The organism is uncultured Zhongshania sp., assembly GCF_963975605.1.
Lineage (GTDB): Bacteria > Pseudomonadota > Gammaproteobacteria > Pseudomonadales > Spongiibacteraceae > Spongiibacter > Spongiibacter aquimaris.
Genome location: NZ_CAXBHN010000007.1, coordinates 115,343 through 162,918, shown reverse-complemented (window position 1 = coordinate 162,918; position 47,576 = coordinate 115,343). Strand labels below are relative to the sequence as shown.

The window sequence follows — 47,576 nt, the reverse complement described above, 5'->3', positions numbered from 1 at the left end:
TTACCTATCTGGTCGGGCTAATCTGTAACCTATGTGCTCGGTTTGTACCCGCTCATCTGGATCCCCGATCGAGGTCGGGGATGACGGAGTTTTGCGGGGGCGGGGATGACCGCGCCATTCGCTCTAGAAGGCCGGTGCACCTCATATGATCCGGCGGATTAGTAGCAAGTTGTACAGCGCCTTCCAAGCTATTAATTGTTAGTATGGGGTTGATGCTCATCAGCCCCTCTTTTCTATGTGCACACTCACACAGATCTCGGTGGCTCAAACCTTACTCTAGGAGCACAGCCTGATGACAAACCTACTGACTATCCTAGCGATTCTTTTTATCGCACTGATCGTGTTAGTACCCCTAATCGAGAAGTTCGCCCCCCGTCCCTCGCCTGAACAGCAGGCCAATATTAGACGCTGGATTTTACCTCTCGTCGGCCTATCCTTAGTTCTGGCGCTGTTTAAATCCTTTATGTCTTAAATTCCACCTTCTTCCCGAGTAGGCCTCATAACGAAAAAACATCAAATAACAACAGAATGTTTAGTGCTCGGCCCAGATCAATCCGCCACACCAGTGAGCGTGAGTACTTCGCTATACCAAGATTTAAACCTTCGTTTTAACGACTTCAAACAGCACAACCTAGTTGCTCTGCACCATTTTGACAGCGACTGGCAAAGCTGGGAGATTCACCCCCACGGCGAAGAAATGGTGATGCTGCTAGAAGGCGAAATCACCGTAGTGCTTAAAACGCCTTCCGGCGAGCAGAGCCAGAAGTTGAGCTCAGCCGGCGACTATGTCGTGATTCCGCGAAACACTTGGCACACTGCCCGCACCAACACATTGGCAAACGTCCTATTCATCACCCCCGGCGAAGGCACTCAGCACAAGGCCGGAGAATGATGGCGCTTTCGCTAAACTCCTGGTTACGGCCCTTAGATCTCGACTTAACTATCGGCCTGAGCTTTGTTATAACGCCTCTACTTGCATTTAATAATCACTCTCATTAGTATTCACACTTTCAAAAAAGCACGGCCTACTCCGCAGTTTTCGCAAAGCTCACTCCACAAGGTATATCCATGTCCGCACGTTTATCTGGCCACCGAATAACAAAATATGCACTTTCGGTATTGCTACTTTCAGCCGGAATTTCACCGCTGCCTAGCTACGCTCAAAGTGAGCAAAACGGCATTGAAAAAGCCGTAGAAGAAGTTTTGGTCAGTGCTGACGGATCTCAGGTTTTGCTATTGGAAGCCTACCCCGGTGGGCAGGTGGCACGCGGCGGTCGCGCTGGTATTTTGGGCAACCTGGATATGATGGACGCGCCCTTCACCAGCAGCAATTTCACCAATGCCTTAATCAGAGATCAACAGGCAAGCAGCGTTGCCGACGTATTGCAAAACGACCCCGTTGTGCGGGTTGCCAAGGGCTTCGGCAATTTTCAGGAAGTGTATATTATCCGCGGTTTTCCGGTTTATTCTGACGATATGACCTACAACGGATTATACGGAATTTTACCCCGTCAGTTTGTGGCAGCGGAATTATTAGAGCGCGTTGAGGTGTTTCGCGGCGCGAATACGTTTCTGAATGGCGCCAGCCCCGGTGGCAGTGGTGTCGGCGGTTTGGTGAATTTAGTCCCTAAACGCGCTCAGGAAGAAGACCTTAATCTGCTTACCACTGGCTTCACTGTGGGCGGTGAGGCATATCTTGCCGCTGACATTGCTCGCCGTTTTGGTGAGAGCCAAGAAAACGGTCTGCGATTAAATATCGTAAAACGCGACGGCGAATCTGGCATCAAAGACCAAGATCGGGATTTAAGCGTTTTCGCTGTGGGCTTTGACCACGAAGGTGAACGTCTGCGTGTGTCTGCAGATATGGGTTACCAGGATCATCGTATCGATTCACCGCGGCCGAGCGTCACTCCGCTAGGCGATATTCCTAAAGCCCCTGAGTCAGATACTAATTTTGCCCAGCCTTGGACCTATACCGACGAGAAGCAGTTGTTTGCTGTTGCGCGTGCGGAGTACTCACTCAGCGCCAGTACCGAATTGTGGGCCGCCCTGGGGACTCGGCAAGGTGAGGAAGACAATATCCTCAGCAACCCCGACGCGGTTGACGATAGCGGCCTCACAAGCGCCTACCGCTTCGACAATACTCGCGAAGACAGTATTTACTCCACCGAAATAGGCATGCGCACGGAATTTAATACTGGCGATATCGGCCACCGTCTCATTTTGTCGGCTTCGGCATATACCCTCGAATCAAAAAACGCCTATGCATTTTCTAATTTTGCCGGCTTTGCGGGCAGTATTTATACCCCCACTGCGGTCTCGCCACCCGTTGCCGACGCCTTTGTAGGCGGAGACCTAAATAGCCCCAAAGTCACACAAGAAACCGACACATCCAGTATCGCTATCGCCGATATGATGTCGTTTATGGCTGACCGCTTATTAATCACGGTTGGTGCGCGCTATCAAAAAATTGAAAACAGCAACTACAATTACAATACTGGCGCCTTAAACCCGGACGGTAAGTACAGTGAAAACGCCATCACACCCGTGCTTGGTATTGTCTACAAAGCGTCAGAATCTCTGTCCCTATACGGCAATTACAGCGAAGCGCTACTACCTGGCGAAATTGCCCCCGCCACTGCCCTCAACAACCCCGGTGAAGCTCTAGCCCCCTACCGGTCAAGGCAGATCGAAACCGGGCTGAAGTATGATGGCGGCGACATCGGCGGCAGCGTGAGTATTTTTAGCGTAGAAAAGCCCAGTGGCATCACCCAGAACAACACCTTTTCTGACAATGGCGAACAGCGCAATCAAGGACTTGAACTCACCGTCTTCGGTCAAGCCGCCGAGAACCTCCGTTTACTCGGCGGTTTAACGGTAATCGACAGCGAACAGGTTAATACCGCAACCGGCGCAAGCAATGGCAAAGAAGTCGTTGGGGTGCCTAAACTGCAAAGCAATCTCAACGTCGAATGGGATGTTCCCAACGCAACTGGCCTTACTTTAGACGCCCGCGCGGTATACACATCGAAGCAATATACTGATGCGGCGAATTCCAAAGAAATTAGCAGCTGGACTCGCCTGGATGCCGGTGCGCGCTTCAATACCACCGTGGCAGGCAAAGAGGTGACATTGCGCGGGCGAGTAGAAAACCTGACTAATCGCAATTACTGGGCTTCCGTTGGGGGCTTCCCCGGCTCTAATTATTTGGTCCTAGGCTCACCGCGCAACCTGGTTTTCTCGGCATCGGTGGCTTTTTAAACGCCGCCTTTGACACATTATTTTTGGATTAGCTGACATGACTTATGGACTCATTGGTGTTGTTGCTGCCGCTGCCAGCATCATCTGTCTTTACCTTTCCTGGCAAAAACGCTTCCCTCTTCAGCGCTGGCTCATGCCTGCGGGCTGGCTGGTTGCCATAGTATCTGGGCTATTTTTTATTATCAGCAGTGGCGCCGAGTTCGGTGTTGCCTATGTTTTTATGATCGTGCCGCTAATGGCGTGGTTTGCGGTACTTTATAATTTAGAAATTAAACGCAAACATATACGCAGCAATGAAACCGTCAACTTTGTGGTGCCCGCAACCCGCACAATTTTACGGCATATTGCACTATTTTTTATTGTTGCTCCCCTCGCAGGCACCGCATCTGCCTATGTGAGCGTTGCCTTGGCGCTACTACTGCCGTGGTCCACGGTCAATGCGGTAGTGCTGATTGTGCTGATTGCGCCGCTGATATGGGGGCTGGCCTCCTGGTGGGCCTGTGCAGATCCGAACCGCTATCGCCCAGCGCTGTGGATTAGCGCCGCTGGCCTGATTAGCGCGGCTGTTGTTTACAGCCAATAAAACTTTTACACGTAAATTAAAAACACTGCATTACCTTCTAGTGCGCGACGCGATTGTGATGTCGCTGCGAAAATAAATTTTAAAAACTGAGCACGCTCATGAAACAACTCCTCTCCCCCGCACTGGTCAAAAATTCGCTTTCCAGCCATTCGTGGCTTGGTTTACTCGTCGGTATCATGATGTATTTAGTCTGCCTATCCGGCACTTTAGCGGTGTTTTATCAGGAGTTTGAGCGCTGGGAACAACCGACTGTAGAAGAGTTTAGAACGCTGCCCAGCGAAGAGCTACAAAACGCCTACCGTACTGTGTTAGCGCAAAGCGGCGAAACTCATCACATGTATGTCTCGCTACCATCAGCCACCATGCCAAGGGCTTCCATTTCCAGTGATGACGGTGGCTGGTTTTTGAACAGTGATGGCTCTCTAGGAGAAAAGGTGAGCCACGAGTGGACTCACCTTTTAACAGAGCTACACATATTCCTACACTTGCCAGAAAATTTCGGTGTCATTGTTGTTAGTATTCTCGGCGCAATGCTCTGCGGCCTTATTATTTCAGGGTTTTTGGCTCACCCGCGACTCTTCCGCGACGCGTTCACGCTGCGTTTAAAAGGCTCCAAGCACCTTGAGCAAGCAGATATCCACAATCGCCTGAGCGTATGGGGTAGCCCATTTTATTTAATGATCGCCATTACCGGCGCCTATTTCGGCCTTGCTCTGCTGTTAAGCCTTGTTGTTGCGCCCGCTTTTTTTGACGGTAAAACCGATGACATCATCCCCGCCGTATTTGGTGCAGAGCCGACGTTAGATCAAGCCCCGCACACCGCCGAAGTCGCTAAGGCGCTTGCCCAAATGCCCACTATTGCACCAGAGGCCACCCCGTTTTATATCACCGTGGAGGACGTCGGTAGCGCCGAGCAATATATTATCGTCGGCGCTCAACATCACGACCGCCTCATTTATGCAGAGCAATATCAATTCGATGGCATGGGTAACTATCTCAATAAAATCGGATTCTCCGACGGTGAAGCTGGGCGACAAGCTATTTTCTCTGTCTATCGTCTGCATTTTGGTCACTACGGCGGGTTTTTCGTCAAAGTCCTTTACGGCATATTTGGCCTTGCCCTGACGGTAGTGTCAGTTAGTGGGATTAACATCTGGTTCGCTAGACGCAAAAGTCGAGACGCGCTGAATAATTTATGGCTGGGCTTCGTATGGGGTGCCCCCCTGGCGTTAAGCGCCACTGCCATTAGCCAACTGGTATTCCACTTTCACTCTATTGCCTTGTTTTGGTTTTGCCTGCTTGCCTGCTCATCCCTTGCGCAAGTCATTAACAAAGAGCTGCTGGCAAAAGCATTGTTATTAAAGCTCAATGCCGCCGCCTTGATTGGGCTCGTTATTGCCTACGGGGTCCAATTCAATAGTCATGCCCTCCAGCTTATTCCGTTAGCAGTTAATATAAGTCTTGTCGCTATCGCCATCATTTTCTTGCGTATGGCGCCGAGTAAAGCTGCACTCGAAGCCGCTCGAAGTGCCCATTAAATAGGGGCGACTTCCCACCACCCCAGCGATGTATTCCTCGTCAGTCTGTCGTTAACACCGGCAGCTTTTATGTCCCAGCTGTAATGTGTTAGATTAGCGGGGATGAGTGAAACGCATGTTAAAGCAGAGACGAAACAGCCCTATTTCACTACACTTCCAATAACAACTTTCTCACTTTAGATGCGAAAGCGATGGTAGTGAAAACAGATGAATGAAGAAGCCCAGCGCGGGTTTGTAGTCGATACTATACGCTTGCTCTTGTTGTCTGCTGCGGATAAGTTAGCGCGTCCTCCGCTCTTGCAGTCGAAACGCTAAATAGCAAAGAACTACAATATAGTTGTATCGAATATATTAGCGCTGCCGAAAGTAAAGACAGCATAATGTGCAATGCTTATCTACAAGGTGTAGAAGAGCTAGCCGAGAAAATAAGATGAAGCGAGTATTGAGAACTCACTAACCCTGCTAACAGCATTTTTCCCTGATACAATCTGTGCGGGCAATTTTAGCGGTATACTCACAATTGACGACTCGGAAGCTAGCTGAGAAACATATGAAGCACACTTTAAGTATTTCCGCCCTTTTAGCCACAATTTGGCTAGCCAATTCAGGGCACTATACTGGCCTGCTCCTTTCGTTTGGCGCGGTTTCAGTTGCACTGGTTGTATGGATTTGTCACCGGATGGACGTAGTTGATCACGAATCCCAACCCATCCACCTAACACGTCATCTTCCCCGATATTATGCTTGGTTAGCGGTGCAAATCGTCGCGAGCAACATTGATGTCGTCAAACGAGTTTGGTCAGGTAACAGCGCTATTAGCCCTGGAATGCGGCGCTTTACGGTCAACCAGAAAACCGATATCGGTCGGGTAATCTATGCCAACTCTATTAACCTCACCCCCGGCACCATCGCGGTAACCCTTTCAGACAACGAGGTACTCGTACATGGCCTCACTCAAACCAATCTCGATGATCTCGACACAGGTGAAATGAGCCGTCGCGTGGAAAAATTGGAACAATGATGCTCGCTGTTACTACCGTTACATTACTGATTGTCATGGCCATGGCTTTGGTCAGGGGCTTTGCTGGCCCCACCATATTTGACCGCGTATTAGCTGCCAATTTATTTGGAACCAAGACCGTACTGCTTATTGCCGTACTCGGTTTCTTATTTGGTAGACCGGAGTTTTTAGATATAGCACTTATCTACGCACTAATGAATTTTATCGGTGTGATCGCACTTCTTAGATATTTTGAGCACTCCCAGAAAGCAGGGAAAGGGAGTTCAGCCAATGACTGATTTACTGGAAGTCATTAGCGGCATCCTATTGCTCATTGGCAGTGGCTTGATGTTCACTGGCGCACTTGGGGTATTGCGATTTCCCGACACTTACAGTCGCATGCACGCTGCGGGCGTAACAGAAACACTTGCCACCACCTCATTACTAATGGGACTAATGCTGCTGGCCGGCTGGAGTCTGGTTCTTCTCAAATTGATCATGATTCTGTTGTTCATATTATTCACCAGCCCAACGGCCAGCCATGCATTGGCAAAAGCCGTTTGGCGCGACCAGCAACACAAATCACATGGGGAGCAACCCCATGACAGCTAAGCGCGAGCGCAGAAAAAATACTGCGCGGAGGATGACCCCATAGAATTCTTTATCAATATCAGCCTGCTTAGTCTGCTGTTAGTTACGACATTAGGAATTATTCTGAGTCGCGATCTACTTGCGGTAATTATGCTCAGCGGCATTTATGGCTTTTTATCCGCGAGCTTTTTCGTTTTGATGGACGCTGTTGACGTCGCATTTACTGAGGCAGCGGTGGGTTCCGGAATTTCACCGCTGCTCATGCTACTTACGGTGGCCCTGGTAGGGCGCAATGAAAAGCATGAGTCCGGCAAAAGTATTCCCGCCTTGGTGCTGGTTACAATTACCGGTGCGCTTCTTATCATCGGCACACTTAGTATGCCCGAGTTTGGCTCTGCCACTGCACCGGCTCAAACCCATGTAGGGCCGCACTATATCGAGAAATCCGGAAGCGAAATCGGTATTCCAAACATTGTTACCTCGGTGCTAGCTAGCTATCGAGGTTTCGATACTTTCGGCGAAGTGGCGGTAGTTTTCACCGCAGGCATCGGTGTGCTGTCACTGCTCATGTTGAAGTCCAGCACGGTCCAAAAACCCGTAGTTACCAGCGCGCACAAACACAAAGTTCTGCGTATCGTCAGTAAAATTTTAATCCCCCCTATCCTCTTATTTGCACTATACGTGCAGTTCCACGGGGACTACGGACCAGGTGGCGGATTCCAAGCTGGGGTTATTTTTGCCGCCGCGATTATTTTGTACACTATGTTTTTCGGTGTCGATATTGCACAGCAGGTGGTCAGTTTTGCCGTGCTCCGTGTATTAGCAGCCTTCGGTGTGTTGCTGTACGGATCGGTAGGCTTGGTATCAATGCTCAACGGTGGCGACTTCCTCGACTACTCTGCATTAGCCGAGAACCCGATTACAGGTCAACACATCGGCATCATTGTCATTGAGCTAGGCGTGGGAATTACCGTTGCCGCTATCATGGTAATGATCTTTTACTGCTTCGCTAGCCAAGTGAACGACACGGGGGAGGCAGATCAATGACACAGTTATTTACCCATTACAATTATTGGATTGTAGTGGTCTTAATGATGGCCGGCTTTTTCATCGTGATAGCCCAGGGTAATCTGGTCAAGAAACTGGTCGGACTCAACATTTTTCAGACCTCGGTTTTTATTCTCTATATCAGCTCGGGAAAAATTACTGGTGGCACGGCCCCTATCCTGCAAGAAGGGATTACGGTCTACTCCAACCCCCTGCCCCACGTGCTGATTCTCACCGCGATTGTTGTCGGTATTGCCACCACCGCACTGGGACTAGCGCTAGTCATAAGAATCAAGAAGGCCTACGGCACTATTGAAGAGTCCGAAATTCAGCAGCGAGACCATACGTGTTAAGCCATTTACCTATTCTGCAAGTTATTCTGCCGCTGCTAGGGGCGCCTGCCTGCCTTATTTTAGGTCGAGGTAAACTGGCATGGCTATTCGCCCTGCTAGTCAGCACCCTTAGCTTTTGTATCGCCGCCACGCTGCTGTATACGGTTTACCACCACGGTGTAATTAGTTATGCCTTGGGTGGTTGGCAAGCACCCTGGGGTATTGAGTACCGAATTGATCTTCTCAATGCGTGGTTGCTAGTGATCGTTTCTGGCAGCAGTACAATTTCTCTACTAGCAGCACAGAGCAGCATTAGTAGCGAAATTGCACTAGACAAACAGGGCTTATTTTATGTGGCGTGGCTGCTGTGCCTCGCGGGCTTGCTGGGTATTTTAGCGACCGGTGATGCATTCAACGTCTTTGTCTTTTTAGAAATTTCATCGCTGTCTACCTACACCCTAATATCCTTAGGACCCAATAGACAAAGCCTGTGGGCCGCGTTTCGCTACCTGATCATGGGCACCATTGGCGCGACCTTTATCCTCATCGGCATCGGTTTCATGTATATCATGACCGGCACGCTCAATATGGCCGATCTTGCGGAACGCCTGCCATCGGCGAGTGAGTCGCCTACCGTATTTGCCGCTTACGCATTTATTTTGGTTGGTATTAGCTTAAAGCTCGCCCTATTCCCACTGCATCTGTGGCTGCCTAACGCTTACAGTCAAGCGCCATCGATTGTCACTACGTTTCTCGCCGCCAGCGCCACCAAGGTAGCCCTTTATCTTTTAATACGCTTCACCTACACCATATTCCCGAGCGAGTTTAGCCAGTTCATTATTCCGCTAGCAGATATCTTCGTCGCTCTAGGCATCGTGGCCGTATTCAGCGCGTCGATTGCTGCGATATATCAAGAGGAGATAAAGCGCGCGATCGCCTATTCCAGTATCGCCCAAATTGGCTATATGGTCATCGGTTTGGGGATCGGCGGTGTGCTGGGGCTGCAGGCGACCTTGATTCATGTTTTCAACCACGCGTTGATGAAAGCCACATTATTTATGGCCCTGGCTGGGATTGCGGTTCGCATTGGCGCCACGACCCTTACCTCGATGCAGGGACTGGGGAGAAAAATGCCCTGGACCAGCTTTGGCTTTGTTGCCGGCGGTCTCAGCTTAATTGGTGTTCCCCTTACCGCTGGTTTTATCAGCAAATGGTATTTGGTATCTGCCGCTGCACTGGCTGGTCGCTGGCCATTAGTGTTTTTGATTCTATTGGGTTCACTGCTCGCCATCATCTATATATGGCGAGTGGTAGAAGCGCTCTACTTCAAGCCAGCAGCAGATAACTCGCCAGTAAAAGAAGCGCCACTCACTATGCTTATTGCGCTATGGCTGCTAATTCTAGGCAATGTCTATTTTGGTATCGACACCCGCTTACCGGTATCGATCAGCTATGACGCAGCCACAGCATTGGTAGAGGGGCGTCCATAATGGATACAACAGCCATGCTAATTGACGTCGCCATTCTCACGCCCATTATTGCGGTAGTAGGAATACTGGCGTTCAGCAAGAAACCAAATCTGCGCGAAGCCATATCCCTTATCGCCGGCGTGACTCTCTTAGCGATCAATTTGAAACTGTACTCCAGTTTTAATCACGGTGAAGTGCTCTCACGCCAGTGGCTAGAAATACTGCCCGGTCTAAATTTAAGTTTCAGAGTCGATGCCCTAGGGCTCCTGTTTGGGCTAGTCGCCAGTCTGCTATGGCCAGTAACCACCTTGTACGCGATTGGTTATATGCGCGGCCACAACGAAGACCACCAAACACGTTTCTACGCGTGTTTTGCTATTGCCATCGCAGCGGTAATGGCCATTGCCTACGCAGAAAACTTATTCACGCTGTTCATTTTTTATGAAGTACTTTCGCTGTGCACCTACCCTCTGGTAACACATGCAGGTACCGAAAAAGCCAAAAAAGGCGGCAGGGTTTACCTGGGCATATTAATGGGTACATCTATCGCCTTTTTTCTCCCTGCTATTATCATCACGTGGCTGGTGGCAGGCACTCTAGACTTTCAACAAGGCGGCATTTTCCCCGAGCAAACTCCAATCGCGTTGCTGTCACTATTACTAGTCCTATTTGTTTTTGGTGTCGCCAAGGCAGCGGTCATGCCTTTTCACCGCTGGCTTCCGGCGGCAATGGTGGCTCCTACTCCGGTTAGCGCCCTGCTCCACGCCGTTGCGGTGGTCAAGGCTGGCGTATTCAGCCTAATCAAGATTTTGGTCTTTATCTTCGGCCTGGATACACTCCAACAAATACCGGTAAGCGATTATCTTCTCTACCTAGCTGGTGCCGGTGTCGTGCTGGCTTCGCTAATAGCGATGCGTCAAGACAACCTGAAAGCCCGACTCGCCTATTCAACCATTAGCCAACTAGGTTATATCACCGTGGGGGTCTTACTGGCGGTTGAGAGCGGCGTAATGGGCAGCGCAATGCATATTGCTACCCATGCCCTGGGGAAAATCACCCTGTTCTTCTGCGCTGGCGCCATACTGGTGGCTAGTCACAAAAGCGAAATCAGCTCGATGGTTGGACTGGGGCGAAGTATGCCAATCACCATGACCGCTTTTTTCATCGCCTCTCTCAGCATTATCGGTCTGCCACCAACCGCCGGAACGTGGAGCAAGTGGTGGTTACTGACAGCTACCTTAGAGACCGATCATTTAATTCTAATGGGGGTGCTGATACTCAGCTCGCTACTCAATATCGCCTATTTACTGCCAATTCCTTTGCGCGCTTTCTTTCCAGGGAAGCAGGCAGTTTCAGGCCCCGTCGCTATTCATGAGGCGCCACCTGCCGCGCTCATCGCGCTATGCTCTACGGCATTGGCGTGCGTATTGTTATTTTTCTTTCCCAACCCGCTATTTGAGCTGGTATCACAGATTTTTAGCGAGGGAACGCCATGAGCCAGTCCCAAGATTTTTTTGATCGCCCAGCAACACTGCGCCTTATTCTCAACAGTCTTTACGTCATTTGCGCGCTGTTAGTTGGCTTGGATTTTGTGATCCATCGACACACCGAACACCCTTGGGAGGGCCTGTATGGCTTTTATCCTATTTACGGATTTATCGGCTGCGTGATTTTAGTACTGGTTGCTAAGTGGATGCGCAAAGGTTTAATGCGCGAGGAAGACTACTACCAACAAACTCGCGAATCTAAGACGGAGAATACCCATGGTGGGGATTGAACTGCCGCCGTTCCTGCTCTTTTATCTAGGAGCAGTCATTGCCCTACTCGGCGGCGCCACTTGGCGCGGCCCAGCAATGATCGTGGTCATTATATTAAGCGCGCTAAACCTGTGGCAGCTACCGGCATTTTACGGCCTCGAAACCCAGTTAATGGGAATGGAACTAAAGCCAATCCACATTGACCGACTGAGCCTATTGTTCGGCTATTTATTCCATATTGCCGCGTTCATCAGCGTAATCTACTCCCTCCACGTCAAGGATAAGATGCAGCAAGTCGCAGCCATGCTTTATGCTGGTAGTGCCTTGGGCGCCGTCTTTGCCGGTGATTTACTGACCTTGTTTGTATTTTGGGAAATGCTGGCAGTCACCTCAGTCTTTTTAATCTGGGCTGGGCGCAGCGACAAAGCCTACAGCGCGGGGATGCGTTATCTGATCGCCCAAGTGATATCAGGAATGCTGCTGTTAGTGGGCGTCATTTTGTATTACCAACATCAGGGCACCCTGATGTTTAGCAAAATCGGTCTAGACTCGGTCGCAAGCTGGTTCATTTTTATCGCATTTGGCATTAAGTGCGCATTTCCATTTTTCCATAACTGGCTGACCGACGCCTATCCCGAAGCAACACCTACTGGCACGGTCTTCTTGAGTGCTTTCACCACCAAAGTTGCCGTATACGCCATGGCCCGGGGCTTCCCTGGCACTGAGATGTTGGTGTATATCGGCGCGACGATGGCGTGCTTCCCCATCTTCTTTGCGGTAATTGAAAATGACCTGCGCCGGGTTCTCGCCTACAGCTTGATCAACCAGATTGGTTTTATGATGGTGGGGATTGGTATCGGCACTGAGCTGGGCATCAATGGTGCCGTCGCTCACGCCTTTAATGATGTTATTTTTAAAGGCCTATTGTTTATGTCGATGGGTGCGGTGCTCTATCGTACCGGCCGAATTAACGGCTCCGAACTTGGTGGGCTATATAAATCCATGCCCAAGACCGCCGTACTTTGTATTATCGGCGCGGCTTCGATATCAGCCTTCCCCCTATTCAGTGGCTTTGTCAGCAAGTCGATGATTATGTCGGCGGCACTCAAGGACAACTTTGACGTGGTCTGGCTGCTATTGTTATTTGCCTCGGCAGGGGTATTCCATCACGCGGGCATCAAAATTCCTTATTTCGCTTTTTTCGCCCACGACTCGGGTATTCGCTGCAAAGAAGCGCCGTGGAATATGCTACTGGCAATGTCTATAGCAGCCGCTCTATGTCTAACAATTGGTATATTCCCACAGTTGCTCTACCAACATCTGCCCTTCGCCACTGACTACAGCGCCTATGATGTGAGTCATATTCTCACCCAAACACAGCTGCTATTTTTCTCAGCATTGGCTTTTGTATGGCTAAACTTGAAAGGTATGTACCCACCGGAACTGCCCTCGACCAATCTCGATGTCGATTGGCTGTACCGACGACCACTCCCTCGGCTGTTAAATGCCTGCGGAAGAGGCTGCCTCTACATTGATCAGACTGCGCGCAACAGCATTCTCAAACTCGGTCACGCATTTGAAGATCGTTTAGCCAATCTTCACAGCAGCGGTGGTATTTTCTCTCGCACCATCTCGATCAGTAGCATGGTTGCGTGGGTGGTGACCTTGCTTGCGGTATTATTGGTCTTCCGGTTTATCTGAGCCAGCTCATAACAAATAACAATGTCACTCAGGGGTTATGACCCATATATCTAGGACGTGCACCATCATATGGTGCACGCCTATTTACGCCTCAATGTACAAGACCAGTTAACAACGGTACTCCTTCATCAATGCGCTTCCACGCCTTCTCGTGAAAGTAAAACACCACGGTGTTCACCGCCGGCTCTATTAGCGCCAACATGCCACCAACCACGGCACTACCAGTCAGCATGTAGGCTACCGAAAAAGCCACGCTGAAATGCATCATGGCGAAACTGATGGTCTTTTTCATAATGGCCTCCTCGGTCATTGTTAAGGTACAGAGTCTGGCCTCCGGCAACATCACCCCGCCAGCCCACAAGTCAAATAATAATGATTATCGATAAATTAATATAATTAATAATTTATTCGATATAGATACACTTAAACTATCGATATAGACCAAATTACCCCTCAAGATGCGCACCACAAAAGAACATGAATTCGTGCAACGAACCAAACAAGTGCTCATTATCTTTCAGCTGTGCCACAAGCCGCCAAAACCACGCTACGCCGCCTAAACCCTAACGCCCTTTCGTTCTACTTTTGGCACAGCAGTTGCACACAAGATTTCAGGGGCGCGCCGATTCAGTGCGCAACCACCAGATGACTAAGGGCTCTAATGAAAAAAGCGAAAATCACCCTAACGCTCTCAACATTACTCTTTTCCTCATTAGCCTTTGCCGACGATATTGCAGATTTAACAGGCGCCACCAATATGGTGTGGCTGGTGACAGCAAGTGCCTTGGTATTCCTCATGCAAGCAGGCTTTGCCTTACTGGAATCCGGCATGTCGCGGAGTAAAAACTCACTCAATGTCGTTATGAAAAACTATATGGATGTGTGTATCGGCACCCTAATATTTTGGGCGCTAGGCTATGGCTTAATGTTCGGAAATAACCCTAGCGGCTTTATGGGTACCGATCTATTTTTAATAAACGACAGCGATCCAACAAGCTACGGTGTACTGCTATTTCAAACGATGTTCGCAGCGACAGCAGTCACTATTGCCAGTGGTGCCATGGCCGAACGAACGCGCTTTGATGCTTATTTAGTGGGCGCAGTCGTTATTACTGCCATCATCTACCCCATCTTTGGGAGCTGGGTATGGAACGCCGACGGCTGGCTAGCCAAAATGGGCTTCATTGATTTTGCCGGCTCAACCGTCGTGCACTCGGTGGGCGCGTGGTGTGCTCTTGCAGGTGTGATTATTCTTGGCCCGCGACTGGGACGATTCGACAAGAGTGGCAAGCCCCGTGAATTGCGTGGCCACAACCTTACTCTGGTGGCTTTGGGCGGTTTTATTTTATGGTTTGGCTGGTTCGGTTTTAACGGCGGCTCCACCCTAAGCGCGTCGGCTGATATCGGCCTAATCAATCTAAATACTCAATTAGCTGCCGCAGCAGGTGCAAGTGCCAGCATGCTTCTGGCGGTTGCACTGCGCAAGCCGATATTACTCACCGAGACCGTCAATGGCAGTCTTGCGGGTTTAGTTGCCATTACTGCCGGCTGCGCATCAATGTTGCCTGCCTACGCTGTGCTCACAGGGGCAATCGGCGGTGTTGTCTGCGTACTAGGCGGACAGTTGATGCTAAAAATGCACCTTGATGACGTCGTCGGTGCAGTCTCCGTGCACGGCTTTGCCGGCGCATGGGGGACTTTAGCCGCTGGAATCTTTTACGCCGACAGTATGTTTGATGCCAAGATTATTACCGTTCAACTGATTGGCATTGCAGCTTGCTTCGTTTGGACCTTCTGCTGCGCCATCATTATGTATTTTGCTATCGATATACTGATGGGGTTACGAGCCCCTGCCCAGCATGAACAACGCGGCTTAGACCTGAGTGAACACGCTGAGATCGGCTACCCGGAATTCAATACTGGCAGCATCGCCTATACCGCTGACCGCGCCGCCAATATGGATCTGCAGCGATGAGTAAGCGCAGCGTCAGTGATCGTCGACGCGCTATTTACACCGGTTTGCAAAATTTCATGGATGAAGCCTCGGTGCTGAAAGCGGTAGCCCACTGGGAAAATCGTTATATCGACCAGCCGAGCTTGGCCTTGCAACGATTTGTTGCCGACATTTGCCAAACGCCAGAGCTAAAAGAACAGCGCTCCTCCATACTACGGAGCTTGATTCAGGCAACGGGACAGGACAGCAACAAACTGCTGGCAGACCCACGCGGCGATGACACCGAAGACCAAGTCGAAAATCCCGTCTCAGCCAGCCAAACCTTTGCCGAATTAATGTTGGCAATGATGGGCCAGCTCGACGATCAGTTACAGCATAAACTACGGATTGAATTGTTCGCAGCACTGCGCCAACGGCAATTACCGCACGCCACGCTTGAAGCACTTCAGCGCTGGCTGGGTAATCGGCAAGCACTAATACTTGGCAACGCGCCGCCTGCACTACTGCAAAAACTGTTAAATCAATATTACGTGCTACTCTGCGAGAATATTGGCCCCGTACGTGCGGATAAAATCTTGGCTAGCGGCGTCGCCCAGGTACAGCGCGAACATCCTAAACTTGATATATTCTTAGACGAACTGTTGTAAACCCGCCGCATTGTTGCGTTGGTCCAAGCAACAACATAGCAATGCGGAGAACACCATGCCCCCCACCCTCTTAATCGTATTCGTAACTGCGGCCACTATTACGCTTTTCGGTTGTTCGAAACAGACCGATGAACCAGCAACAACAAAACAAGAACAGACCGTGCTCACGTCTTCTCAGAAAAATACCCTAGACCAGGCGAAACTCATGGAAAAAACACTCCAAAACGACATGGAAATGCGCGAACAAAAAATGCGTGACGAAGGCATTTAGAGAACAAACAATATGAATAAAATCCTTTGGCTAAGCCTTTTTTTTGGAGCGCTATTGTGGTCTGGCTTTGAACCCAAAGACCAATTCACTTGGTTCTTAGAAGTGATTCCAGCGATTGTGGTACTGGCCATTATGGCGATTAGCCAAAGTCGATTCCCATTAACGCCGTTACTCTACCAGCTCATCTTGGTGCACAGTATTATTTTAATGATAGGCGGCCACTACACTTACGCTGAAGTACCTGCCTTTGACGCTCTCGCAGAACTATTTAACTGGCACAGAAATCACTACGACAAACTCGGCCATTTAGCGCAAGGCTTTGTACCCGCCATCGCCGCTCGAGAACTGCTTATTCGGCATCACGTGATTGAAAAGCCGCGCTGGTTAGCGGTGATCATTGTATTAATTTGTCTGGGTATAAGTGCGCTTTATGAACTCATCGAGTGGTGGGTTGCGGAATTAACCGGGGAATCTGCCGAGGCATTTTTGGGCACTCAAGGCTATGTATGGGATACCCAATCAGATATGGCGATGGCAATGATCGGCGCAATTCTCGCTTTGCTGCTACTCAGTCGAACGCATCAAGCTCAATTGCTGGCACTGGACATTAGCGCCCGCCAAACACACTAAAGCGCAAACAATTTATCCAGTGGGTTGATCGGCCACGGTGATTCAAACAAGGCGTCAATTTCGGAGTCTGGCACCTCCGCGATGGACTTGTAACACCAGCGTGGATCGCGGTCACGGTCAATTAAACGCGCACGCACGCCCTCGGCGAATTCAGGATCGCGCACGCGGTTAGACGACAATACTAATTCCATTTTGAACACGTCGGCTAAACTCAAGTTGCTCCCCGTCTGCAGCTGTCGAAAGATCAATTTTGCCGTGCTCGATGCGCCGCGCGCTAAACCCTGTGCGGCCAACTGTAGCCATTCGCTATTGCCGGTATATCCACAAATCCCCATTTCGACTGCAGCGGGGCTTGGCAGCGCGCAAACATCATCAATCCATCCGCGATGATCTTTTAGCGACGATTGCTGCAAGACTACGCCCTGCTCCGCCTCGATATCGGTAAGACACTCAGTTAACTGCTCAGAGTTCCATTCCGAATCATCGCACCAATCGAGATTAATAATTTTGCGCAAAACATCCGTTTTATTTTTATCGTGTAAACAATAATCCGCTAATCCGGCGTACAGGGCATCTGCTGGCGACAAATAAGCGCTGGTTAGAGCAGTAAATAGCCCGGTAGCTCCGGGCATTTGCCCCAAGAACCAGCTGGCTCCCACATTGGGAAATAGACCTATGCTGATCTCCGGCATTGCCAACGTGCTCTTATTAGTCACTATTCGATGACTACCGCCTGCCATCAAGCCGAGCCCCGCCCCCATAACGATGCCACTTCCCCAACAAATAACCGGTTTAGGGAAACGGTGTATTAAATGTGCCGCCGCGTATTCGCAACTAAAAAACGCATCGGCCTCAACAGCCATGCCGCAGGGATTAGCTAGAGCTGACTCACGTATTCGCAAGGTATCGGCACCTACACAGAAAGCGCGCTCCCCAGCGCCATCTAAGAACACGGCCACCGCTTCTTGGTCGTCGCGAATTTCGAGTAGCAACTTATGAAGCAATGTCACCATTTCCGGCGTCAATGCGTTTAATCGCGCGGGTGCATTGAGTGTAAGTTGCGCCAGATAACCACCCGCCGGTAATGGGTGACGTTCAAAACACACCGAGTATTCAACTTGCATTTACATCTCTCCTTGCGGAATTGATCCAGTATCGCGCCATCTGTCTAACGTCTCAAGCCCTTGCTATGATCACCGCTAACGTCGTACTTCCAACGTGGCTATAACCCTGTATTATCGGGGATACTGGCATTGACCCAAGCGTCATCTTGCTAGCAGAAAGCGGCCAATTTCCCCCCTTGCTCCATCGGCTATGCTCCACTCCGTTAATGATCCCCCACCCCTGGGAACAGAAGAGGCAAAATATGACCGTTTATAAAGCGCCAGTACGCGACATCAATTTCGTAATCAATGAATTACTGGACTTCAACGCCCACTACCAAACTATTCCAGCTGGCGCAGAAGCAACCCCAGACATGGTAGAAGCCATCACCAACGAGGCGGCGAAATTCGCAGAAGAAGTGCTCTCTCCGCTAAATCAAATTGGTGACGAGCAAGGTTGCCAATGGAACGATGGCGAAGTAACTACCCCAGAAGGATTCAAAGAAGCTTATAAACTGTGGGTTGAAGGTGGCTGGCAAGGCCTGTCCCACCCGGTGGAGTACGGCGGTCAAGGCCTGCCCATGTCGATGGGACTGATTAAATCCGAGTTAGTCGGCACAGCAAACTGGTCCTGGGGCATGTATCCCGGATTAAGCCTAGGCGCAATGAATACACTCTACGTGCACGGCACCGAAGAGCAAAAGCAACTATATTTGAGCAAACTGTGCGAAGGCACTTGGACAGGCACCATGTGCTTGACTGAAGCCCATTGTGGTTCTGATCTAGGTCAAATGCGCAGCAAAGCAGAGCCACAGGAAGACGGCAGCTACCGCATTACTGGCACTAAGATTTTTATCTCTGCGGGTGAACACGACTTTGCAGAAAATATCATTCACATTGTTTTGGCGCGCACACCGGGCGCACCAGAAGGCACTAAAGGCATTTCGCTCTTCATCGTGCCTAAATTTAATACCACTGAAGATGGCACCATCACCGATCGCAACGGCGTGAAGTGTGGCAGCATCGAGCATAAAATGGGTATCCACGGCAACGCCACCTGCGTTATTAACTTCGACTCCGCCACCGGCTATATGCTGGGCCAAGAGAACGAAGGTCTGAATGCCATGTTCACCTTTATGAATACCGCCCGGATAGGCACTGCTATTCAAGGTTTAGCCGCATCTGAGCTGGCTTACCAAAATGCACTACCCTACGCCCTAGACCGCTATTCAATGCGCTCTTTGTCCGGCGTTAAAAATCCTGACAAAGCGGGCGATGCGATTATTCACCACCCCGATGTGCGCCGCATGTTGCTAACCGCAAGAGCCTTTGCAGAAGGTGGTCGCGCCATGATTTACGACGCGGCAAAATACTCTGACCGAATGGTACAGGCAGAAACGCAGGCAGATCGCGACGAAGCTGAAAATGAGCTGGGCTTTTTAACACCGATATTGAAAGCATTTTTAACGGAAACCGGTTTGGAATCTGCCAGCAATGCCATGCAGGTATTTGGCGGACACGGTTTTATTAAAGAACACGGTATGGAGCAAATTTATCGCGATGCCCGCATTGCGACCATGTATGAAGGCACCACCGGCATTCAGGCCATGGACCTTATCGGCAGAAAAGTTGTACTCGACGGCTTTAAACTTTACGGCGGATTCTGCAAAAAATTATATAAATTTGGTTTCAAAAATTTAATTAGCGGTAAACGCCGCTGCTACTCGGCAAAGCTTATCGGTTATACCCTGTCGTGGAACTGGCACACCATAAAAATGGTTGCCCGTGCATCTAGAAACAGAGATGCAGTAGGCGCAGCGTCTTACGACTTTTTGATGTATAGCGGTTACTTGTCAATGGCTTACTACTGGGCAATGATGGCGGAAGTTGCAGCCAGTAAATTAGCCGAAGGCGGTGACGACAAGGCATTTTATGAAGCGAAGCTGGAAACGGCAGAGTTTTATTTCTCACGCCTACTGCCCCGCGCCAAAGGTCACGCTGGCTGCATGAACAGCAGCACCGACAGTGTCATGGCTATGACATTAGACCGCTTCACTGCGCGCTGAGGCGCATGACCTAAACACACCACTCTTTGCTTGCAGGCAAAGTTGTGGGGCCACAAAGGTTAATCACTTAATGCAAAAAAGCCCTGATATCGCTATCAGGGCTTTTTTGTAGGCCGGCATTTCATTTTCAAAGCTTAAAAGGTCACTTGCGACACCTGATAAGCGGCACTGCTTTGCATCCCACAGGGATTAGCTATCTCTTGACTTGCTCCGGGGCTGACCACAAAAGATTGCACACTCATCACCGATTTATTGTTTAGGTCTTCTTTATAATAACTAAAAACGCCACTCACTTTAGTATCACACACATTGTGAACAGTGAAACGCGTAGAGACTTTGTGATGGTTAAAATAGGAACAACTCGATTGTTCGGATGTCGCGGGAAACTCCTGCACATTCCAATCTAAACAACTTTCTGGTTCGGCAAATACCGACATAGCCGACACACTGAAAAATGAGCAGAGTACATAGCTTGCTAATTTATTATTCACGATAAACACCTACTGGGCTTAAAACGTTACTACCTAACTTATGCTCAAATTTTCTTTCGAAATATTCCCTAAGCGGTAATAACAAAGATCCTGACATGTACAATAGTTAATCTTGAGCCCAATTGGGAGTGCGTATAAGCCACTAAGCACACATTAATATTCTATTTATTTTTATAAAAATCAAAGCCTTACGATTATTTAATAGCGTATTTTCAGCTCTAACAAAGGTTTAGATTTGTGACGCCCATCGCAATTAATCTAAACCGTTAGAGGTGAAACACTCTACTTTTTATTCCTTGAGCCTTGTATCAAACGTTTTAATACACGGTCTTTGCCACTTAAGGAGCCGCTCAAGCGCAGTACCTCTAAAACACGATTTACAGAATCTGTATTTTTGCCGCCGCGCAGTAAGGTGCTCATTTTCTGCATTGTGGACAACTGCGCCAATGATTTTAAGGTCTTCGCCGCCGTTAATTCATCTTCGCTAAAGTCACAGCCAAATGGATATGCGGGCATCATCCCCTTTGCACGCGCCCACTCAACATTGGCACGGATTACATGGGGGAAGTTTTGTCGAAAAACAGAGGGCACTTCAAAGCTAGCCGACAATTTACCCGCAGCCTTTGCCTCGGCCACTAATTCAGCTTGAAAGCGCGAGTCGGCGATATTAATTAGAGCGACGCAAACTTCCTCATCAGTTTTAGAACGCAAGTCGGCAATGCCGTATTCGGTAACGACAATATCGCGCAAATGCCGGGGAATGGTACACGCTCCATAGTGGCTAACAATATTTGATACCGCCTTACCACCCTGTGAGCGGCTGGCGCGAATCATCAGCACCGATCGTCCATTATCCAGTTGGTGCGCCATCGCCACAAAATTGTACTGACCTCCGACGCCAGATAACACCTGGCCGTTTTCAAGTGTGTCCGACGCGACCGCACCATTAAGGCTGACATTTAAACCGGTGTTAATAAAGCGTGCTGACTGTCGTTGTGCTTTGTATAAGCGCGGGTTTTGATCTAATTGATTAATTTTTTCAACGCTGCACATCGCTAGTTTGCGACGTTCCGTTTCAGGCATATCGCGCAAGCTACGATAAAAGTCACCGCTGCCAAGAAAGAAGCCACCGTGCATCACTTTGCCATTGCGCAACTGCGTTCCTAGGCAGTATGTCGCCATAAACTGCTGGCTGTCAGGATTGGCCATATTGGCAGAACAAAAATCACCCTGCGGCGTATACAGCTTACCTTCGCTGTATCGGCAACTCTCGTTGAAGAAACCGTGGTATTGCAGTGTATCGAAATCCTTGCCCCGCAACTCTCTTACGCCCAGCTCCGCCAAGGCGGGCAAACACTCCGAACTCAGTGCTAACGGGTCGCAGCCGCCAATATTAATCAGCTGCTGCAAGGCCCAAAAGTCATAGACAGGTCGCTTCAATACACCGGCTTCGAAAAGGTGAAGAAAGCCCTCTACAAACATTTCTGTGGCACCGTACAAGCCTTCTTCAAATGGTTCGCGACCACCAATGGCATCCACCAGATCTGCGCTGTGTTCATCGACACCAAATCGTTGTAGTAATTCGAGATAACTGGCATTTTGCTGATGCCTTAGCAGCGCCGACTGCACAATCGCGTCACCCATCGCACCGATACCCAACTGCAGCGTTCCGCCATCGGCAATCAGGGCACTGGCACGTAAACCAATGGCATAGTCGGTGTCAGGAATAGGCGGTAATCGCGGTACCTGAAACAGGCCGTGGCACTCACTGTTTGTTATCGCAAGAAAATCAAACTGGGACGCATTCACTTCCGCATCGCCATACATAAAAGGCAAATCTGGGTGCACAACACCAATTGCGATATAGGGTCGCCCCTCTTTTTTAAGTCGAGAAACAACTTCTGCAGAGGTATCCGGATTACAACTCATACTCAGCGCATCACCTTCCTGCGCCAACATTTGAATAACCACATTACAGCCCCGCGCCACGACATCTCTTGCGGCATGAGTGTAATTAGAACTTATATAATGTCTCTGCGCCGAGAGATGCCCTAAGCGGCTGCCTGCCTTAAAATAAAATTCACAGACCCTTATGTTGGCTGGTGTTTCTCCGCTGCGCTCAGCTTGTAAATACAGCGGCTCACGATAATTCGCATATAGGCGGTCGAACACTGGGTTGAGTAAACGGCCCCGAATGGCATCTGCCTCGCTAGGCCGCTCTAAACTAAGAGCAGTTAAAATTGTTAAGGAAATACTCGGCTCAGCGCACGCCCGCCGATATAGCGCATCTATCAGCTCTACCGGCTTTCCCAGGCCCAAAGGCATAGCAACGCGCAGATCTTTCCCTAATCGAGCAATAATTTGCTCAACACAATGGTCGATTTCGACCATATTAAGTTCGGTTCTCGACTGTGACATGCAAGCTCCTTAGTGCTGAGTGTTTACTGCACGATACGCAGCCAGCTTAATATACGTCAAGATAGAGTCAGGCAGTGATTTATAAGAGCTATCAAAACATCGTCCGAGCATCCGCATAAGGTACGTTCCGCATTAAAGCCCATTGAACCGTTAACGAATCGATCTCGATTTGCCGCAATACATTAACGAGCCGGCGCGCTAAACTTAGTTGCTAACCTCACTGCCGAAGCAACAAAAAATTGACTAATTCGCGAAAAACCTAGAATCAGGAATTACCGCGGGGAATTGAAATGGAAATCGACAATAAAACCGTTTGGATTACTGGCGCAAGTTCGGGGATTGGCCTTGAGCTCTGCCGACAGCTCGCGGCAAAAGGCGCGCGGATTGTTTTATCTGCAAGGCGCAAAGATACTCTCGTTGAAATTGCAAAATCTCTGCCGGGCGGCTTAACCCGGCACTGGGTTGTGCCGCTGGATTTAGCGGTCGCTGACGACACTCTTGTCACATTTGTGCAAGGCCAATTAGCCGAGATCGGGCCAGTCCATATACTGATCAATAATGGCGGTATCTCCCAGCGTTCACTATTTATTGATACCGACTTATTCGTGTATCGGAAACTGATGGAAGTGAACTATCTGGGATCGGTTGCCATGACCAAGGCCTTACTGCCAAATATGCTCGCTCAGCAAAATGGCATGATTGTCAGTATAAGCAGCGTGGCCGGCAAAGTCGGCACCAAGTTACGCAGTGGCTATTCAGGTGCTAAGTTCGCCGTGGTAGGGTTTATGGATTGCCTGCGGGCTGAAACCGCGGAACACGGCGTTCACTGCCTGACAATCTGCCCAGGCTCCATTCAAACCAATATCGCCATTAACGCCCTGAATGCCAGTGGCGATGCACAAAATAAAAATGACGATTCCATTATCAATGGCATGGCCGTGGAAGAATGCGTGCGAGACATTATCAAGGCAATGATCAATGAACGTGACGAAGTGATTATTGGTAAAGGTTTCAGCGGGCTGGCGCCGACTATAAAGCGATTTTTCCCAGGTTTATTCAATCGTATTTCGGCTAAGACAGAGTATCGTTAGCGGAAATCAACCTAAACTTCCTAAAGTGCGGTATCACAATTGCTTATAAGCAATCACAGCAGCCACCAAAAAAAGTGTGTGCTCAACGATGCGGCTCATAAAGACTAATGATTCGCGCGGCGATTTTGGGTAAGGTGAGCACCTCGTCAACGGCACCTACCGCAACAGCAGCTCCCGGCATCCCCCATACCACAGAAGACGCTTCATCTTGTACCAGCGTGCTCGCACCGGCTTCATGCATCGCTCGCATTCCCTCTGCGCCATCCTTACCCATCCCAGTGAGAATTACACCTACCGCATTTTTACCAACATACTTGGCTACTGAGTGAAATAGCACGTCTACCGAAGGACGGTGGCGGTTTACCGGATCGTGATCACTCAAAACACAGTAATAACGCGCGCCATCTCGGCGAAGACTTAAGTGAAAATCACCCGGTGCAATATAGGCGTGGCCATGCAATACCCGCTGCCCATCTTGAGCCTCGCAGACGGTCATCGCGCTGCACTTATTCATTCGCTCTGCAAACGGGCCGCTAAACATGCCGGGAATATGTTGAACAATTACCGTACCGGGTGTGTCAATTGGCAGACGTTCCAATACTTCACGAATAGCTTCTGTGCCGCCGGTTGACGCGCCGATCGCAATGATCTGATCGGTGGTTTTAAAATGTAAGTTACTTGCAATATTCGGTGTGCCCACAGGCGAAATAAAGGTTTCGCTGCAGCGCCTTGCTTTGCTATCCACCAATTTGGTGACCGTGGCAAAACGAGCGACCTTAACTTTCTCGATAATTTCGCTGGCGTATTCCTTTAATTTACTCGCTATATCAATTTCGGGTTTACTGACAAAGTCGACCGCACCTAACTCCAGTGCCTCCAAGGTAACCGAGGCATTTTTTTGTGTAAGCGACGACACCATCACGACCGGCATCGGCCGTAAACGCATTAAATTGCGCAAAAACTGGAGGCCGTCCATCTTTGGCATTTCAACATCTAAGGTGAGCACATCAGGGTTGAGAAGCTTAATTTTTTCACGTGCGATATAGGGGTCAGACGCAACGCCGACAACCTCAATTTCAGGGTCGGAACTTAGAATCTCTGACAAAACATGACGCATTAGCGCCGAGTCGTCGATCACTAAGACTTTAATGCGCGGCTTTTCGCCGTCATTTGGCGTGACTGAGCTCAACATAGATCCTCCAGAACACACAGCCTACGTATCTGAGAGACCAAAAAACGAATCTGAGTCAATTACGTTCGAAAATGCGCATTCAATAACGGGAGCACAAAGGCAGCAGCGGCCCCACTTTGTCTGGGTACGCTGCTACTGACTAGTACTTAAAATTCTTCCCAATCATCACTATGGTCATTGCTTGCCATTTTACGAACTGGTGGCAATTTGGCTGGTGCCGGCTTAGTCCGAGGCACAATCCGATGTACATCACCGCCGCGACTTTCGACTTGTTTACTTGCTGGCGCAGACTTTGAAATCACCGGCGAAACATCGTTGTCAGACGTTTTAAAGTATGTCATTTGATCTGCCAGACCGCGCGACAAGGTGTCCATCGATTGGCTAGCCGCCGCTGCTTGCTCAACAAGTGCCGCATTTTCCTGCGTCACTTTGTCCATCTCTGAAATCGCTTTATTCACCTGCTCGATACCTGAAGATTGCTCTTGGCTTGCAAGCGCAATCTCAGCAATAATATCCGACACTTTTTTAACACTGCTCACGATCTCGCCAAGGGTAGAACCCGACTCATCGATCAGTTTGGTACCCTCATCAACTTTCTCAACGCTATCTTTAATCAGGGTTTTTATCTCTTTAGCCGCTTGCGCACTGCGCTGTGCTAAATTTCGCACTTCAGACGCGACAACCGCAAATCCTCTGCCCTGCTCCCCAGCCCGTGCCGCTTCTACTGCTGCGTTTAGCGCGAGCAAGTTCGTCTGGAAAGCAATTTCGTCGATCACACCAATGATGTCAGATATGCGTTTGGACGAAGAATTAATCTCGCGCATCGCACTTACCGCGCGACCAACCACCTCGCCGCCTTTCTCTGCCTGACCTCGGGCACTGGCCGCGAGATTATTCGCCTGTGACGCGTTCTCCGCGTTTTGTTTAACGGTCGCGGTAAACTCTTCCACACTCGATGCGGTTTCTTCCAAGGAAGCCGCTTGTGCCTCTGTTCTGTTTGACAAGTCTAAATTGCCTTGGGCAATTTCCGATGCTGAACTTTGGATCCCCGTTGCCGCCTCGCGAATCTGTGTAACCATATCTCGCAAATTAGTGACAGAAAGGTTCAAGGCGTCTTGCATCTCTGCAAATTGGCCATGGTACTCACCGTTCATTACTTGAACTAAATCGCCCTCTGATAAGGCCGCCATCACTCTGGCACTTTCATCAAGCGGCGCGGCAACAGCATCCATCAAACGATTCAAACTGGTCGCTAAGCGCTGCAAAAACCCGACAGTCTCTTTGTCGTTAATTCGGCTATCAAGCTTGCCCGCAATGGCGCTGTCCAACAGCTCATTGATTTGCTTCTCAGCGTTGCTTTGCTCGCTGACGATGGCATCCATTAGGCCATTTACCGACACACTCAAACGACGCATAAAACCTTGATAGCGCTCGGCAGATAGGCGCTTGTCGAGTTCGCCTTGTGAGGCCGCCTCTATCAGCGACGCTATTTGGCGCTCGGCGTCTTTCTGCTCGGTAATGTCCTTCCACTCGACCATATTCCCCATATACTCGCCGTTGGCGCCGAGAATGGCAGTGGCATTTACCTCAAACTCAAGATCGGCAATTTTAATTTCTGCGCGAGCGGGTAAATCGCTAACATTGGCAAGAAGACCGCGTTGATGGCCGGGATGTTTGTGGAACTGATCTATCGATTGACCGACGAGATTATCAACTGAAAAACTGGGGAATCGCGCTCGTAAAACATCTTCGCGATTTCTCAACATTTGAATAACCGCTGGATTAGCGTAAGTGATATTCAAATCCGCATCACACATCATTAAATTAGCTTCCGCGCCGTTAACAGCCGACTGCAGACACGCTATTTCAATCTCTTTGGCACGCTGCTCTGTCACGTCGAGCCACTCAAGCGTATTACCAATATAGGTACCGTGAGTATCAACTTGGGCGGTCACATTAATATTAAAAATCAGTTTACCGACATTGATATCTACCGAATGTGGCAGATTAGACGGATCGCTCAACATACCGCGCTGATGGGCGGGATTTTTATGGAAAATATCGATGCACGTGCCTACGATATTATCGACATCAAATCCGGGATAGACAGCGGCCATGGCATGGCGATGACGCCCCAATAGAGACTTCGTCGATTCATTGACATAGGTTACCGTCAAATCTCGATCTACCATCATAATTGCGGTCATCGCGCTGCCGACGGCTGTTTGCAACCTCGCCACCTCAGTTTCCTTCGCGCGGGTCTCAGTAACATCCAGCCACTCTAAGGTATTGCCTATATAAGTGCCGTCGGCGCCTATTTGTGAAGTCACATTAATATTAAAAATCAAACGCCCCACCTTGATATCTGCTGAATGCGGCAGATTGGCTGGATCGCTTAATAAACCGCGCTGATGCGCCGGATCTTTATGAAATATATCAATACAGGTGCCAATTATATTTTCGACATCAAACCCTGGGTACTCGGCGCGAAGCTCTTCGCTATATCCCGCCAGCAGCTTCCGAGTGGCATCGTTGACATAGGTAACGACTAGATCGCGATCGATCATCATAATCGCGGTCATTGCCCTATCGATGGAAGTCTGCAAGCGCACAACACGTTCGTCTTTCACGCGCTGTTCGGTCACATTAGACCACTCTAAAATACTGCCAATCTGATTACCTGTGTCGTCGCGTAGTGCGCTTGAACGAATACTGAAAATCAAGGCACCAATGGCAACGTCCAGTAACTGCGCTTCACTGGAATTATCACTCAAATTTTCGGCTTGGTAGCGCGGGTCTTTAGAAAGCAGGCTGTCGACGGCAAGCCCTGTCAGGCTTTCAGAATTGAAGCGGGCATACACAGACTGGATTTCGTCGGCATGCTTTGACATTAGATCAACGGCAGCCGTATTCGCGAATGTAACAACAAAATCTTTATCAACTAGCATTATTGCGGTGTTCACACCGCCTATCAGTGCTAACCACTGATTAAGCTGCTTTTGCAAAACCGCTAGCCCAGATTTTGCGACCGGCGCCTTAGCAACAGCCTTGGCCTTTGCGGGTGCCTTGCGCTGAACACGCGCCTTCACAGCCGGTTTAGTCGCAACTGCTGAATTCCGGCCCTTGGTAGTTGCCTTTATTTTTGTATCCATTGCCAATCTCCGGTACTGGCCGCTTTCGCCTTTCGCGCTTGCGTCCCAAAAAATTCAAATACATCTACATTTTTTCGTAGATAGTCCTGCCAATTAGGCGGTAAGAATCACAGACACCCGCCAAATTCTCGGAATGACCAATCATCAACTTTGCGCCTTTTTGTTGACTTGCCGAAAACCGATTGAACAAGGTCTTCTGAACATCTTTACTGAAATAAATAACGACGTTGCGACAAAAAATAATGTCGAATGGAGACTTCATCGGCCAAGGCCCCAAAAGATTAAGCTGTCGGTAAGTAATCATCTTTCGCACCGCCGGATGCATCAACACCAAGCCGGTGTTGTCGCCGCGGCCGCGCTTAATCCAAGGGGTTACTATTTGTTTATCCGCGCCATCAAACCGTTCATCGGTGTAGACGCCACGAGCAGCTTTCGCCAGTATCTCAGTGTCCAGATCCGTGGCTAATATCCTAACATCGGCTGTTTCTACCCCAGGTATTGCATGAAGCAGAGACATAGCCATTGAATACGGTTCCTCACCGCTTGAGCAGCCTGCCGACCATATTCGAATTGACTGCTTTGTCTTTAGCAATCGAGTCACTTCTTCTACCAAAAATTCAAAATGATGATTTTCACGGAAAAAACTAGTGAAGTTTGTGGTAATTGCGCTCACGAACATAGGAATTTCAGATTCATCGCCAGAACGAATAATATCGATGTAATCATTAAAATCAGAGATACCTAAAGCTCGCAGTCGTTTAGAATACCTGCTGTAAGTTAACTGCTTTTTCTCATTCCCAAGCGTAATACCAGTATGTTCAAAGACGAGACCGCGTAGCTTTTCAAAATGCTCATTTTGAAAAGGAAATTCAAATCTTTGGTCTACAACTTCTACACCAACATTCAATTATTATCCCACCCATAAAAGTTCATGAGGCAAAACTCGTAATTTGCATCGCTATATCTTCCGCTACACAACTGCATTTTTGTTTGATTTAGAAAACTCAGTTGAGGTCGCGCAGGTACTAATTCTAATAATGCATAAAGCTCCCACCAACATAAGTGCTGCAGCAGCGCTTTTGAAAACAATTCCGTGGTTAGCAAAACCCAGAGAAGCACCACCCATTATGGCCATCGACACTAGGGAAAAAATCTTGGTCTTACAGTTAACGCAGCGCTGGCTCTCCCAACGATGTATACAAGGACCAAAGAACTTATTACCTAGCAGCCAGTTATGCCATCTCTCGGAAGACCGTGAAAAACAAGCCGCAGCCAGCAGTATAAAAGGTGTCGTAGGCAGCAAAGGCAATACAGCGCCAACTGCGCCCAGCGTAATAAATGCAAACCCCAGTAGCGTGTACATCCTCATACGGCATAATCCAAATGTATTGATGTTGTTAATTACTTAAACAATACTGAATATCATTTTACCCACGCCGTATCGTGGTATTTTTAGTTTAAATCCGACAGTTACCCTGGCGCTAAAGCCACCTACAACTGCGACGGCATCCTCGGGCCTATAAACCTTATCCAGTTTCAAGTGGGCAGAGGAATCTGACATAAGTAGACGAGAGCACACGTTGATAACTTCATAAAAGTTGTCAACAGACGTTTTGGTAAATTCGCCACTCTCCAGCATATCTTCAGCACCGCCAACCGGCATCATCGATAGCGCCGCTCCTGAGTACGCAACAAAAGCCGGATCACAGACGCATACGGCGACGAGGTCGCCGTCATCGCAAACAAAGCTAGCCGCAAATGCACCGGCAATAGTTTTATCTGGCATCTCTGTTGCATCTACATCATTGCCATATAACATCGACAACATATCAGCGACACTTTCAGTGCTTGGTACGACGAATCTTTTAGTCATATTATTATTTCCGATTACATAATAGCGCTGAGCACCTTCTCAAACGATTCCACTGAGAAAGGCTTGGAGATAAGGAATTTGGCTCCACCCGCTGACGCTTTTGCTCGCATATCAGCTGTTGCTTCTGTTGTTATAAAACCGAACTTAGTTTTAATTCCTTCTTCGTTCATAGCTTCTAACAATTCAATACCTGTCATATTTGGCATATTCCAATCAGCCAGCACCAAATCAGGTACGCTCTTCTTAATTGACTCAAGTGCCACAAGGCCGTCTTCTGCTTGAGAAATATCGTTGCCGCCAAATCCTGCTTGCCTTAATGTGCGTATGATCATGTTACGCATCGCAGCGCTGTCATCAACAACCATAATATTCATATTTCCATTTTCCTTCTTAGGCAGATTACGAGAATTGTGAGTAGTTCATCACAAGTATTACAACTCCCCTATTAGTGATGATACTTATTGAGTAACGAATGAAGTAAGCCGAATCTATAGGAATAAATAGTTGTAAAAGCATGGCCGCTATATGACATTTAAATACTGAGCAAAATTATCATGCCCAATGCGCACGAATTGGTGGCTAAAACCACCTCATTAATATCATTCCCCGATGTTGCTATCGCTCTAAATAGCGCACTGAGCAATGGTGACAACTCAAGTAAAACCGTCACTGAAATTATTGAGCGCGACCCCGCCTTAACCGCCGCTGTACTGCGCATATCAAATAGTGCGGCCATGAATACTGGTGTAGAGATAAACACGGTGTCTCGGGCTGTTTCGCGCTTAGGCTACCGCCAAATAAACGAACTTGTGCTAGGCATCGAAGTTGCCAGATCGTTTAATGGTCTTAGCAATGACCTAATCACAATTGAAGACTTTTGGCAGCATTCGCTATATTGCGCGTCGATTGCCAAACGTATTGCAAAACTGTGCAAGGGAGTCGATGCAGGTGCTGCATTCACTGCCGGATTACTGCACGACATTGGCCAACTTATTATTTTTAGCCGTTTAGCCGAAGAGTCGGAGGAATTTCTCTCTAAATCCATTTCCGACTTCGACGGACTAAGTACTTACATCAGCGAGAAGCAGGTACTTGGCTACGATCACAGCAATGTCGGCCTAGAATTAGCAATGCGTTGGAAGCTGCCGCTATCGCTTCAGCAATGTCTATTTGCCCATCACGAGCCCAACAAGATCCAACCCACTCCCGATCTTGTGATGATCGTTCACATTGCAAACAGCCTAGCGGTACTCGCTGAGCTTAAAAGCAGCAGCCTTGACGATGCGCCAGGCATTGAAGCAAGCGCGTGGACGCAATTAAAACTCAACAACGATCATATCCCCGCGTTACTAGACGGAATAAACGAAGAAGTTAGCGACTTGCTCAACATATTTATTAGTCATTGAATTTATCTTAGCCACCCCGTCATCTCAATCGAGACTTTGCAGCATTTAACCTATTTCCGATCAATCGAATAGCTCAATATCATTCGATACTGGCTTTTCATGCAGTTTACGCCCGTATACTTCTTCTTCATGAATAACCATATTGGCGTGTAGTGAACGCAAACGTTTAACAAGCACCCTGCCGGTAGTCGGAAAGTAGTTAATTTTTCTTGAGAACTCCAGACCAACATCTTCCGCCACGATTGCAATTCCTTCCAACTCAAGAAAGGCGCGAACGAAGGTAATATTCTTTCCGCCAACATCACTTAAACCACGCATCATTCGGCCACCACCGAAGATTTTGACTTCGAGATTTTCCCGTCGCCCGCCTACTTTAAGGATATCGTTGATCAAGTGTTCCATAGCATAAGCGCCATAACGGGCAGCCATACCGTCCATTTTCGAATCACCTTCGGGAAGCATAAAATGATTCATGCCGCCTAGTTTAAGAACTCGCTCCCGTATACACGCCGAAATACATGAGCCTAAAACGGTGGTGATCATTTCATCTTCACTGTCGGACACATAGTATTGCCCAGGTAACACCCTCGCCGCATAAACACTGTGAGTACCATCCCAATGCCTTTGAATGTCAGGGTATTTGGCGTTTACTGCGGTTATGGTATGCGGCACAGACTCACCCCTAAAACAGCTCGGGCGAAGCGCACGATGCTTCATCGTCAGCACCGACATGAATTTTTAATTCATCTGCGCAGGAGTACAAACCTTTCACTTTTTCATCTAGCTTGCGACTTAAGTCTCTGCATACATCGGAGGGAATTTCTGTCTCTAGCAATTCTAACGCTTGCTGAACGTGGGACAATTTCTGGGCAAGCAGATCAAAGCACTGCATGTGAACGACCATCTCACCAAGCGTATTCTCCAGCTTTCTCCCGGCATCATCACTAAGCTGACCTGCACTCACAAGGGTATTTAATTGCCCATTTAAATCGCCAAACTTAGCCATCATTCCGTCTATATCCACGCCGGCCTCGACAATAGCGGCCTCTACTTGCAGGGAAAGGACTCCGAGCAAAGGTTTTGGCGACGTATCGCGATTATTTACTTTGACGACTCTCATAGAGTTCCCCTAAAGGGACGCGACCGCAGAGTCTAATTTTAAATATTTAGCGTAGTCTAATTGTTCGGCTAGCTCACAAAAATAGGAAGACGGCTTATACCAGCTTATCGATCTGCCGCTGCGCTCAGAATTGACAACAAATACCGCCAGTAATTGCAACACTGCTGTATCTGCATCCGTTACGGCCGACGCATCTACAACAATCGAAGATTCACTACTCGCGGCCAGTTCCGCCAAGTCTTGATATAGCGCCACCACACCATCTACGGTAGAAAATGTCGGCAGTGCTAAATGAGAGCTGGCTTTTTCAAGCTCCGCACTGTCTGCAACCGCTTCGTTATCAAGTAAATATACAAATTCATTTTCTTTCGGACTGACTTTCTCCGAGCTCGGTTCATCAAGCAAAATTACAAATTCAGCAGAGTCTGTCATACATCCCCTTTAATACATTCGATGCCAACACGCGCGTTTAGAAAATCAAACTACGCTGCAGCGACGGTGGCATCCTTTATTGTCAGGAGTTTGTCGATATCCAACAAAATCAGCATCTTGTCATCTACCGTCGATAAGCCCTTGATATAATCTGCGCGCACATTTCCACCGAAGTCCGGCATCGCCTGAACGGTTTGCTCGTCAACGCGATAAACTTCTGACACCGCATCGACGACCATGCCAATGGTGCGCGCCTTATCCGCATTCTCTACACGGACGACAATAATCACTGTGGTAGGGCCAAACTCAATTGATTGCATTGCAAAACGTTTACGCAGATCAATAATTGGCACGATCGCGCCACGCAAATTCATCACACCAAGCACATAGCTAGGCGAACTCGGTATGGGAGTAACGGTATCCCACCCTTGAATACCCTGCACGCGAAGAATTTCCACACCGTATTCTTCACCATTTAGCATAAACGTAAGATATTGGTTTGTGTCTGCGTGAAGCATGTCTGCAGGAGATAGCTGTAAGTTCTCAGTACTCATTTAAATTTCCTCGCTTGTCATCAAGCCGCACTTGATTGCGGTGCATTCTCTAGCTGGCGCATATCTATGCTGTGCACTAAACCCGGCACATCAATAATTAGCGCAACATTGCCATCACCGAGAATAGTGGCTCCGGCAAGGCCTTTCACAGGCAAATAATTTTCCTCTAAACTTTTAATCACAACCTGCTGCTGTTCCATTAGCTCATCAACGAACAAGCCCATTTTTTTGCCATCGCTCTCGACTACAACGAGCAACTCGCCCTTTTTCTCTTCGGAATCACTGAAGAGGGTTTCAGATGACATATTGAATGCTTCATGCAGCCTGATGACGGGAATATAATCGTCTCGCAAACGGTAGACATTGCCAGTACCCACAACTTTGCTGATTTGACCCTTTGAAACGAGCACGGTCTCAACAATCGATAGCAGCGAGAAGATGTAAACTTGGTCGCCCACCCGCACCAATTGCCCATCCAAAATCGCCAGGGTCAATGGCAGTCGAATCTTTAGCGTAGAGCCCTGCCCCAGGGTTGATTGCAAATCTATTCGGCCGCCTAAATCTAAAATATTGCGGCGCACCACATCCATGCCGACACCACGCCCAGACAAGTCGCTGACCTGATCTGCCGTCGAAAATCCAGGCTGAAATATAAGGTTATTAATTTGATCATCACTTAGCACTTCTCCCGCCGCGACAATCCCGCGCTCGATCGCTTTTTGCAGAATTTTGCTGCGATTCAACCCGGCGCCATCGTCACTTACTTTAATGACGATGTTACCGCCTTCATGGTAAGCACTTAGGTGTAAGACGCCTGTTTCTGGCTTACCCGCCGCGATTCTATCAGCTGGCATTTCAATGCCATGATCAAGGGAATTTCGCACCAAATGCACTAGTGGATCACTCATTTTTTCTAATACGGTTTTATCAAGCTCGGTGTTCTCACCCGACAACTTCAACTCTACTTTTTTGCCTAGCTTGGTACTCATATCACGCACCAATCGCTTAAAACGGCTAAAGCTGGCACCAATAGGCAGCATTCGAATTTGCATTGCACTTTCTTGTAACTCACGGGTGTGGCGTTCAAGCACCAGCAAACCATCACGTAAGCCCTGCGCATCGCCGCCAGCATTTTCTTTATCGCCAAAACGGGCAAGCATCGACTGAGTGATCACAAGTTCGCCGACGAGATTAAGTAACATGTCTATTTTATCGATGCTAACTCGAATCGACCCACTGTCTTTAGGAGCTGACTGAGTAGCGGCTTGCTTCGGCGCCGCAACGACTTGTGCGCTAGGCGCATCGGTTTGTTCAGTGGATGCCGCCAACGTACTTTCTGGCACGTCCGCGTCTTCTTTGTGCAAAGCCTCAATGCGAATTTCACTTTGATTGCTCACCCACTCAAAGACATCTACGACAGCCGCCTTTTCTATATCCCCACGCAGCTCTATATCCCAGCTGGTGTAGCACGATTCCGGATCCATGCTATCAAAATCAGCGTCATCGCCTAGGGAAGACACAATTGACATATCTCCCATTGCGGCTAACTCCCGCAGCAAACGTTTAGGCTCATTACCGGTTTTAAATATATTTGGCTCTGGCGCGTAGTGAATTTTCCAACCCCGTGAAGGCACTGCAGGCGAGGCAGACACAGGCTTTTTAACAGGCTGAGATTTAATCGCGGCCGGCGCCTTATTATTCAATAATGCATCGATCTTTTGCTGAACAGAATCGATATTCCCTTGATCCGCCTCAGTCTGGTTTTGACTCGCCGCGAGCATATCGCGAATACAATCAACGGATGCGAGTAAAACCTCGATCACCTCTTCAGTCGCATCGCGCTGCCCCGAGCGCATCTCATCGAGAATGGTCTCTACACCGTGAGTAAAACTTGAAATATTGAGGAAGCCGAACGTGGCTGCACCGCCCTTCATTGAGTGAGCGGCTCGAAATATATTATTAATGGTTTCTATGTCGGTATTTTCAGGTGTCAGATTTAGTAAACCCGACTCCATAACATCAACACCCTCTGCGCTTTCCTCAAAGAAAATCGCATGAATTTCCGCCATATCAAGGTCGAGGGACATATCAGTTCCTTTTCGGTTCTAGGACACGATCAAGGATGCGCAGCAATGCTTCAGCATCAAACGGCTTCACAATCCAGCCGGTCGCCCCCGCGTCTTTACCACGCATTTTCATTTCCTGCGCAGATTCGGTTGTCAGCACCAGAATTGGCGTAAAGCGGTATGAAGGCAGGCGCCGCAACTCAGCTGTTAGAGTAATACCATCCATATTGGGCATATGGACATCGGTTAGAACAACATCTACCCCGTGCTCCTTAGCAAAGGACAAAGCATCGGTGCCGTCTTCAGCTGAATGGACATCATGGCCCGCCTTACGCAGCGTCATTGACACCAATTGGCGCATGGATGGAGAATCGTCAACCGCAAGTATGCTGGCCATAAATAAGTCACACCCTCTTATTCTGTTGGGCTTAAATTGCAATCACGCTAAGCAGCCGGTGTTTGCAAAGGCCGCATGACAGACAGATCTTATGATCGCAGTAGACTAATTCAGTGCTCGACTAGATATTCGTAATTGTACTGACCGTTGCGGTCAGTCCTTCAGCAAAGCCGCGGCACTAGCGACAACAGTCATGATGAATAAAAACCACTTAAGGCCTTTGGGACTCGCGTTAATTGCTATACGGACACCTATTTTTGCCCCCACCACGGTACCCAAAGCCAGTATCAGGCCAGGAAGCCAGGCCACCAAACCTTGCCAGATAAAAACCGCCAGCGCAGCAACCGTTAACGCCGCGGTGCAGACCATTTTTATAGCGTTGGTTTTAACAAGATCATAACGCAAGCTACCGGCAAGCGCCGCGATAAGAATAAAACCTACCCCTGCTTGAACAAAGCCACCGTAGACTCCGGCAAAGAAGAGTGTCCATTTGGCATTCGGCGCTTCCGCCATCGATAAAGCCGGGGTACCTAGCGGTGGAGCGACTACATTCGGACGAATTAAAATGACTAATGCCATCGATACCATCGCAAATAGCAATGCTGGCTTTAACCATTCGCTGGGTGCGAAAGCGGCGATAACAGCACCTAATAATGACCCCAACAGGGTTGGTTTCAGAATACCTAGAAGGTCGTGACGTACGAGCTGGCCATGCCGATCAAAGTCCTTGGCACCTGTTACAGATTGGGCGAGCACACCTAGGCGATTTGTTGCGTTGGCGACGTCCGCCGGCAAGCCCATCAGCATCAAGGCTGGCAATGTTAGATTAGACCCACCTCCGGCAAGGGTGTTGATAATTCCGGCAACAAGTCCTACAAACACTAGTATGGCCGCAAAGATGGGGCTTACAGCATAGCCTGAATTTAACTCAAACACTTGCCAACTCCGTTGAACTAAAACTCAGTGATAGCTGGCCAGTACAGCTAAGATCCAATGGCGCAGAATACCGTACAAATATGCATAACACGCACATAGATAAGTACAACTTCGCATCGAAACTCAAATTGACTTGTCTATACTACTACCTAACGTTTAGTCATTTTCTAACACGCAATAATACTTCTCTTTATCTAATAAAAGGAGATCACAATGACAAATTCTAAGGCAATCAGCATAGGCATTCCGGTCGCTGCCAATGTCGTTCTAATTGGCGCCTCCGGTGCAGCAAGTCAACTTAGCATGGGCACATTACCGGCTATTGCACTCGTCATTGCCTTAATACTCAGCGCTACCGCGCTAAGCAACTAAGCTCAGCGCTGCATCAAGCCCATGGCAGCTGTAATTTGCACTTGGGCTTCGGCATGGCCCCTTCGTTTTATCAAAAGTAAAAAACCATCCCATCCTAGTAATCATGCGCAGCAAAACGTGTATTATTGTGCTACCGCTAGGCAGAAAGTCGCTTGACCGCGATTGATGCATGAGCGCAGCAGCGAACATGAGGATGATATGATAATCGACCACCATCGGGTGAACGAGATTACTCGAAACAACAGCAAATTACTTAAATCAATATCACAACTGTTTCTCAACGAACTTCCTGATATGATCAAAGCAGTTGACACTGCGTACCAGCAAACTGATCGCCAAAGCATTGCAAAGTCGATACACCGCTTAAAAAGCGCATTGGGAAACTTCGTGAATAGCGAATATTATAAAGAGTTTTCACAACTGGAAGCATCAGCCAGCGGCACCACCGCCCCTGTAGCCAACCTAAACGAATGGCTGAGTCAATGGGAGAAGGCTAAATTAGATTTAGAAACGCTGGTTATAGAGCTTAAAGAAATGGCAGGAATATAGACAATCCATGGACGTATTAATTGTCGATGATGATGCAATAACCCGCTTTGCGCTCTGCGCTGCCCTAGAGGAATGGGGTTTTATACCTGTTGTTGCAGAAAATGCCGATCAGGCTCTAGAAAAACTTGCCACCGAAACCACACCACACTTACTCATCATAGACTGGTCAATGCCTGGGATGAGTGGCCCAGATTTGTGTAAGCACATCCGCGAGCGGGAAGATGGCCAATTTTTTTACATCCTTATGCTGACCGGCAAAGAAGGTAACGAAGCTATTATTGAAGCCATGGAGGCCGGTGCAGACGACTTCCTAAGCAAGCCTTTTGATCACCGCGTTTTAAAAGTACGGATAGCAGCAGGCAGCCGTATTGTTCGCCTAGAACAAACCCTCAACCAGCTGGCATCGCGGGACGCACTCACCCAGTGCTGGAACCGGCGCATGATCGACGAGCTATTTGCGAACAGCATTGCCGAATCAACACGAAAGCACAGCGCATTTTCACTGATGGTATTAGATATAGACCATTTCAAAGCCGTCAACGATACCTACGGTCACGCCGCAGGGGATACCGCTCTGAAGCATGTGGTCAATATTTTAAACATCAATCTTAGAGAGTACGATCAAGTCGGTCGCTATGGTGGCGAAGAGTTTGTGGTACTCCTACCCGCCACCGACCAAAATGAAGCCTGGGGCGTCGCCGAGCGAATTCGATCGGCAATCCAGTTCCAGCCAACGATTCTCGGCGACGACAGAAAAATAGATTTAACGGTGAGTATCGGTATTGCGGAATTTGATCGCAATCGCGATGCGAATCAGAGTGCGTTCTTTGAACGAGCGGATAAAGCGCTATATACCGCTAAACAAACAGGGCGAAACCGGATAGTAAGCTCAAATTAATTCGCATTAATAATAGCGCCACTCAGCATCCGTATATGATAGAAGACGTAAAATAATAAATTACAGCGGAAACCGGCCCTGTGGACACAATAGCCCCACCCCCACTTTTACTTTCACTCAGTGAACTCTGGCGCGCCAGTGCCGAGCTTTCAATGCTCGCCTTCGGTCGTACCTCACTGCAAAACACCCCAAAAGGCGACGGCCATCCCGTCATGACCCTTCCCGGCTATGGCGGCGCAGACGGCTGCATGGCACCACTGCGATATTTTCTACAAAGTCGTGGATACGCCACCTACGGCTGGGGACTGGGTAGAAACATACCGCCGACACGTATCACCAGCTTGGAGGAAATGAACAACTTTCAAACAGAAATACTCGAGCGCCTGCACGACAAAATCTGCAACGTACACAATGCGACCGGCCAAAAGGTCAGTTTGGTCGGGTGGAGCCTAGGTGGCAATTACGCAAACTTGCTCGCCCAGAAACATCCAAACCTAATAAGACAAGTGATTACCCTGGGCACTCCCTATGGAGATCCTCGCGGCACCGCAGCCTGGAATGTATTAAAGCGCTTAAATCGCGGCACAAAATCTGACGAGTCGCAAGATACAGACGCGTGGTCAACAAGTAGCAACGGAAGCCGCGAGGTACCGACAACCGCTATTTACAGCCCGGTCGATGGCATTGTCTCCCCCCAAATAGCGAAATTAAGCGCTGCAAACACCTGTAATATTGCGGTTCAATCAAGCCATATCGGCTTTGCCATTAATCGCAATGTTTATCGCGTAATCGCCGAAATTTTAGCTAAACCGGAGCTATACTGTAGCAAGGCATAGCCGCAATCGGCACAACACCTTACTGCCTATAAATTGCATAAAGTGAATTAATGGCAACAATCATTCAATTATGCGTAATGTTTAACAGTAATAATAACGCAGCCCAAACATTAACAAACGTTAATAGTCTCATTTTCAGAACGCAGACGCCGTGCCAACTGCTACCGCGGATAGTATTGAAGAAAAACTACTTCAAGCGGATTATGCCTGCGTTGCGATTTAATGGTTAATATGCTTTAACTAATGCACTGCATTAACAACAATAAAGATCCGAAACGGAGCTCTTACGTGAAAAAATTAACGCCGATAGTATCAGGACTGTGTGCATTCACCGTCTCAATGAGTAGCCCAGCTTTTTCTCAAACCGAGGTAAAAAAATCGGGTTACGCCCTAGAGGAAGTGATTGTTACCGCCCAAAAGAAAGCAGAATCACTGCAGGATACCCCCATATCGCTTACCGCTTTTGGTGAAGAGCGACTCGAAATCGACGGTATCAGCAACCTTGGCGATATCGGTTCGAAAGTACCAAGCTTAACGATCGAACCCTTCCCTATTAATAATGCGACGCTGCGGATATTTATTCGCGGTATCGGTCTAGCTGACGTCCAAGTCACGCAAGACCCGCCGGTCGGCATTTACGTCGATGGCGTCTATATTGCTCGCTCAACTGGCACCGCGCTCGACGTAGCGGAGCTGCAGCGGATAGAGGTGCTTCGCGGACCACAGGGCACGCTGTATGGCCGGAACACGACGGGTGGTGCGATCAACTTAATCACCAAGCGCCCGACCACTGATGTTTTTGAATTTAAACAAAAATTCACCGTTGGCAACCGTGGCTTATTTACATCAAAAACCTCAGCCAATATACCTATTAGCGACACCTTGGCTGCCAAAGTCGCGTATTTACGCACCCAGTCCGACGGCTTTATCGAAAATACCGGCCCAGGTGGCGATTTTGGTGATAAAGAAGTAGAAGGCTACCGCGTAGATTTGCGCTGGGACATTAGCGACAGCATGACGCTGGACTACGCCTACGACAATTCCGACTTTGAATACTACAACTACATGTATCAGTCGATTAACCCCGCAATACAAAACAAAGGCCAAGCGGAACCCATCCGTGAATTTGCTGTGAGTCAATCAAAACACAGCGCAGATAGATTCAGCAGCATGGCAACAACCAGAAACTTTGAAGCATCCACCACCGAAATTGACGGTCATTCTTTTATTCTGACCAAAGATTTCGAGAATATGCAGTTTAAATATATTGGCGCGTATCGGGAGCTACGCGATGCATCGTACGCAGACCTCGGTGGCGGCCTCGGCTCGGAAGACTACCGCGTAGATTCCAACGAATATTGCGGCCCGTCTGTCACTGCGGCAAACGGGACCGACTGCTTACCATTAGTTATTCCGGTCATCTCGCAAGAACAGTTTTCGCACGAATTCCAACTTAGCGGCTCACTTTTTAACGATAGTCTCGACTACATCTTAGGCGCCTACTATTTCGAAGAAGAAGCCACCGAGAATAACTCTCCCCTACATCACCAATTCAGCTCTAGGCTCAGTAACGGGATTATCCCAATCCCCGTATTAGGCGACATCCTAGGGGGCGTATTAGTCGGCGCGGGCGATTTGCACTTAGTAAATATGCTGTCTCAGCGCTACGACATTAAAAATGAAGCCAAAGCAATCTTCGGTCAGTTTACCTGGACACCCGATTTATTTGATAAGCGCATGCACTTAACATTTGGCGCCCGCTATTCTGAAGATTCACGTGAAGCGCTAAAAAACCAAACCGATAAATCCTATATTGAAGCGCGCAACCTCAATCTTGCGATTGACACGGAAGATCTCGGTCCGCTATCTCCACTACTTTCGCAAGTTGGTTTCTTGTTGCCCGGTGATCGCAGCTTCGACAATGTAAAAGGTGACAAAGAGTTCGACGACGCCTCATTTAGCTTCATTGCCGAATTTGACGTGACAGATGACATCAACCTTTATGGTAAATATATTCAAGCCTACAAATCGGGTGGTTTTAACACCCGTGATCCGCAACGCGGCAGCACTGGCTTCGCACCGGGCACACCAGGCAAAGGCGACGACACGGCAGTTGCCGCGCCTGATGGCAACGTGTACGGCTTTGGTTTTGCAGACGGATTTGACGAAGAGCGCGTTGCGTCCTTTGAAGCGGGTATTAAAAGCGAGCTAATGGATCGCCGCCTGCGTATTAATGCTAACGTTTTCTTTAGCGAATACACCGACATTCAGCTCAATTTCATACTTGGCGGTACCGTGGCAGACACCAAAGTCACCAACGCTGGTGAGGCGGAAATGAGCGGTTTCGAAACCGACATCACCTTCCTTGCCACTGAAAATCTAATGATGATGCTGAATTACGCATACTTGGATACCGAAGTGACAAGTGCTATAGACGAGTTTGGCAACGACCTAACCGAATCCTTCGGTTTCTACTCATCGCCGCGTCACTCATACACCGCCGCCGCTGACTATACCGTTGGCCAATATGATTGGGGGCAACTCGCGGTCAATCTCAGCTATAACTATATGGATCAGCGCCGAGGCGGGGTACGGGATGCCAATGCAGTCAATACCTTTATTGGCGAATACGGTCTGGTGAACGGCCGCATCAGCTTTAGCGAGATTCCAGTGAGCAAGTACGGCAGCCTCTACATTGGCTTGTGGGGCAAAAACTTGCTAGACGAGGAGTTCGAGATCACTGCTGTCGACAACCTTCCCCACAGCGACAGAACCGTAATTTGGGGCGACCCAAGAAGTTACGGTGTTGATGTCATTTATCAGTACTAGCAGCGGGACAATAAAAAAGGCAGCTTAGGCTGCCTTTTTTGTTTTTAACGTCTTTCTCGCGTTTAAAGCACCGAATACATGCCCGCTATTACATACCGACAAACGGCTGAATTAACTTCGCCAGCCAACCTTTAAATAGCAGTGGTGCATCCATCCCAGCTAAGCAGATACAATCCATATCGTCGTCTGCCAAAGGCTGATGCTCAGTACTACCGTCCAGATCTGCCACGTCACCGGCATTAAATTGACCAAGCGTATCGCTGTAGCCACCACTAAGAATCAGTGTCAGTTCGCTACCACGATGGCTATGCACCGGCATTTTTTGACCGGCAGTAATTCGCAATAGGCGTGCCTGCCCTTCGTCGCAATCGATAACAATTTGCTTTAAGCCAGGCGCAATCGTTTTCTTCCAAGGTAAGGCGTCAAAATCCTGCTCTTTCAAAATCTTCTGTAGCAGAGACGGCATAGCACCTTTAACTGGCGCGGCCGGACTAACAATAGTTTCCGATCCCACGCTCACCTGCTCGCAATCAGACTGTGATTGCTGCATATCTAACCGCTGTAAAACATTCGCTCTAGCGCGATCAGACAGCGTTTTCGGTGCAAGCGCTGTCATTAACTCGCCACCCAAGCTTTCGCCTGAGCGCACCTGCGACCGACACGTCGAACAAACCTGTAAATGGCACCCTACTACCAAGGCTAGCGCCGCCGGCAAAGAGCCTGCGGCGTAACTAAACAAAGTATCATCTTGAGGGTGATGTTCTATCTGGCTCATACGCCATTTTCTCCAAAATACTGACGGAAAGCTTTAATCGCCAGCCGTAAACTCGACTTCACACTACCTAGAGGCATTCCTGTTTCTTCCGCAATTTCACTGTGACTTTTGCCTTCATAATACGATTTATAAACTACCTGAGCCTGATTGACTGGCAAGGTATCCAGCACCGCTTTCAGGCGTTCACCGTCCGCATTCAAGCGAACATCGGCGTCAACAGTCTCCTCTAAGTTATCGTCGGACTCATAAGCTATACCTCTCTGCTTACGTAATTTGTCGATCCATAGATTTCTGGCCACCCTAAATAACCAGGTGCTAACCGCTGCCTTATCTCTATGGTAAAGGTGAGCCTTATTCCATAACGCCAATAAGGCCTCCTGCGCAAGATCTTCCGCAATCGACGCCGCCGCTCCCTGCCCCAATAAATACGCATTCACTCGGGGAGAGAAATGGTCAAACAACAACATAAAACTGTCTTTATCACGACTTTCTGCAATGCGAGCCATACAATCGGCCCAAAACTCACCACTGCGTTCCTGCTCGGTGGCAATCTCTGCCATTGAAAACCCCTTAATTCGGCGCCTATACGGCCCCGGTAGACTTTTGGATCACTCTTCTATCACTATCATTGGTAGACCATAAGATCGCGGCTATCAATACAAATTGCAGCGGAATACGCAAAAAAAGTAGTTCCGGCGTGACCTGTGCTCCAAATATTGGCACGTCGTTCATCGCTTGATAAATATTAGCTGGCAGCACTAACAAACAATAAATGGCGGCTAATTTCCCCGTTATTACCCGCCATTTGGGCATTAAAATACCGAGCACCAAGCCAAACTCCATAATACCCGTTGCCCAAACAATTGCTAAGGGCCACGGCAACAAGGGAGGCACAATACCCACAAAATCTTCTGCAAAGACAAAATGTGCCACACCGCCGAAAAAAAACACCGCGCAGACTAAACCCCGAATTATTATTTTTAGCATAAACAGCCTCTAACCGCGCCCCAAGTATTCGCTAACGACGATTACTCGAAGACTTTTACTAAGAATACCCGTGCAATTGTCTTTATCGTCACGCGCAAACAAGATTAGCACAGTCAGACAGATAATTAGCATTGCTGCCATCCGCTACCAGCTATACCATTAGGGTTGAAAAACACGGAGAAAAACATGCTTTTGCCCAGCGCTAAATCAATGCCAGACCTGATCGGCAACACCCCCTTGCTGCATCTCAAACAAGTATCTGAACTCACCGGCTGTACCATCCTAGGTAAAGCAGAATTTCTCAACCCCGGTGGTTCTGTGAAAGACCGCACCGCGCTGGGCATTATCCGCGATGCAGAAAAAAAAGGCACACTGCGCCCCGGCGGAACCATCGTGGAAGGAACTGCAGGCAACACCGGCATCGGCCTAAGCTTAATTGCCAACGCCTTGGGCTATCGCAGCGTGGTGGTTATGCCCCATAGCCAAAGCCGCGAGAAAATAGAATTACTCGACTTATACGGCGCCGACCTGCGTCTCGTTCCAGCCACCAGTTACAGTGACCCCAATCACTACATTCACACAGCACGACGTCTTGCCGAAAGCTTAAATGAGACCGAACCCCACGGCGCGGTATGGGCCCGTCAGTTTGATAATATCGCGAATTGCGACATTCATGAGACCACCACAGGCCAAGAGATTTGGGAACAAACCGGCGGCCAAATCGACGGTTTTATTTGCGCGGTAGGTACCGGCGGCACACTTGCCGGTGTCAGTCGCGCTCTAAAAGCACACAAGCCTGATGTCACTATCGGCATTGCCGACCCAATGGGTTCGTCGCTATACAACTACTTTACCAATGGCGAACTGCGCAGCGAAGGCCGCTCCATAGCCGAAGGTATAGGTATCAGCTTGGTCACTGACAATCTACGACGGGCATCAGTAGACGAGGCATTTGAAATTAGCGACGCAGAAGCCCTGCCATATATTTTCGATATGCTCCGCCACGAAGGGCTCTGCCTTGGCGGCTCGTCGGCAATCAATATCGCCGGAGCGGTAAAACTCGCGCGCAAGCTTGGTCCCGGCCACACCATAGTGACGATCCTTTGCGATTACGGCGACCGCTACAAAAGCAAATTATTCAATCCCGTTTTTCTAGAAAATATGGGGCTGCCAGCGCCCGATTGGACGCGAAATTAGGCTGCCGCAAGGCTGCGGATACCGCAGCCAAACGGCACTTCCTTTGTCAAAGAGCTATTTATTCTATGTCGCAATGCCCCTTTGCTAACTTGTTAAACCCAGACACGTACGCACAAGGTATGCCCTATGAGAGCCTTAAAGACATACGGCAATACGGCCCGGTTGTAAAAATAGCGGACCCTCTGACCGACATTCCGTATTGGGCGGTAGTCGGTCAGCAAGAGTTAGATTTTGTTAGTAAAAATCCCGCACTGTTCTCCTCCGCGATGCGAACTGCTTTCCCCATGGAGATCCCCCAGGACGAAGTTGATTTCATTCACTGTCACACCATCATTAATATGGATCCGCCGCGTCATCAGAAAGTGCGACGTATCGTGCGTGAAGCGTTCACACCAAAGCGGGTAAACACCTACGAGCCAGCATTTAGAGCACACGCAAAGCAGATTATTGACCGCATTGTGCACCGCGGTGAATGTGAGTTTGTAGAAGAAGTTGCCGCCGAGCTTCCCCTGATCGCCATCTTAGAATTACTCGGTGTTCCCCTAGAAGATCGCAATCAATTCTTTGAATGGACCAATACCATGATGTTTGCCGACGATCCCGACATGGCAACCAGTATTGAAGATGGCCAAATCGCCGCCGGCGAATGTATTAACTACGCACTCGCGCTGGCCGCCCAACACCGCCAACAGCCAATGAATAATATTACCGGCGCACTACTCGATGGCAATGTAGATGGTGAACCGATTACCGAAGAAGATTTCGCGTGGATGTTCATACTTATTCTTGTCGGCGGCAATGAATCGACCCGCACAGTGATATCACAGGGGATGCGCTTGTTAATGGAGCACCCCGACCAGTTAGAATTCCTTGTTCAAAACCCTGATAAAATAGTCGATGCCATCGATGAGATACTGCGTTACAACACAGCTTTTATTCAAATGCGCCGGACCGCAACCGAAGACATTGAACTTGGTGGCCAGCAGCTGCGCGCTGGCGACAAGGTCATTCTTCACTACCATGCGGTGAATCACTCCGAAGCGGTTTTCGGTGAGGATGCTATGCGCTTCGATGTCCGCCGCAGCGAGCGCATGCCAAAACTTGGCCAGCAACTGCGCTCTTTCGGTATCGGCCAGCACTTTTGTATCGGCTCCCATCTGGCGAGGCTTGAGCTGCAGGTTATGTTCGAAGAAATTATCACTCGGCTGCGAAACCCTAGCTTACAGGGCGAGATTGCCTATATTCGCTCCTATTTCGTTAACGGTATCAAAACCATGCGCATCCGCTTTGATGCCTAAAATTAACTTTGTACTAAGATCAGTGGCTGATTACTCAGTACCACACTCTAATAAGGAATCTCGACATGGAAATCGGATTTATAGTCTTCCTCTGCATACTCGGATTTGGCATTGTGTATTTGGTCACGCTGTATAATGGCCTAGTCAACCTCAAACACAATGTTGCCAAGCACCTGGCGAATATCGATGTACTCCTTAAACAGCGCCACGACGAATTACCCAAACTGATCGAAACCTGCAAACAGTATATGCGCCACGAGCAGGACACCCTCACCAAGGTCATAGCCGCCAGACAGCACGTTGCTGACGCCCAGTCCAGCCATGACATAAAGGCCCTGGGACAAGCCGAAACAGGATTGCGCACGTCGATGGGGCAATTATTTGCACTGGCAGAAAATTATCCAGAACTAAAAGCGGACAGTACTTTCACCACCTTGCAAAACCGGATATCAGCGCTGGAAAATGCCATCGCCGACCGGCGCGAGGTTTATAATGAGGCTGTAAATAACAACAACGTCCGTATTGAGCAATTTCCCGATGTGATTATTGCCCGCTGGTTTCGCTTTGGCGCCTTTGACTTGCTGCAATTTAGAAAAGAAGAATTAAGCGATGTCGATGTAAAATCTTTATTTAGCTAGACTTAGACGCGCTCAAGATGCAAACAGATTATTTAGCACTGACGATTTGCGGGCTTATCGCTCTTGTCAGTGCCATCGCCAGTATCAAAAGCCTAATGGCTGCCAGAATTATTGAAGAC

Annotated in this window: 49 protein-coding genes (1 of these 49 cut by a window edge); 29 read left to right on the top strand and 20 right to left on the bottom strand. The window is 48.8% G+C overall.

Features of this window, described 5'->3' with window-relative positions; translation table 11 throughout:
• The first annotated feature begins 571 nt into the window (after nt 1–571).
• The 13 genes from AAC007_RS08865 to AAC007_RS08805 all read left to right on the top strand — a co-directional run bounded on the left by AAC007_RS08865 (nt 572) and on the right by AAC007_RS08805 (nt 13,279).
• Nucleotides 572–892, top strand: coding sequence for a cupin domain-containing protein (locus AAC007_RS08865; RefSeq protein ID WP_339676064.1), 321 nt, complete (start codon nt 572–574; stop codon nt 890–892).
• 176 nt (nt 893–1,068) lie between these two features.
• A complete protein-coding gene (locus AAC007_RS08860) occupies nt 1,069–3,261 on the top strand; it encodes a TonB-dependent receptor (RefSeq protein WP_339676063.1) in 2,193 nt (730 codons plus the stop codon).
• Between the two features lie 37 nt (nt 3,262–3,298).
• On the top strand, nt 3,299–3,844 hold the full coding sequence (locus AAC007_RS08855) for a hypothetical protein (protein WP_339676062.1): 546 nt from the start codon (nt 3,299–3,301) through the stop codon (nt 3,842–3,844).
• Between the two features lie 98 nt (nt 3,845–3,942).
• Nucleotides 3,943–5,382, top strand: a complete 1,440-nt coding sequence (locus tag AAC007_RS08850; protein WP_339676061.1) for a PepSY-associated TM helix domain-containing protein — start codon at nt 3,943–3,945, stop codon at nt 5,380–5,382.
• Between the two features lie 550 nt (nt 5,383–5,932).
• On the top strand, nt 5,933–6,403 hold the full coding sequence (locus tag AAC007_RS08845; RefSeq protein WP_295872744.1) for a Na+/H+ antiporter subunit E: 471 nt from the start codon (nt 5,933–5,935) through the stop codon (nt 6,401–6,403).
• A complete protein-coding gene (locus AAC007_RS08840) occupies nt 6,400–6,681 on the top strand; it encodes a monovalent cation/H+ antiporter complex subunit F (RefSeq protein WP_295872747.1) in 282 nt (93 codons plus the stop codon). Before AAC007_RS08845 ends, AAC007_RS08840 begins: the two co-directional genes overlap by 4 nt.
• A complete protein-coding gene (mnhG, locus tag AAC007_RS08835) occupies nt 6,674–6,994 on the top strand; it encodes a monovalent cation/H(+) antiporter subunit G (protein WP_296436278.1) in 321 nt (106 codons plus the stop codon). The genes AAC007_RS08840 and mnhG overlap by 8 nt, the downstream gene beginning before the upstream one ends.
• Before the next feature lie 39 nt (nt 6,995–7,033).
• Nucleotides 7,034–8,020 carry a DUF4040 domain-containing protein gene (locus tag AAC007_RS08830; RefSeq protein WP_295873097.1) on the top strand — a complete coding sequence of 329 codons (987 nt, stop codon included), beginning with the start codon at nt 7,034–7,036 and terminating at the stop codon, nt 8,018–8,020.
• Nucleotides 8,017–8,373, top strand: coding sequence for a cation:proton antiporter subunit C (locus AAC007_RS08825; protein ID WP_295872750.1), 357 nt, complete (start codon nt 8,017–8,019; stop codon nt 8,371–8,373). Before AAC007_RS08830 ends, AAC007_RS08825 begins: the two co-directional genes overlap by 4 nt.
• Nucleotides 8,367–9,842: a monovalent cation/H+ antiporter subunit D family protein gene (locus tag AAC007_RS08820; RefSeq protein WP_295872752.1), complete on the top strand. Its 1,476-nt coding sequence runs from the start codon at nt 8,367–8,369 to the stop codon at nt 9,840–9,842. The genes AAC007_RS08825 and AAC007_RS08820 overlap by 7 nt, the downstream gene beginning before the upstream one ends.
• Nucleotides 9,842–11,317: a proton-conducting transporter membrane subunit gene (locus AAC007_RS08815; RefSeq protein WP_295872754.1), complete on the top strand. Its 1,476-nt coding sequence runs from the start codon at nt 9,842–9,844 to the stop codon at nt 11,315–11,317. The genes AAC007_RS08820 and AAC007_RS08815 overlap by 1 nt, the downstream gene beginning before the upstream one ends.
• Nucleotides 11,314–11,598, top strand: coding sequence for a hypothetical protein (locus AAC007_RS08810; RefSeq protein ID WP_219044071.1), 285 nt, complete (start codon nt 11,314–11,316; stop codon nt 11,596–11,598). The genes AAC007_RS08815 and AAC007_RS08810 overlap by 4 nt, the downstream gene beginning before the upstream one ends.
• Nucleotides 11,585–13,279, top strand: coding sequence for a Na(+)/H(+) antiporter subunit D (locus AAC007_RS08805; protein ID WP_295872758.1), 1,695 nt, complete (start codon nt 11,585–11,587; stop codon nt 13,277–13,279). Before AAC007_RS08810 ends, AAC007_RS08805 begins: the two co-directional genes overlap by 14 nt.
• A gap of 91 nt (nt 13,280–13,370) precedes the next feature.
• On the opposite strand, the gene AAC007_RS08800 is transcribed toward AAC007_RS08805, so the two are convergent.
• On the bottom strand, nt 13,371–13,571 hold the full coding sequence (locus AAC007_RS08800; protein WP_339676052.1) for a DUF2061 domain-containing protein: 201 nt from the start codon (nt 13,569–13,571) through the stop codon (nt 13,371–13,373).
• Nucleotides 13,572–13,940: 369 nt separating this feature from the next.
• Between AAC007_RS08800 and AAC007_RS08795 the strand changes: the two genes are divergently transcribed.
• Genes AAC007_RS08795 through AAC007_RS08780 form a run of 4 tightly spaced genes read left to right on the top strand, consistent with a single transcriptional unit; the run spans nt 13,941 to nt 16,781 of the window.
• Nucleotides 13,941–15,254: an ammonium transporter gene (locus AAC007_RS08795; RefSeq protein ID WP_339676051.1), complete on the top strand. Its 1,314-nt coding sequence runs from the start codon at nt 13,941–13,943 to the stop codon at nt 15,252–15,254.
• Nucleotides 15,251–15,880: a hypothetical protein gene (locus tag AAC007_RS08790; protein ID WP_339676049.1), complete on the top strand. Its 630-nt coding sequence runs from the start codon at nt 15,251–15,253 to the stop codon at nt 15,878–15,880. The genes AAC007_RS08795 and AAC007_RS08790 overlap by 4 nt, the downstream gene beginning before the upstream one ends.
• 55 nt (nt 15,881–15,935) lie before the next feature.
• A complete protein-coding gene (locus AAC007_RS08785; protein ID WP_295872766.1) occupies nt 15,936–16,151 on the top strand; it encodes a hypothetical protein in 216 nt (71 codons plus the stop codon).
• A gap of 12 nt (nt 16,152–16,163) precedes the next feature.
• A complete protein-coding gene (locus tag AAC007_RS08780; protein WP_339676047.1) occupies nt 16,164–16,781 on the top strand; it encodes a DUF2238 domain-containing protein in 618 nt (205 codons plus the stop codon).
• Here the strand turns inward: AAC007_RS08780 and AAC007_RS08775 are convergent.
• Nucleotides 16,778–17,905, bottom strand: a complete 1,128-nt coding sequence (locus AAC007_RS08775; RefSeq protein WP_339676045.1) for an enoyl-CoA hydratase/isomerase family protein — start codon at nt 17,903–17,905, stop codon at nt 16,778–16,780. The two genes, AAC007_RS08780 and AAC007_RS08775, sit on opposite strands and share 4 nt — an antisense overlap.
• A 242-nt stretch (nt 17,906–18,147) precedes the next feature.
• On the opposite strand from AAC007_RS08775, the gene AAC007_RS08770 reads away from it, so the two are divergent.
• Nucleotides 18,148–19,950 carry an acyl-CoA dehydrogenase C-terminal domain-containing protein gene (locus AAC007_RS08770; RefSeq protein WP_339676044.1) on the top strand — a complete coding sequence of 601 codons (1,803 nt, stop codon included), beginning with the start codon at nt 18,148–18,150 and terminating at the stop codon, nt 19,948–19,950.
• A 134-nt stretch (nt 19,951–20,084) separates the two neighbouring features.
• On the opposite strand, the gene AAC007_RS08765 is transcribed toward AAC007_RS08770, so the two are convergent.
• Nucleotides 20,085–20,441 carry a hypothetical protein gene (locus tag AAC007_RS08765; protein ID WP_219044080.1) on the bottom strand — a complete coding sequence of 119 codons (357 nt, stop codon included), beginning with the start codon at nt 20,439–20,441 and terminating at the stop codon, nt 20,085–20,087.
• A 282-nt stretch (nt 20,442–20,723) separates the two neighbouring features.
• Nucleotides 20,724–22,859 (bottom strand): acetyl-CoA hydrolase/transferase C-terminal domain-containing protein, encoded by a 2,136-nt coding sequence (locus AAC007_RS08760; protein ID WP_339676040.1) that lies wholly within the window; start codon nt 22,857–22,859, stop codon nt 20,724–20,726.
• 290 nt (nt 22,860–23,149) lie between these two features.
• Here AAC007_RS08760 and AAC007_RS08755 point away from each other — a divergent pair, with 290 nt between their 5' ends.
• Nucleotides 23,150–23,950 (top strand): SDR family oxidoreductase, encoded by an 801-nt coding sequence (locus AAC007_RS08755; RefSeq protein WP_339676038.1) that lies wholly within the window; start codon nt 23,150–23,152, stop codon nt 23,948–23,950.
• An 82-nt stretch (nt 23,951–24,032) separates the two neighbouring features.
• Here AAC007_RS08755 and AAC007_RS08750 read toward each other — a convergent pair whose 3' ends face one another.
• From AAC007_RS08750 to AAC007_RS08725, 6 genes are all read right to left on the bottom strand, one after another.
• Entirely contained in the window at nt 24,033–25,142 is a 1,110-nt protein-coding gene (locus tag AAC007_RS08750) for a chemotaxis response regulator protein-glutamate methylesterase (RefSeq protein WP_295872780.1), read from the bottom strand.
• A 146-nt stretch (nt 25,143–25,288) separates the two neighbouring features.
• On the bottom strand, nt 25,289–28,294 hold the full coding sequence (locus tag AAC007_RS08745; protein ID WP_339676034.1) for a methyl-accepting chemotaxis protein: 3,006 nt from the start codon (nt 28,292–28,294) through the stop codon (nt 25,289–25,291).
• Between the two features lie 64 nt (nt 28,295–28,358).
• Nucleotides 28,359–29,201, bottom strand: coding sequence for a protein-glutamate O-methyltransferase CheR (locus AAC007_RS08740; protein WP_295872785.1), 843 nt, complete (start codon nt 29,199–29,201; stop codon nt 28,359–28,361).
• Nucleotides 29,202–29,264: 63 nt separating this feature from the next.
• Entirely contained in the window at nt 29,265–29,657 is a 393-nt protein-coding gene (locus AAC007_RS08735) for a YbaN family protein (RefSeq protein WP_339676030.1), read from the bottom strand.
• 42 nt (nt 29,658–29,699) lie between these two features.
• Nucleotides 29,700–30,167: a hypothetical protein gene (locus AAC007_RS08730; protein WP_339676028.1), complete on the bottom strand. Its 468-nt coding sequence runs from the start codon at nt 30,165–30,167 to the stop codon at nt 29,700–29,702.
• 14 nt (nt 30,168–30,181) lie between these two features.
• Nucleotides 30,182–30,541, bottom strand: coding sequence for a response regulator (locus tag AAC007_RS08725; protein WP_219044088.1), 360 nt, complete (start codon nt 30,539–30,541; stop codon nt 30,182–30,184).
• Between the two features lie 180 nt (nt 30,542–30,721).
• Between AAC007_RS08725 and AAC007_RS08720 the strand changes: the two genes are divergently transcribed.
• Entirely contained in the window at nt 30,722–31,573 is an 852-nt protein-coding gene (locus AAC007_RS08720; protein ID WP_339676023.1) for an HDOD domain-containing protein, read from the top strand.
• Nucleotides 31,574–31,633: 60 nt separating this feature from the next.
• On the opposite strand, the gene cheD is transcribed toward AAC007_RS08720, so the two are convergent.
• The 7 genes from cheD to AAC007_RS08685 all read right to left on the bottom strand — a co-directional run bounded on the left by cheD (nt 31,634) and on the right by AAC007_RS08685 (nt 37,078).
• Nucleotides 31,634–32,245 (bottom strand): chemoreceptor glutamine deamidase CheD, encoded by a 612-nt coding sequence (cheD, locus tag AAC007_RS08715; RefSeq protein ID WP_339676022.1) that lies wholly within the window; start codon nt 32,243–32,245, stop codon nt 31,634–31,636.
• A 10-nt stretch (nt 32,246–32,255) separates the two neighbouring features.
• Nucleotides 32,256–32,693 (bottom strand): hypothetical protein, encoded by a 438-nt coding sequence (locus AAC007_RS08710; RefSeq protein WP_296436265.1) that lies wholly within the window; start codon nt 32,691–32,693, stop codon nt 32,256–32,258.
• Nucleotides 32,694–32,702: 9 nt separating this feature from the next.
• On the bottom strand, nt 32,703–33,125 hold the full coding sequence (locus AAC007_RS08705) for an STAS domain-containing protein (protein ID WP_296436264.1): 423 nt from the start codon (nt 33,123–33,125) through the stop codon (nt 32,703–32,705).
• A 50-nt stretch (nt 33,126–33,175) separates the two neighbouring features.
• Complete coding sequence (locus AAC007_RS08700) at nt 33,176–33,679, bottom strand: chemotaxis protein CheW (RefSeq protein WP_339676019.1); 504 nt, start codon at nt 33,677–33,679, stop codon at nt 33,176–33,178.
• A gap of 20 nt (nt 33,680–33,699) precedes the next feature.
• Nucleotides 33,700–35,766 (bottom strand): chemotaxis protein CheA, encoded by a 2,067-nt coding sequence (locus tag AAC007_RS08695; protein WP_339676018.1) that lies wholly within the window; start codon nt 35,764–35,766, stop codon nt 33,700–33,702.
• Nucleotide 35,767: 1 nt separating this feature from the next.
• The gene (locus tag AAC007_RS08690; RefSeq protein ID WP_295872809.1) at nt 35,768–36,142 is read right to left on the bottom strand and encodes a response regulator; all 375 of its coding nucleotides are present in this window, start codon (nt 36,140–36,142) and stop codon (nt 35,768–35,770) included.
• Nucleotides 36,143–36,295: 153 nt separating this feature from the next.
• Entirely contained in the window at nt 36,296–37,078 is a 783-nt protein-coding gene (locus tag AAC007_RS08685; protein WP_296436261.1) for a sulfite exporter TauE/SafE family protein, read from the bottom strand.
• 213 nt (nt 37,079–37,291) lie between these two features.
• On the opposite strand from AAC007_RS08685, the gene AAC007_RS08680 reads away from it, so the two are divergent.
• From AAC007_RS08680 to AAC007_RS08660, 5 genes are all read left to right on the top strand, one after another.
• Nucleotides 37,292–37,450, top strand: coding sequence for a hypothetical protein (locus tag AAC007_RS08680; protein WP_219044096.1), 159 nt, complete (start codon nt 37,292–37,294; stop codon nt 37,448–37,450).
• A gap of 198 nt (nt 37,451–37,648) precedes the next feature.
• Complete coding sequence (locus AAC007_RS08675; RefSeq protein ID WP_295872814.1) at nt 37,649–37,999, top strand: Hpt domain-containing protein; 351 nt, start codon at nt 37,649–37,651, stop codon at nt 37,997–37,999.
• A 7-nt stretch (nt 38,000–38,006) separates the two neighbouring features.
• The gene (locus AAC007_RS08670) at nt 38,007–38,897 is read left to right on the top strand and encodes a diguanylate cyclase (protein WP_295872816.1); all 891 of its coding nucleotides are present in this window, start codon (nt 38,007–38,009) and stop codon (nt 38,895–38,897) included.
• 80 nt (nt 38,898–38,977) lie between these two features.
• Nucleotides 38,978–39,733, top strand: a complete 756-nt coding sequence (locus AAC007_RS08665; RefSeq protein ID WP_339676013.1) for an alpha/beta fold hydrolase — start codon at nt 38,978–38,980, stop codon at nt 39,731–39,733.
• Between the two features lie 288 nt (nt 39,734–40,021).
• Nucleotides 40,022–42,562 (top strand): TonB-dependent receptor, encoded by a 2,541-nt coding sequence (locus AAC007_RS08660; RefSeq protein ID WP_339676010.1) that lies wholly within the window; start codon nt 40,022–40,024, stop codon nt 42,560–42,562.
• A gap of 88 nt (nt 42,563–42,650) precedes the next feature.
• On the opposite strand, the gene AAC007_RS08655 is transcribed toward AAC007_RS08660, so the two are convergent.
• From AAC007_RS08655 to AAC007_RS08645, 3 genes are read right to left on the bottom strand one after another with little or no spacing between them, the layout of a single operon-like run.
• Nucleotides 42,651–43,337 carry a ChrR family anti-sigma-E factor gene (locus tag AAC007_RS08655; protein WP_339676008.1) on the bottom strand — a complete coding sequence of 229 codons (687 nt, stop codon included), beginning with the start codon at nt 43,335–43,337 and terminating at the stop codon, nt 42,651–42,653.
• Nucleotides 43,334–43,897, bottom strand: coding sequence for a sigma-70 family RNA polymerase sigma factor (locus tag AAC007_RS08650; RefSeq protein WP_295872825.1), 564 nt, complete (start codon nt 43,895–43,897; stop codon nt 43,334–43,336). The genes AAC007_RS08655 and AAC007_RS08650 overlap by 4 nt, the downstream gene beginning before the upstream one ends.
• A gap of 22 nt (nt 43,898–43,919) precedes the next feature.
• On the bottom strand, nt 43,920–44,324 hold the full coding sequence (locus tag AAC007_RS08645; RefSeq protein WP_339676006.1) for a hypothetical protein: 405 nt from the start codon (nt 44,322–44,324) through the stop codon (nt 43,920–43,922).
• A 186-nt stretch (nt 44,325–44,510) separates the two neighbouring features.
• Here AAC007_RS08645 and AAC007_RS08640 point away from each other — a divergent pair, with 186 nt between their 5' ends.
• The 4 genes from AAC007_RS08640 to AAC007_RS08625 all read left to right on the top strand — a co-directional run.
• The gene (locus tag AAC007_RS08640; protein ID WP_339676005.1) at nt 44,511–45,521 is read left to right on the top strand and encodes a cysteine synthase A; all 1,011 of its coding nucleotides are present in this window, start codon (nt 44,511–44,513) and stop codon (nt 45,519–45,521) included.
• A 65-nt stretch (nt 45,522–45,586) separates the two neighbouring features.
• Entirely contained in the window at nt 45,587–46,819 is a 1,233-nt protein-coding gene (locus AAC007_RS08635) for a cytochrome P450 (protein ID WP_339676004.1), read from the top strand.
• Between the two features lie 65 nt (nt 46,820–46,884).
• On the top strand, nt 46,885–47,457 hold the full coding sequence (locus AAC007_RS08630; protein ID WP_295872833.1) for a LemA family protein: 573 nt from the start codon (nt 46,885–46,887) through the stop codon (nt 47,455–47,457).
• A gap of 17 nt (nt 47,458–47,474) precedes the next feature.
• Nucleotides 47,475–47,576 carry the beginning of a GIDE domain-containing protein gene (locus AAC007_RS08625; protein WP_339676003.1) on the top strand. 771 nt of this gene lie beyond the right edge of the window, so the window shows 102 of its 873 coding nt (coding positions 1–102); it begins with the start codon at nt 47,475–47,477; the stop codon falls past the right edge of the window.

Excerpts from the sequence above, each read along its gene's own strand:
- AAC007_RS08860 (WP_339676063.1), top strand. The coding sequence starts at position 1,069 with ATGTCCGCACGTTTATCTGGCCACCGAATAACAAAATATGCACTTTCG.
- AAC007_RS08855 (WP_339676062.1), top strand. The coding sequence starts at position 3,299 with ATGACTTATGGACTCATTGGTGTTGTTGCTGCCGCTGCCAGCATCATC.
- AAC007_RS08850 (WP_339676061.1), top strand. The coding sequence starts at position 3,943 with ATGAAACAACTCCTCTCCCCCGCACTGGTCAAAAATTCGCTTTCCAGC.
- AAC007_RS08845 (WP_295872744.1), top strand. The coding sequence starts at position 5,933 with ATGAAGCACACTTTAAGTATTTCCGCCCTTTTAGCCACAATTTGGCTA.
- AAC007_RS08840 (WP_295872747.1), top strand. The coding sequence starts at position 6,400 with ATGATGCTCGCTGTTACTACCGTTACATTACTGATTGTCATGGCCATG.
- mnhG (WP_296436278.1), top strand. The coding sequence starts at position 6,674 with ATGACTGATTTACTGGAAGTCATTAGCGGCATCCTATTGCTCATTGGC.
- AAC007_RS08825 (WP_295872750.1), top strand. The coding sequence starts at position 8,017 with ATGACACAGTTATTTACCCATTACAATTATTGGATTGTAGTGGTCTTA.
- AAC007_RS08815 (WP_295872754.1), top strand. The coding sequence starts at position 9,842 with ATGGATACAACAGCCATGCTAATTGACGTCGCCATTCTCACGCCCATT.
- AAC007_RS08810 (WP_219044071.1), top strand. The coding sequence starts at position 11,314 with ATGAGCCAGTCCCAAGATTTTTTTGATCGCCCAGCAACACTGCGCCTT.
- AAC007_RS08805 (WP_295872758.1), top strand. The coding sequence starts at position 11,585 with ATGGTGGGGATTGAACTGCCGCCGTTCCTGCTCTTTTATCTAGGAGCA.
- AAC007_RS08800 (WP_339676052.1), bottom strand. The coding sequence starts at position 13,571 with ATGAAAAAGACCATCAGTTTCGCCATGATGCATTTCAGCGTGGCTTTT.
- AAC007_RS08795 (WP_339676051.1), top strand. The coding sequence starts at position 13,941 with ATGAAAAAAGCGAAAATCACCCTAACGCTCTCAACATTACTCTTTTCC.
- AAC007_RS08790 (WP_339676049.1), top strand. The coding sequence starts at position 15,251 with ATGAGTAAGCGCAGCGTCAGTGATCGTCGACGCGCTATTTACACCGGT.
- AAC007_RS08785 (WP_295872766.1), top strand. The coding sequence starts at position 15,936 with ATGCCCCCCACCCTCTTAATCGTATTCGTAACTGCGGCCACTATTACG.
- AAC007_RS08780 (WP_339676047.1), top strand. The coding sequence starts at position 16,164 with ATGAATAAAATCCTTTGGCTAAGCCTTTTTTTTGGAGCGCTATTGTGG.
- AAC007_RS08775 (WP_339676045.1), bottom strand. The coding sequence starts at position 17,905 with ATGCAAGTTGAATACTCGGTGTGTTTTGAACGTCACCCATTACCGGCG.
- AAC007_RS08770 (WP_339676044.1), top strand. The coding sequence starts at position 18,148 with ATGACCGTTTATAAAGCGCCAGTACGCGACATCAATTTCGTAATCAAT.
- AAC007_RS08760 (WP_339676040.1), bottom strand. The coding sequence starts at position 22,859 with ATGTCACAGTCGAGAACCGAACTTAATATGGTCGAAATCGACCATTGT.
- AAC007_RS08755 (WP_339676038.1), top strand. The coding sequence starts at position 23,150 with ATGGAAATCGACAATAAAACCGTTTGGATTACTGGCGCAAGTTCGGGG.
- AAC007_RS08750 (WP_295872780.1), bottom strand. The coding sequence starts at position 25,142 with ATGTTGAGCTCAGTCACGCCAAATGACGGCGAAAAGCCGCGCATTAAA.
- AAC007_RS08745 (WP_339676034.1), bottom strand. The coding sequence starts at position 28,294 with ATGGATACAAAAATAAAGGCAACTACCAAGGGCCGGAATTCAGCAGTT.
- AAC007_RS08735 (WP_339676030.1), bottom strand. The coding sequence starts at position 29,657 with ATGTACACGCTACTGGGGTTTGCATTTATTACGCTGGGCGCAGTTGGC.
- AAC007_RS08730 (WP_339676028.1), bottom strand. The coding sequence starts at position 30,167 with ATGACTAAAAGATTCGTCGTACCAAGCACTGAAAGTGTCGCTGATATG.
- AAC007_RS08725 (WP_219044088.1), bottom strand. The coding sequence starts at position 30,541 with ATGAATATTATGGTTGTTGATGACAGCGCTGCGATGCGTAACATGATC.
- AAC007_RS08720 (WP_339676023.1), top strand. The coding sequence starts at position 30,722 with ATGCCCAATGCGCACGAATTGGTGGCTAAAACCACCTCATTAATATCA.
- AAC007_RS08710 (WP_296436265.1), bottom strand. The coding sequence starts at position 32,693 with ATGAGAGTCGTCAAAGTAAATAATCGCGATACGTCGCCAAAACCTTTG.
- AAC007_RS08705 (WP_296436264.1), bottom strand. The coding sequence starts at position 33,125 with ATGACAGACTCTGCTGAATTTGTAATTTTGCTTGATGAACCGAGCTCG.
- AAC007_RS08700 (WP_339676019.1), bottom strand. The coding sequence starts at position 33,679 with ATGAGTACTGAGAACTTACAGCTATCTCCTGCAGACATGCTTCACGCA.
- AAC007_RS08695 (WP_339676018.1), bottom strand. The coding sequence starts at position 35,766 with ATGTCCCTCGACCTTGATATGGCGGAAATTCATGCGATTTTCTTTGAG.
- AAC007_RS08690 (WP_295872809.1), bottom strand. The coding sequence starts at position 36,142 with ATGGCCAGCATACTTGCGGTTGACGATTCTCCATCCATGCGCCAATTG.
- AAC007_RS08680 (WP_219044096.1), top strand. The coding sequence starts at position 37,292 with ATGACAAATTCTAAGGCAATCAGCATAGGCATTCCGGTCGCTGCCAAT.
- AAC007_RS08675 (WP_295872814.1), top strand. The coding sequence starts at position 37,649 with ATGATAATCGACCACCATCGGGTGAACGAGATTACTCGAAACAACAGC.
- AAC007_RS08670 (WP_295872816.1), top strand. The coding sequence starts at position 38,007 with ATGGACGTATTAATTGTCGATGATGATGCAATAACCCGCTTTGCGCTC.
- AAC007_RS08655 (WP_339676008.1), bottom strand. The coding sequence starts at position 43,337 with ATGAGCCAGATAGAACATCACCCTCAAGATGATACTTTGTTTAGTTAC.
- AAC007_RS08650 (WP_295872825.1), bottom strand. The coding sequence starts at position 43,897 with ATGGCAGAGATTGCCACCGAGCAGGAACGCAGTGGTGAGTTTTGGGCC.
- AAC007_RS08645 (WP_339676006.1), bottom strand. The coding sequence starts at position 44,324 with ATGCTAAAAATAATAATTCGGGGTTTAGTCTGCGCGGTGTTTTTTTTC.
- AAC007_RS08640 (WP_339676005.1), top strand. The coding sequence starts at position 44,511 with ATGCTTTTGCCCAGCGCTAAATCAATGCCAGACCTGATCGGCAACACC.
- AAC007_RS08635 (WP_339676004.1), top strand. The coding sequence starts at position 45,587 with ATGTCGCAATGCCCCTTTGCTAACTTGTTAAACCCAGACACGTACGCA.
- AAC007_RS08630 (WP_295872833.1), top strand. The coding sequence starts at position 46,885 with ATGGAAATCGGATTTATAGTCTTCCTCTGCATACTCGGATTTGGCATT.